The organism is Vibrio sp. TBV020, from assembly GCF_046056895.1.
Taxonomy (GTDB): domain Bacteria; phylum Pseudomonadota; class Gammaproteobacteria; order Enterobacterales; family Vibrionaceae; genus Vibrio.
The window spans coordinates 1-57,671 of sequence record NZ_JBEEAQ010000001.1 but is presented as its reverse complement, the minus strand read 5'-3'; the positions used below and the strand labels follow the sequence as shown (position 1 = coordinate 57,671).

The following is a 57,671-nucleotide window of genomic DNA, read 5'->3' as shown; positions in this document are numbered from 1 at the left end:
AGAATGTAAGTGCTTGGAGGTGTATGTTCTATGCCCATTAGCGCCCTCCGACTTGACGTTGAAATGTGGAGATATGTTGACCATCGGTTGTCAGCTCAATGAAGGGTAAGTTTTTGATTGCCATTAAACGTTTTAGTGCCTTGTGTTTTTGGTCTAACGTTTCACCGAGTACATGACTAGCGACCGCGACCTTTTTCGCACTATCGACACTGATTTGGTGTGTGCCATCACCTACGACCCAATTAGAGTTAACCACGGAGGAAGGTAGTGCTCGTTCGAATAGGTCGCTTACCATTATCGTTAATACATCGTTGTGTTGTTGAAGCTGTGTTAACTGATCTAACTGTTGTTCTTCAAAACCTTGCCAATCACTAATAAAAACCAGCGTAGACTGACGAAGCTTCATTCTTTGAAGCATTCGAATCCATTGGCTTAAACCAACATGTTGTGAATCTTTACTAAACACATTTAGCGATTGATTGATGGACGCTAAGTTTCGAAGTGTCGCTAGAAGGTTGTTTTGAGAACGTCGTGGTTTAGTGAACCTTAGGCGCTCGTTACTTGCTACAAGAAACCCGACACGGTCTCCGTCTTTTAATACACGCCATGCGCACATTGCTGCTATCTCAGCTGCTACGACAGATTTCATTGTTTCATCGGATGCGAAAAACATACTGCTTCGCTGATCAACACATATGAGCACGTTACGATCTTTTTCTTCCGTGTAGCTACGCACATGAGGCTTACCTGTGCGCATTGTTACTTTCCAATCTAAGTTTCGAATATCGTCTCCAAGCTGGTAGTGACGCAGCTCTTCAAAGTTCAGACCTCTACCACGAAATAGCGAACCATGGCGCCCAGATAATAGACTCCCAGCTCGCATATGGGGCAGGAGTGAAAACTTATCAGCATTCGTTTGTAGTCGTACGAGCCGTGCGTAATCACAGTACAGCCTCGGATCAACAACTTGGGTTCTTGGTGCATGAGTCGGCTTGGCCATAGTAAGCCCCCTAACCTATAGGTACATAATCGAGTAACTCTTCGACCACACGTTGATGATCAACACCGTCAGCCAGTGCGTCGTAAGTGAGTGAGAAACGATGACCTAATACTGCTGGTACGACGGCTCTTACATCATCAGGCATGACGTAGTCTCGACCTTGTAGCCATGCATAGGCTCTCGAACACTTATCCAGTGCGATAGATGCGCGCGGGCTTGCCCCGATTTCTATCCAGTTAGAAAGGTTAGAATCTGTATAGCGTTCTGGCTTTCTCGTCGCGATGACTAGAGCGACGATATAGTCTTCCACCAGCGGAGAAACCGAAACATTCGGAAGCTGGCGTCTTGCCTCCAATATGAGCTCAACATCTATATGTTCCGAGGTTATAGTTCGATTTGTAGCTTCACAGCCTTGTTCTTCGCTTCGTACCAATCGAATAATGTCACGTTCAGCATCATCTTCAGGGTAATCCACCGTTACCTTCATAATAAAGCGGTCCATTTGCGCCTCTGGTAACGGATACGTTCCCTCTTGCTCTACAGGGTTTTGAGTAGCGAGCACCATAAAAAGATCCGGAAGCACATGCGTTTTGTCGCCCACGGTAATCGTCCCTTCTGCCATCGCTTCTAACAATGCAGCCTGAACTTTTGCTGGTGCTCGGTTAACCTCATCGGCCAAAACGATTGAGTTAAAGATTGGCCCCGGTTGAAAATTAAGTTGATGCGTTCCTTCTACTTCTTGATAGACCTCTGTACCAGTAACGTCAGACGGCAATAGATCCGGAGTGAACTGAATACGACCAAAGGACGTATTTAACAACCCCGCCAGTGATTTGACTGAACGTGTTTTTGCTGTACCTGGCAAGCCTTCTAATAACACGTGCCCATTCGTTAATAAGCCCAATACTAACGCTCTAACAACATGACTTTGCCCAATTACACTAAGTTCAGTTTGTTCAATTAACCGGTTGATTGCTTGCTGTGCCTGATTCATTGGTAGACCTTAAATTCGATTTTTCTCCTTACATCCTACCCACTAGCCTCATAACAAACGGTTATATCCACTATAAAAAGACGCACAGACTTCATGGATTTAAAGTACTTACAACCGTGAGGCGTTAAGCCCACACGTTTTCAAACAACTATTGGAGTCATTATGGCTAACCGTATGAGTAAACTAGCGGTCGGAATTGGCATGCTAACAACATCTGGTGCCGCACTTGCTGCTGACCAACCAAACATCCTTGCGATCTTTGGTGATGACATTGGTTATTGGAACATCAGTGCTTATAACCAAGGAATGATGGGCTATGAAACACCAAATATCGACCGAATTGCAAATGAAGGTGCGCTTTTCACTGACCACTACGGACAACAGTCTTGTACCGCAGGTCGCGCTTCTTTCATTACAGGTCAAGAGCCATTTCGTACAGGTCTTCTAACCATCGGTATGCCAGGTTCAACGCATGGTATTCCTGATTGGGCACCAACTACTGCAGACCTTCTAAAAGAACAAGGTTATATGACAGCTCAGTTTGGTAAGAACCACCTAGGTGACCAAGATCAGCACTTACCAACTGCGCATGGCTTCGATGAGTTTTTTGGAAACCTTTATCACTTGAATGCAGAAGAAGAACCAGAGACTTACTACTACCCGAAAGATCCTGAGTTTCGTAAAAACTACGGCCCACGTGGTGTAATCAAGTCTTATGCTGACGGAAAAATCGAAGATACCGGTCCTATGACTCGTAAGCGTATGGAAACAGCAGACGAAGAGTTCTTAGATGCAACGCTCTCTTTCATGGAAAAAGCGGTTAAAGCGGACAAACCGTTCTTCATTTGGCACAACAGTACACGTATGCACGTTTGGACTCGACTACAAGAGAAGTATCAAGGTAAATCCGGCATCAGTATCTACGCCGATGGTATGCTAGAACACGATGATCACGTTGGCGTTCTATTGGATAAGCTTGATGATTTAGGCATCGCTGACAATACAATCGTAATCTACTCTACCGATAACGGTGCAGAAACCGTGTCTTGGCCTGACGGTGGTGCTACCCCATTCCACGGCGAGAAAGGCACGACATGGGAAGGCGGTATGCGTGTTCCTCAACTTGTTCGTTGGCCGGGCACAATTGAACCTGGCACCAAGATCAATGACATGATGGCGCACCAAGACTGGTTGCCAACACTTCTCGCAGCGGCTGGCGTTCCTGATGTAAAAGAAAAGCTCGCAAAAGGCTACAAAGCGAATGGTAAAGAGTGGAAAGTTCATATCGATGGCTACAACTTTAAGCCGTTCTTCGAAGGCAAAGAAGACAAAGGTCCGCGTGAGTCGCTACTTTACTTCAGTGCTAATGGTGAGCTAAACGCTGTGCGTTGGAATGACTGGAAACTTCATTTCGCGACGATGGAAGGTAACATCACTGATGCGGTACGATTTGAAGCAAACTGGCCGCAGATCATTCACCTACGTGCTGACCCATTTGAGAAAGCGCCACACGAATCAGGTATGTACCTACGTTGGATGGCGGACAACATGTGGCTATTCGTTCCAATCCAAGACGTAATCGGTGACTTCTTCAAGACATTGCCAGAGTATCCAATGCAACAAGGTCAATTGATGAACCCAGCATCAATCAACTACCAGTCATTAGGTCTGCAAGGAAAAATGAAGCAACTGGATGAGCTTCAAAAACAAGTAAGTACTATGAAGAACTAAGCACTGTTCTAATTAGAGTAATAACGCCTTAGCCCCCGCTAAGGCGTTATTCTTTTAACTTCGGGATGTTTTGAAGTTGCATATTCATGGTACATATCTGCCAAGAAACGTCCTACCATTGACTCATCTAGATCTGAAGGAATATAGATATCATACACACGAGCCTTAATTGAAGATTCAGATTCCCTATATAATCGCCACTCTCCTTCATATCTTTCCACGGACATTTTCATTCCGAACACATCAAACAACATCTTCATAGTTTTACTCTCTACTGATACAAAAAATCCCCTCGCTTTACGCTAAGGGGATTTAGAAGTTAAATAAAGTTATTCGTCATCGAGTGGAATCAATTTCGTATTTCCGCCATGCGCTTTTTCACGTTTACGCTGCACCATGGCATAGAAACCCGGAATTAAGAACGTACCCGCTAGAAGCACACATAACAGACCACCAATGAGTGATATACCCAACGAGTTCTGACTTACATGTCCAGCACCTGAAGCAAAAATCAGTGGGAAAATACCCAATATGAACGACCAAGAAGTCATATTCACTGCACGGAAGCGTAATTTACCACCCTCTACGGCCGCTTTATCAATTGGCACGTCTTTGTCTTCTCGTTCCACTTTAGCAAATTCTACGATAAGAATTGCATTCTTTGCGGCGAGAGCTATGAGTAACACAAGGCCAATCTGCGCATACAAGTTTAATGGTGTTCCAGTTAAATTCAGAGCTAAGAATGATCCTAATGTCGCTATTGGAACCACGAGTATAATCGCCAAAGGAATGGTCCAACTTTCGTATTGAGCCACCATGAACAGGTAGATAAAGATCAACGCTAGTGCAAAAGCAAAGATTGCTTGGTTGCCCGCAAGAACTTCTTGATACGCCATACCTGTCCATTCGTACTGATAACCTTGAGGTAAGATTTCAGCAGCGACACGCTCCATAGCAGCAATAGCATCACCACTTGAATAACCCGGCGCTGGTTGACCTTGAATGATGGCACTGCGGTACATGTTGTAACGCCATGCTACATCAGGTTCAAAGATTTGCTCATAACTTACCAACGTACTCAGTGGGATCATTTCACCACCAGAGGAACGTACATGGAAACGTTCTAGATCTTCCATACCTTTACGATGCTGACCGTCTGCTTGCATGGTTACTCGGAAGTTTTTACCAAACATAGTGAAATCATTGACGTAAAGAGAACCTAAGTTACCCTGTAGCGTTTGGAACACACTTGATAGTGGAACCCCAAGTTGCTGCGCTTTCTCTCGGTCAATATCAACGTAATAATGAGGCACATTTGCGCGAAAGGTGCTGAATGTAAAACCAATTTCTGGTTGCTTGTTCGCTTCCTCGATCATTTGCCTCATAACCATCGCTAAGTCAGTACGGCTACGACCCAATGTATCTTCTAAGACGAACTCGAAGCCCGATGCTGCGCCCATACCCGGAACTGCAGGAGGACCCATCGCGAACACAACCGCTTGAGGCAGTTCCATCGCCGCACGTCCGTTGATTCGCTGTGCGATAGCGTTAGCAGAATGGTCGCCATCTAGGCTATTACGCGTATCCCAATCATGTAGTTTGATAAATAGAGACGCGCCATTTGAAGCTGCGGCTCCAGTCATAAACGCATAACCGTTCGCTACAGTCACACCATCCACACCCGGCTCTTGTTCTACCATCTCTAGTAGTTGTTCAGAAACTTCTTCAGTGCGAGACAATGATGCTGCATCCGGAAGCTGAACGTTTACGAGCAAAATACCTTTATCTTCTTGAGGAACGAAGGCTGTCGACGTCGTTTTCGCAAAGAAGGTTACCGCACCGACAGCAACGACAAAAAACGTTACGAGTAGGATTACTTTCTTCACCAAGAAGCCGGCTATTCGACCATAACCTGCCGTTACACGCTCAAGCCCTGCATTGAAGGCAGTAAACCAACGTGCTGTATTTCCCCCACCTTGCTTTAATACAAGCGAACACAATGCTGGTGACAGCGTAAGTGCGTTAATAGATGAAATCACAACTGAGATACAAATCGTCAAGGCAAACTGGCGATACATAATGCCCGTGATACCAGGAAGCATTGCAACAGGTAAGAACACCGCCAAAAGTACTAGTGTTGAGGTAATAATCGGCCCAGTTACCTCTTTCATCGCGATCAACGTGGCCTTGCGTGGGCTTAGTGACGGATCTTTAGCCATGGTGGTATCGACGTTTTCTATTACTAGAATTGCGTCATCTACCACAATACCAATCGCTAATATCAAGCCAAACAAAGTTACGGTGTTAATCGTAAAGCCAGTCGTTTGCATAATCGCAAAGGTACCGATCAATGAAACTGGGATTGCGACAACAGGAATGAGTGTTGCGCGTGCACTGCCCAAGAACAAATAAGTAACAGCAATAACCAGCAAGATTGCTTCGACGAGTGTTTTAACTACGCCTTTAATCGATTCTGCGACGAACACTGTTGTATCGTAACTTGTTTCGTAAGCCATCCCTTCTGGGAAATTCGTACTCAAGTTTTCAAGCAGTTCCATTACTGCTTGGCCACTCTCTAAAGCGTTGGCATCTGATTGTAGCGACAGTGCTACGATTGACGCGTCTTGACCACGGAATTTACCACTACCGTCATAGAACTTTTTACCTAGCTCGACACGCGCGACGTCTTTCAGATAAACGCTCGAACCATCGCTGTTTGCACGCAATACGACATTTTCAAACTCATCAACCGTTTCTAAACGGCCTTTAGTTACAAGGTTGAACTGAACTTCTTGTGCTTCACTGTATGGCGCTGCACCAACACGACCCGCTGCTACCTGAACATTTTGCTCTGCGAGTGCTCCATATACGTCGCTAGTCGTTAGCTTTAGATTGGCCATCTTTTCAGGATCGAGCCAAACACGCATCGCGTATTCGCCGCCGCCAATTACACTAACTTCACTAATGCCTTTAACGCGCGCCAGTTGGTCTTTTACGTTAAGGTTGATGTAGTTAATCAGGAACTGGTCATCATATTTACCGTCAGGCGAATAGAAGTTCAAAACCATCAAAAGGTCTGGTGAACGCTTTTTCACGGTTACACCAACCATACGTACTTCTTGAGGTAACTTAGACTCAATTTGAGATACGCGGTTCTGAACGTTAACTTGCGCCATATCTGGGTCAGTACCGACGTCAAACGTAACATTCAAGTTGTATGAACCGTCATTAGCACTTTTCGAGGACATATAGATCATGTTCTCAACACCATTGACGGAGGTCTCTATTGGGTCGGCAATTGCCTGTTCAACAACTTCAGCACTAGCGCCTGTATAGTATGCAGTCACACTGACTGAAGGAGGACTGATTTTTGGATACTCTGCTACTGGCAATATCGCAAGCGAAATAGCACCTGCCAAGGTCAGAATTATCGAAATCACCAGCGCGAATTTAGGGCGCTGGATAAAGAAACGACTTAACATTTACACCTCTTTACTCAGCTGTTGGCTTATCTTCAAAACGAACTGGTACACCATTTCGGATTCGCTGTAGACCTTGAGTAATGACTTGGTCTTCGGAATCGATGCCTTCTCTAACTATGATGCCTTGCTCTAATTGACGACCAAGTTCTACGTTTCGACGTTCTGCCACGTTACCTTCAGCAATCACCATGACGAAGTTACCCTCTAGATCGGTTTGTACAGCACGGCGCGGAATCACAATCACGTCTACTTGCTGCTTCTCACGAAGTTCTACACGAATGTGCTGACCTGGCAGTAGACGGTAATCTGGGTTTTCTACCACTGCACGCATCGCAAGCGTACCCGTGTTCAAGTCGATACGATTACCTAAGAAATCCAATTTACCGAGATGCTCAAATGGTTGTCCGTTCTCGAGTACGACTTGCACTTCAACCGAATCTGCTGAACCATCACCTTGGACTTTATCCATTCCCAACTCTAGGCGTTCACGCTCACTGATACTAAAACTAGTGTGTACTGGGTCTAAACTGACTAATGTTGTAAGAATGCCGGATTGTGGTGACACCAAATCACCAGTACTTACTTTGCTCTGTGCGATGCGACCAGAGAAAGGCGCTTTAATCTGCGTGTAAGAAAGATTGACTTCAGCTAGGTGAGTTTGCGCTTTACCCGCTTCAACTTGAGCCTGTGCGCCAAGTAATGCAGCATTGAGGTTATCAAATTCAGATTGAGAGATGCTGCCTTTTGGCAATAGGTTCTTACCACGCTCAAAATCTAACTCAGCCTTTTTAAGATTAGCTCTTGCTTGAGCCAGTGCAGCTTTGGCACTCGCTAATTGAGCTTCAAACGATGAGGGTTCAATGGTGTATAGAAGTTGACCTTTTTCTACCATCTCACCTTCTTCAAAATGGCGTGTTTGCAGATAACCAGTAACTTGAGCAGTGATATTGGTGTCTTCAACGGCTTCAACTCGACCGATGTAAGATTTACTTTGTTGGTGAGGTATAAATTGAGCTTGCTCTGCTACAACGAGCTGAGCAGGCATTTGTTTCTGTCCTTGGGTATTTTCGCCGCATCCTACGAGAAAGAGAGCACTACTGAGTGCTGTGAAGAGTAACGTTTTTTTCATGAATAGACCGTTAGATAAATAAAAAATGGGCTTATACAAAGCTACCTAACGGTCTATAAATTGTGTCCGAGAATTATCAGAACACTGAGGATAAGTGTATCAAGCTGTTACAGATTTTGACTTTGTGTGAGTCACTACACAATCTAGCAATTGCTGGCCTGATTCCCAGGTATAAACTAGCTCTGGAACTTGGTTACCACATGGCGCATTCCAAAGCCTTTCCAGATCACACTTGCCACATAGGTGGTTATAAAAGTCGACAGCTTGTTTATTCTCTTTCATGACCTCAAGATAGACGCCATTATCAGGGAAATACTGAGCAATCCACTTCGCCATTTCAGCGATTAACTCAACACCTAAGCCGCGGCCACGATAAGCAGGGTCGATGTGTAACGCGTCAATTATCGTACCCTTCTCGAAATCGTGATTACCGAATGCGCAGATGAATCCACACAGTAATCCGCCTTCTTCGAGGATAAGAACATGTTGATTGAAAGGAGGGTTGATTAGACGAGTTTGCCAAATTGCAGAACGTTCATCCTGAACGTCATTTTCCAAAAAATCTTTACCTAAGATTCCGTCGTAAAATTGCTTCCAACTTTGTGCATGCAGTGTAGCAATGCGCTCATAGTCGCTATATTCAGCTACTTTTAATTCCATTTATAGTACCTTATTACTTCCTGTAAGGATTGTTTACCCCTTCATACTATAAAACATTTAACTAAAAGCCAAACATTCTGAAACAATCATACAGGTTCTGTTTTGTATCAATAAAGATTGCTATAATAACGAACTGCGTTCCATAACTATAATTGAGTTGAAATGTCTATTTCTGAACAGTATCTACTTAAGGCGCTTCGTGAAACGATGAAGCAGCAAGACCTCAATTTTACTCAGCTTTCTACTCGCTGTTGCGTACCAGTCAGTAGCTTAAAACGCCAGTTTCATAACCCGAGCTTGGGCATTGACAAGATCACTCTGTATGCGAGTTACTTAAACACAGATATCGTCGAGCTCGCCTTGCTTGCAAAGCGCTTTCAACATCAGGATGTTCAGAACATCTCGCCGGAAAATGAGCAAGTATTCAGTCAGCACCCTTATGTGTTTGATTTTGCGTACATGCTTATCTCATTGAAAATGTCTGTCGTAGATATACAGCAGCAGCATGACCTCAGTGATGAATCCATTACACTCTATTTACGTGCTCTGGAAATGATGGGCTATATAGAGGTTGTCGAACATCATGAGATCAAGAAGCTGCGTCATTCGCGCTTCTACATCAAAGAAGGTACCGCGCTAGATAAACTATTCGTGCAACGTTTTAAAGAACACCAAGAAGCATCTTGCCCTCGCCCAAACATGTATTTGTCACGTTACCGTTTAACAGCTCAGCAAATTGATCAAATTGAGACAAATCTCTATGATCAAATTAACACCCTACACACCCAAAACGTCCTAAGTAATTCTGCACCAGAGCGAAATATCATGATGTCTATTGCCAAAGGGAAAGTCATTAAACTGAGTGACGGGTTGCCCGAAATAGACGGCTCTTTGTTAAAAGAAATTTCTTCCCTATAAACGAAAAAAACCACCCATACAGGTGGTTTCGTTTATTTATACTCTCTTGCATACCATTGCAGTTCAACCCTCCGGTTTTGGTAATGTGTCATAGGCCTGTTTGGTATCAGATTGCTTTCTCCATACCCCTTCAATTCGACCTTAATATCACTTCCCTGCAAGGCATTCTTTAGAGCGGATTCAACCTCTAATGCCCGCTTGACTGACAAGACTTGATTGGTATCGCCTTGTCCCAGCGCATCAGCATAACCAGATATTTGGACAATACCTGTAAGCTCAAGACCTTCTATAGCATCGGCGAAACCTTCGACGACTGTTTTCTGTTGCTCGGTCAGTCGGTATTGGCCACTATCAAAGTATATGTTTGCAGTCGACACCTCGAATGGTGCACTATTCTTCTCAGTTTCTGTATAAGACTCTACAGAATTCGTACTGTACACGCTTTTCGATTCATTGCGCCACAAGTAGTTTAGCTCGATACCGATGTGCTGAGCATCCAAATCGTAGGCGGTAAAATTCAGTCGTGTGTTCACGTTTTTAGTTAGCATCCAATCAATTCCAGCGCCTACACTCAATTGCATTCCGTTAGTCTGAGTAACATATTGGTTGGTATCTGTATCGAGCCAATGAATTCCGGCCATAAGATAGGTTGATACTGCTTGGTCTATCTTTAAAAATCGATATCCAGCTTCGAGTCCATAGGTCTGATAGCCCACTTGTATTTCGCCTATTGCAGGATTAGCGTTAGCCAATTCAACACGTCCAAGTGACACATATGCCGCCTGAAGAAACCAATCTTTTCTGTCTAGACCCGCTTGTATTTTCCAAGCGAAGTCGGTTCTATTTTGCTGACTCCATGCGGTACTATTCTCATCGGGATTAAGTAGGCTAACGCCAATACCTCCGCCCAAATACGCACAATCAAGCCACACCTCACTTAGGGGCTGACACTTGGCATTCACTACAGACGACAGAAGTATTGAAGACGCTAAGGTACAGGTCACCAACAGTTTTGACCCAGTACGGAAAAACAGGGTTAGCAATACGAAGGCGATGCTGACAAATGTTAAAGAACCGCCATTTCCTTGCAATCCAGTCTCCACCTGTTGGCGTTTTTGCACGCGGTCATCTATTCCATCATGGTTGAAATCACCATCTTCATCTCGGTCTAAGATGCCATCGTTATCAGAATCAAGATCCAGATAATCTGGTGAACCATCTCCATCTGTATCAACGTTGCGTTCTTTACGATCAGGAACCGTATCGCCGTCGCTATCAGTGTCACGAAAGTCGTATATGCCATCACGATCAAAGTCTCGATGATGGTAAACATGGTCATCCACGCCATCGTTGTTGTCATCAATCCCTAAGGTAAACTCTGGGTCAAACGCATCATCAACGCCGTTCAAGTTCATGTCCAACCCCGATGCGGATACCGATAACTGCTCTTGGCTGTCACTGATTCCATCATTGTCACTATCGGTGTCTAAGTAGTCAGGAACCCCGTCTTCATCTGTATCTATTTGGCTATAAATGTCATCTATGCCGTCGTTGTCTTCGTCTGTTCCACCTAGCGCTTCAACATCCCAAACGTCATCTATCCCATCCATGTCTGTATCGACTTGCGATATTGCACGGCGGTTCATTTCAATCCGATCAGGAAGACCATCATTGTCACTATCACGGTCAAAATAATCTTGAATGCTGTCTCCATCTCGGTCTCCACCCTGTTCTTTGATGTCAGCGATACCATCGTTATCATCATCTTTATCAAGGTGGTTAGCGACGCCGTCTTGGTCATAATCTTCTCCATTCGATGATCCAAACTGATCAGGTACTAAATCATAAAGAGTAGATATGCCATCACCATCAGGATCGTCTCCTTGGCTGATATCCACGCGTCCATCATCGTTTAAATCAAGTGTACGCGTTGGTAATGCTTGAATATCCCACACACCATCATTGTTACTATCGAGGTCGATTGCATTCGGTATCGTGTCGCTATCAGTATCTAAGTTAATTGGTGCAAGGTAACCAGTGGTGTCAACAATTCCGTTTCCATCTAGATCAGGACTGTTCGTTTCGCTCACGTCTAAAATAGTATCGTTGTCACTATCAAGATCATGGAAATCAGAAACGCCATCATTGTCGTTATCAATAAGGGTTATGCCGTCATCCACATCATTGTTATCGTTATCAACACCGGAGAGTAAATCGCTATCAAACCGGTCATCAATGCCGTCTCCGTCGGTGTCTTGGCTCGTAGCCTGGAGCTCTAATCCATCACTCAAGCTGTCATTGTCACTATCTTGATCTCGAAAGTCCGGTCTGTTGTCTCCATCAGCGTCTGACGCTGGGAACAAAGCATCATTAAATCCGTTACTATCGACATCACGTCCACCAGCAATACTTACCTCATAACGGTCATCTAAGCCGTTAAGATTGAAATCTTCACCAAGTGAGTATTCCACTTCGTATAGATCATTAATTTGATTGGAGTTGATATCTTTGATTGTCAGTATTGCTTCAACAAAGTCAGGAACGTAATCACCATCACTGTCTCGATTTAGGAAGTCAGCAGGCGTGAGTGTATTGGTGTTAAGGGCATTTACGTGATCGTCAATGCCGTCGCGGTTGCTGTCTGAGCCGTGTGTAACGTCAACATCAAAGCGATCATCAATTCCATCGTTGTCGTAATCAAAACCTTCGATACCCGCTTCAAAGCCGTCAAGTAAGCCATCATTGTCACTGTCTATGTCTAAGAAATTTGCGAGTCCATCTCCATCGACATCTAAATGCCCTTCAATAATGTCTGGCACACCATCTAAATCACTATCCAGTGAAATATCTAGGTAGTCTGGAATTAAGTCGTTGTCACTGTCTCCAACCCCTTCGATTAAATCTGAAATACCATCGCCGTCTGAATCGGTATCTCGGTTGTTCGGAATATCATCACCATCACTATCAATGTTTCCTTCTACAACATCGGGAATATTGTCTCCATCATCGTCTGGATCTGTTATATCGGGGTCCAAATCTCCATCTAAATCAGCTAGAACTCCAATGTTAACCGTAGCTAGGTTAGAAACTGCTTTACCATCAAATACACTGAACTGAAATGAATCATGACCAATGAAATTGGGGTTAGGCGTATACATCATATTTGGTGCAGTTCCACTAAGAGTGCCAAATGCGGGCGACGTAGTGACAGTGTAACTCAACCTATCTCCATCACTATCCGATGCAGACAGCGTAATTGGATTAGATTGACTATCTTCTACGACTTGTTGATTACCATCATGAGCAATAGGTGCAACGTTATTGGCTATAACGTTAACAGTGATATTTTGCTGAGAGCTTTTTGGGAAAGAATCTGTAGCCGTTACGACAAGTTCGTAAGCACTATTTCCATCATGATCAGTCGGGTTAGAAAAATCAGGTGCCGATACGAAGCTTAACTGACCTGAAGCCGTCAAAGTAAACAACGCAGCATCAACGCCTGCCAAAAAATATGAATAGCCCGGAGCACCACCCGTCACATTAATTTGGCCAACCGATGTCGTACCTTCTACTAGTTCAATGGTACGTTCAAACCCTTCAACGAATTCAGGAGCGCCGGTTTCAAGAAGTTGCCCATTGATCCGTGCAGCAGCTTTATCCCCTATCGTGTAAGTATCGATATAGGCATTGTTGCCCAAACTATCGGAAGTAAAGTCACCCCAAGTATGACGATGAGGACCATTACCTTCAGACGACATCACACCATCTGGCAACGTGGAAGAACCACCTAAGAATGTCGCGTCATCCCAATAGACTCGTGTCCCTACGACTGAATGTTCATCAATTGCTTGTAAGATAGTCAGCCCGTTTTCAACGCCACCTCCACTTGTTTCGACATCAAACGCAACAAAATGGTATTCGCCAACACGAAGTTCAACTTCAATATTATATTGCCCTTGAGCAAGCTTGTTCCCTTGGTTATCTGTACCATTCCACTCAACAATCACTTCAGCGTTCGCCGTCGTTTCACCTAAGATGTACATATCACTTTCAGCGAATCGACCATCGCGATTCGTATCAATTTTAACGGCGTATGTGCCCGTGATATTAGGTGTAAATATTATTCGCCCTGTTTCGCCCAAGTTAGGGTAAAAACCAATCTTTCCATCAGTACCTACAAACTTTGGTTCTGAGCCTGTAATAAATGATGGTGCCTCTGTGGGTGGGGAGCCTATGTCTGCGGCCGCTGGGTAACTTAAAAATACCGGAAATTCAGGGATAGGAACGCCGGGCCCCGGATAACTTCGACTCAACCCGGAGTCAGGTGCAGGTAAACCCACGCTATTAGCCATGATGCTATAGGTATGTCCTGAGAACTCATTAAGATCTAACACCCACACGTAATTGGTGTTATCAAACCCACCCGGTGCAACAGCGTACAACCTCGTAGTTGTTGCCTGATCTTGCGTATCACCTTCCGTTACGAACGACCAAGTATAAGAGAATAGATTTCCAGTACTCAATGTAGCATCAACCGGGTCAAGGTTTGCGCTAGTAACGGAAACATCCCACCGCTCGAATATACGTTCATCATCTGCATCAACGAAGCGCACAACATAGACCCCGTCAGTTGATACGGTGTATTGCAATGCTGTTGGAGGGAGAACTCCTGTCATATCAGAAGTACATGATACCGTTGGTACAGGAGAGGATAATGCGCTTAGTAGATTCCATTGAGCATACATCCCACCAGTAACGTACGTATCATAAATTTCTACGTCTACTGGTGATTTTTCAGCATCACATGCGTTTATTTGAATTGTTTCTCCCGCTCGGGCATGTACATACAACACGGTATTTTCGTGGAGAGGCTGACCTACTCCACCAAGCGAAATACCAAGCTGATAACTTCCTTCAGCCTGAGCATAGTTAGGCAGAAGAAGCCCGACATATACTGCTAGAATCCATTTTATAGCACTCATAATGTTCACTCTGAGGGTATTAATAATTAACGTTATAAATACCATTAACAACATGTCGTGCTGAGAAATTCACTCCAACGAATCAATTTTTGATACTCAAAGTTTCACCATATGGCTACAGGTAAATAAATACAGAGTGCTTCAGCTTTATAAGCTTGCAACTTGTTACGAAAAACACCTCATCGCCATCATAAAAACCGTGCTTTCAGTTTGACTTACACGTGTACGCTGATATTCTAGCGCACAATTGTTAGCTGAAAGGAAATCACCATGTCTGGCTCTAGTAAACCACCCCTGATTTGGTTAAACATCTTTATCTTTTTATCATCATTCATCGTTGCTGCTGTGCTTGTCCCTTGGTACGGCATCAGTATCGGCTACGGCCTTGAGCACCTTGTCTGGTTCCTTGTGGCGTTCTCATTTTGTAACCTCTCCATCACCGCGGGTTACCATCGACTTTGGTCACACAAAACTTATGAAGCGCACTGGTCACTACGCCTAATCTTCGCTTTGGGTGGTGCATTTGCACTTCAAAACAGCGCTCTACATTGGAGCTCTGATCATCGTATTCACCACAAACATGTAGACAACAATGACAAAGACCCATATTCAGCGAAGCGCGGATTTTGGTTCTCTCATATTGGTTGGATGCTGCGCGAATACAACGCAAACACATACACGGATTATTCGAACTGCCGTGATCTTCAGAAAGATAAGATCGTAATGTGGCAACACAAGTATTATGTGCCACTAGCCATTGCGACTAACTTCGGTATTCCTATCCTTCTAGGTGCAATTTACGGTGATATGATTGGAATGCTGCTTGTAGTTGGCGTTTTACGCTTAGTACTTAGCCATCACTCCACATTCTTCATTAACTCACTTGCGCATATTTGGGGTTCTCAACCGTATACAGATAAAAACACGGCACGTGATAACGGTGTGTTAGCGGTATTCACATTCGGTGAAGGCTACCATAACTACCACCACATCTTTGAGAATGACTACCGCAATGGAATCTACTGGTGGCAATACGATCCAACCAAGTGGTTAATTAAATCTTGTTCGTGGTTAGGTCTGACTAAAAAACTTCGAGTAACGCCGCACTTAAAGATTGAGAAAGCTCGTGCAAAACAAGCTTTAGTTAACGCTTCAAAAAATGTAAGTAAGCTTCCAAATGCTCAGTTACTTAACGAAGCATTAAACAAAGAATTCGAAGCTCTCGTGGGCAAAATGTCTGATTATTACGACATCAAAAAACAGATTATTGAAGCCAAGAAAGCAAACTTGGCGGAAAAGTATGAACGCTCAATATTGAAGGTGCGGTATCAACAATTAAAGCAAGACTTAGCTGTACAGCGTAAAAGCTGGGAAACAATGGTTGCTCAATACGCCTAACCAGTATGGTTGATATATAAAGGCCCTCAATTTGAGGGCCTTTTTTATTTTGAAGATTAGTGTTCTTCAATCAACCATTCAACATGCATGTAAACTCGATACAATCAATACTAGAACCGTTCAGCTTTGCGTAATTTTCGACAATGCGAACCTTAGTAAATCCATTCGATGTCAGGACTTTTTGGGAGGCTATATTACTCACCTCTGCATAGGCGAACACTCGATGAATTCCCTTCCCTTGCAATACGCTTAATCCACAAGATAACGCGGTTTTCGCCAGCCCTTTTGATGTAAATGCTTTCCCAACTCTATACCCTACATGGGCGGTCCCTTTAGTTCGGTTAACGTTGGTAAAATTGATTCGCCCGGCAATAGACCCCGTCGCCGTCTTTATCACAAGAGGCAATAATTGCTCACATTTGTGCTCTAAGAGAAACTCTTGAATATGGGCACGAACACCCTCGATGGAGTAGAAACTGTTGTCACGTGGTGGGATAAATTGTTCAAACCAGAGTTTATTCTCTAGCTCAAATTGAAGAAGTTGCTCAGCCTCAGACAGACTGAGCAACTCGAGTTTGATATCAGCGAAATCCTTTTTACTGAACACTTCATTTCCCTATCGTTTTTTGCCACGATTAGCATGAATTTTAAGTTTGGCTTTCATCTTCCGTTTGTCTGAATTTCGACCTCTTCGCTTTGGAGAACGATCAAATTCAATCTCTTCTATCAAACTTGGCTCAAAGCCTTCTAGCCATTCTTGAGGTAACTTACTATCTAGTAGGCGCTCTATCGCTTCTAGTAAGTACTCTTCATCGCGGCTCATAAGAGAAACAGCAAACCCTTCTTTACCTGCGCGACCCGTACGGCCAATTCGGTGCACGTAATCTTCTGCTTTGTATGGCATATCAAAGTTTACAACTTGCTCTAGCTGTTGAATATCTAGGCCGCGGGCTGCTACGTCTGTCGCAATAAGTGCTCTCACTTGGCCTGATTTGAAATCATCTAATGCTTTTTGGCGCGCTCCTTGGCTTTTATCGCCATTAATAGAAGCGGCCTTAATGCCATCGAGTTTCAGCTCTTTTGCTAATGCATCACTACCTTGCTTAGTTTTAGTAAACACTAGAACCTGTTGCCAGTTTCTAGAGCCAATTAAGTAAGCAAGCAATTCAGCTTTGCGCTTTTTATCAACGGGGTACACCATCTGCTTAACAGTTTCAGCGGTACTGTTCGAGGGTGTAACTTGAACTTCGGCAGGCTCATTCAACATATTATAAGCAATTGTTTTGATGCGCTTATCAAAGGTCGCCGAGAAAAACATTGTCTGGCGCTCTTCACTACAGCGTTTCAAGATTCGCTTGATATCAGGCATAAAGCCCATATCAAGCATGCGGTCCGCTTCATCGAGTACCAAATACTGAGTTTTCTTTAGATTGATATTTTTGCAGAATAAATGATCGAGCAATCGCCCTGGAGTGGCAATCAAAATGTCACAACCCTGGTCAAGATTTCGCGTTTGCACGTTCATGCTTGTACCGCCGTATGCTGTAACGACTTTGATCTCGGTGTCTTGTGCATATAGCATCATGTTATCAAACACCTGTTGCGCCAGTTCACGAGTTGGCACAAGAACCAAAGCTAAGACATCATTGCTTTGAATATCTCGCTGCGTTTGTGATTCTAGTAAACGGTGAATGATAGGCAAACCAAAAGCCGCAGTTTTTCCTGTGCCCGTTTGTGCTCCAGCGAGTACGTCTTGTCCTTCTAACACATGCGGAATCGCGTGCTTTTGAACTTCTGTAGGCTGTTTAAAATCTAGCTTTTCAAGTGTCGCTAAAAGCGTTGAGCATAGACCAAGGGATTGAAAATCTGTCGACATGAGAATTACCTATAATTGCAAGGCCGACGATTCTATCAGAATCTTTTACTTGCGGTTAGTATCTCAGGATAGAAGCAGGTAAATACTTCATTCAAATCGCGATAGTTTTTCTCTAAGTAAGGAAAACACTCCGCTAATACACCCATTGTTGGGCGACGCTGCGACATTCGCTTAAGTGCAAATTCAATGTTCTCTAGTTGCTGATAGGACTCTAACCACCCACCATTCCACATAGCGTTAGAGGTACGTATAAAGGAATCTGGCAACGTTTGATTTGCCTGAGTTCGTATTTCGTTTTGTGCAAGATGGCAAAAATGCGATAGTTCTACCGAGTGAAACTCGCCCCAACGCTTTGCCAAGCTGTGATCCCAAAACATATCGAGAGCTATGCCAGAAAAACGTCTGACACCTTGAGGAAAAAGCGATTTTGACTCTAAAACCAACGGGTGACTATCTGTAAACGAGTCGACAAAACGATGAAGCCGAACGCCTTGAGAAATATATGCAGGATACTGACTTTCAGGGTTACCTCTTACAAAATCGCCTAGTAAATTTCCAAGCAAGCTTGACTGACAATGATCGGCAATGTGTAGATGGGCGAGATAGTTCAAAACTTAACCTAGTCGTTTCTGTTTGTCATATCCTATCTATTATAAAGCACAAAGCCAGCGCATATGCACTGGCTCATTCTGTTTACCACTAAACCGTGGTGTTTGTAGTCGAAGAATATTATTTAAAGATCTCTTCTGCGAGTTCTTCAATTGACTGCTCGTAATCTGAAAGCTCAAAGCCAATTTCCATCGCGTCGAGTAACTCGAGGCATTCTTCGTTTACTGTTTGGTCACTCATGCTGACCTCCTTACTAAACGTTAATTCAAGACCGCTTAGGTCTTAGCCTTAATATGCGGTACTTGTGCTCCTTTTTAAACCACTTATATGACAGTTTTTTGAAAGGAGAAAGTAAAAACTCATCGTGATTTGAATCACCTCTCAAGTAAACGTTTACGTAAGACAATAGCCCTCATCTGTAAACAAACAATTACACCAATGGTAAAATATGCGTACATTTAGCTTGAATTTATACACTCCATGCTAAATAATGCCTGCATACGTAGTGATTTCATCCATAAATGGCTCACAAACCAAATGAAATCACCTAATAACAACAATTATCGTAAAGAAATTTGTACAATGAATAAATCAAAGTTATTGGGTAGTACTTTGATCATTGCTGGTACCACTATTGGTGCAGGCATGCTAGCGCTACCACTCGCTTCAGCCGGTATTGGGTTCACAACATCACTGATCATTATGGTTGCACTGTGGGCTTTAATGGCTTACACCGCTTTATTGATGGTCGAAATTCACCAACATGCCGATCAAGACGCAACACTGCATACACTTGCTAGTAAGTTTTTAGGCACTAAAGGTAAGTGGGTAGCTAGCTTCGCTATGATGTTTCTGTTTTACGCCCTATGTGCAGCGTATATTGCCGGCGGTGGTTCGCAGTTTGCGGATCGAATCTCTGGTTTTACCGGTATTGAAGTGTCAAATACGACGTCTACCCTATTATTTACACTAATCGTCGCAGCTGTGGTCACTGTAGGCACATCAACTGTAGATAAAATAAACCGAGTCCTATTTTTAGTTAAAATCGTTGCGATGGCTTTGGTACTAACCTTTTTGGCGCCCAACGTGACTGAGTCTTACCTACTAAGTATGCCGGTTGAGCAAGGACTGGTTATTGCAGCAATTCCCGCCATCTTCACTTCATTCGGATTTCATGGAAGTATTCCGGCGATCGTAAATTACCTAGATGGTCACACGCCGTCGTTACGTAAAGCGATTTTAATCGGCTCTGCTATTCCTTTAGTTATTTACGTATTCTGGCAGTTAGTAACTCTAGGCGTCGTCAATCAAGCAACATTATTGGATAACCAAGGCCTTAGCGCTCTTATTTCAACGCTTGCAACCACCGTCCATAAATCGAACCTCGGCCAAACTATCGGGGTATTTGCTGACCTTGCTCTACTTACTTCTTTCTTGGGCGTGAGCTTAGGTTTGTTTGAGTTCTTGGGTGATAGCCTTAAGAAACAAGGCACAAGTCATTTACGTGTCATGGTTGGTTTGATCACGTTTGTACCACCAATGGGTTTTGCACTGTTCTACCCTCAAGGCTTTATAATGGCACTCGGTTACGCTGCTATTGCATTGGTAGTGCTGGCAATTTTCCTTCCGATTCTGATGGTAAAACAAGCTCGTATGCAGGCCCAAAGTGACCATTACCAAGTACTTGGTGGCAATTTGGGTTTAATGGCTAGTAGCCTGGTTGGTCTAGTAATTGTTGCCGCGCAATTGCTAATTACGATGGGTGTACTGCCTGCGTTAGGCTAACATGTCCCTTCAGTGAATATTTCGGCGCCTTTTGGCGCCGTTTTTGGTCCTTTCTTGGCTAACAAACATAAATTTTTTATGTGACCTGCAATTTTTCTATCGATACCGCGTTCTTATTATTTAACAAAGACAAACAATCGATGAGGTTGATATGAAAACGAAGTTTAAGTTTGCCTTCACCGCTATCGCTGCAGTAGCTGCACTTGCCTCTTTTGTTGGTAACGCAGATAGCAACATGACTAAACCTACGGCTTCAAATGGATATGAAGTTGCAACACTTGCTGGTGGTTGCTTCTGGTGTACGGAATCAGATTTAGAAAAGTTTCATGGTGTGCTTGACGTAGTATCGGGTTACTCAGGTGGTAATGTTGAAAATCCAACCTATAAGCAAGTGTCATCTGGCAAAACTGGTCATATAGAAGTGATCGAAGTGAAATACGACCCGAAGGCTGTTAGTTATGAACAGGTCCTTGATCAGTTCTTCCGCCATATCGACCCAACGGACGATCAAGGTTCTTTCGTTGACCGTGGCCGTCACTACCGCCCTGCTATTTTCTACCATACGGATGAGCAGAAGCAGATTGCTGAAAACTTTATTGCTGAGATTGATGACCTAGGCATTTACAAGAAGCCATTGAAAACGGAACTGATTAAATTCGATAAGTTCTGGGTTGCAGAAGGTTACCATCAGGATTACTACAAACGTAATAAAGTTCGCTATAACTATTACCGCTATGCCTCAGGCCGTGACCAATACTTAGATGAGATATTTGGTGATGATCGTGAAGAAAACCCTGTCACTCTTCGCCAGCTAATTGATGAGAAAAAAGCGCTTTCAAATATCAAGGCTTACGATAAACCGTCTGATAAGCAGATCAAAGCTAAATTAACCGACCTTCAATACTATGTAACTCAGGAAGAAGGTACTGAACGCGCGTTTAACAATGAATATTGGGATAATAAAGAAGAAGGTATTTACGTTGATATCGTAACTGGTGAGCCTTTGTTTTCTTCAACCGATAAGTACAAGTCTGGTACAGGTTGGCCAAGTTTCACTAAGCCAATTAATGAAGGTTACATTGTCACCAAAACTGATTACCATCTACTTTACCCACGTACCGAAGTTAGAAGCCGATTTGCCGATTCTCACCTAGGGCACGTATTTAAAGATGGCCCAGCGCCAACTGGCCTACGCTACTGTATGAACTCAGCTGCGATGCGATTTATCCCTGTTGAAGAGCTAGAAAAACAAGGCTATGGCGAGTATCTATACCTATTCGACAGTTGATCCATCCAAATGTCGATAAAAAGAAAGGGCAACCTCATAATGAGGTTGCCCTTATTCTATTATCCGAAAGCGTTAGGCTGCTTTACTAGCTAGTTACCCTATTCCCAATCAAGAATAACTTTACCAGACATACCAGAGCGCATCATATCGAAGCCCGCTTGGAAGTCGTCCACTTTGTAGTGGTGCGTGATGATTGGTGTTAGATCTAGGCCCGATTGAATCAATGAAGCCATCTTGTACCACGTTTCGAACATTTCACGGCCGTAGATGCCTTTGATAACCAAGCCTTTGAAGATTACCTGGTTCCAATCTACTGCCATGTCTGATGGTGGAATACCGAGTAGAGAGATCTTACCGCCATGGTTCATGTTGGTCAGCATGCTATTGAACGCTGATGGTACACCTGACATTTCTAGACCTACATCGAAGCCTTCAGTCATGCCTAGCTCAGACATTACGTCTTCTAGCTTCTCTTCCATAACGTTTACTGCACGTGTAACGCCCATCTTCTTAGCTAGATCTAGGCGGTATTCGTTCACGTCTGTGATCACTACGTGGCGTGCACCAACGTGTTTAGCAACAGCAGCTGCCATGATACCGATAGGACCAGCACCTGTGATAAGTACGTCTTCACCTACTAGGTCGAAAGATAGTGCTGTGTGTACAGCGTTACCGAACGGGTCAAAGATTGATGCTAGATCGTCAGAGATCTCCGCTGGAATCTTAAATGCGTTGAATGCTGGAATTACTAGGTACTCAGAGAACGCACCAGTGCGGTTTACGCCAACACCTGTTGTGTTGCGACAAAGGTGAGTACGTCCGCCACGACAGTTACGACAGTGACCACAAGTGATGTGACCTTCGCCAGATACGCGATCGCCAATCTCAAAGCCGCGAACTTCTTGGCCCATGCCAACAACTTCACCTACGTACTCGTGACCTACAACCATAGGTACTGGAATTGTCTTTTGTGACCATTCGTCCCAGTTGTAGATGTGTACGTCTGTACCACAGATAGCGGTTTTCTTGATCTTGATAAGAAGATCGTTATGGCCAACTTCAGGTTTCTCAACCTCAGTCATCCAGATGCCTTCTTCAGGCTTTAGCTTTGAAAGTGCTTTGATTTTCATAATGTTACCTAGTTCATCTCGCCCCACTTAATTAGGGCGAGAATCAAAAATACGTTTTATCTAATGTCGATGAGATCGAGAATTAGATGATGCCCATGTCTTTACCAACTGCGATGAACGCGTCGATTGCACGGTCTAGCTGCTCACGAGAGTGCGCTGCTGACATCTGAGTACGAATACGCGCTTGGCCCTTTGGTACTACTGGGAATGAGAAGCCTACAACGTAGATGCCTTTCTCAAGAGCACGCTCAGCAAATTCTGCTGCTACTTTTGCATCACCAAGCATGATTGGGATGATAGCGTGGTCAGCACCACCCATTGTGAAGCCTGCGTCTTCCATACGAGCGCGAAAGTGTGCTGCGTTTTCCCATAGACGGTCACGAAGCTCACCACTCTCTTTTAGAAGATCAAGAACACGGATAGACGCGTTAACGATCGCTGGAGCAACTGAGTTAGAGAATAGGTATGGACGAGAACGCTGACGTAGCCAATCGATCACTTCTTTCTTACCAGACGTGTAACCGCCTGAAGCGCCGCCCATTGCTTTACCTAGCGTACCAGTGATGATGTCGATACGGTCTACAACGTTGTGGAACTCGTGCGTACCCGCGCCAGTTTTACCCATAAAACCAACAGCGTGCGAGTCATCAACCATTGTCAGTGCGCCGTACTTATCTGCTAGGTCACAGATCGCTGGAAGGTTTGCAACCACACCGTCCATTGAGAACACACCGTCAGTTACGATAAGAATATGGCGAGCGCCTGCTTCTTTTGCTGCGATAAGTTGCTGCTCTAGCTCTTCCATGTTGTTATTTGCGTAACGGAAGCGCATCGCTTTACAAAGACGAACACCATCAATGATTGAAGCGTGGTTTAGCGCATCAGAGATGATCGCATCTTCTTTGCCTAGAATAGTTTCGAATAGACCTGCGTTTGCATCGAAACAAGACGTGTAAAGAATAGTGTCTTCTTTACCTAGAAATGTTGAAAGCTTGTCTTCTAGCTCTTTATGGATATCTTGAGTACCACAAATGAAGCGCACAGACGCCATACCAAAACCGTGTTGGTCCATACCTGCTTTACCCGCTTCAATAAGTTCAGGGTGATTCGCTAGACCAAGGTAATTGTTTGCACAGAAGTTTAATACTTCTTCGCCTGTAGAGATCTTAACAGCCGCTTGCTGCTGAGAAGTGATTACGCGCTCTGACTTGTAAAGACCTTCAGACTTTACTTCTTCAATTTGCTGCTGGATCTGATTGTAGAATGCAGAAGACATTTCAAATTCCTTCCTAGTTATTATTTGGCAAATACGATTACTTGCTTACTGATTTCAGACCTGTGCTTAAACACATCTCTGACATCCAAAATTTGATACCTTAAGTGTAATTCAAGCACGTCATTTCCATTATCCCACCAGCTGGAAAAACATTAATGAACCCGAGGCACAAATAAGGACATTTAATGACCTAAGTCACATCGAGTGACTAAATCCGTTAATATCATTGTGAAATATTTCTTCGCTAAACGATATGGAGGGATATTCGAGGTATCAGCACAATGCTCAACCTTTTTGAGTTTGAGTAGAAGACGTTATGTTCCTTTCCGATGAGATTATCAAGAATGCAATCGACAATGGTTGGTACACCTGCCATTACCAGCCAAAAGTTGAACCTAGCTTTGAAAAAGTAACTGGAGTCGAGGCGCTTTTTCGCTTAGATATTCCTGGTGAGGGTATTGTCGCCCCTGCTCTATTTATCGAAAGGGCTATTCAGATCGGCTATGAAGAACAGATTTTCTTCATTGTTTTGGAGCGTTCTCTACAAGAGATACAAGGATTGAGACGTCCGCTAAATCTCGCGATCAACATTACTCATAATGTCATTGTTAATGGTAGCAACCTATCGCGAATCAAGTTACTTCTAGAACAGTACTCATTCCCAGCTAAGCGTTTAATCTTGGAGTTGAGTGAGAGCGACGAGCTGTCTCTCAAACTGTCTCAGCATATAGATCAATATAAAGCTGTGGGTGTGCAAATCTCGATTGATGACTTTGGCTCAGGATACTCAAACATCAATAAGGTGATGAGCCTTCCTATCGACGAACTCAAATTCGACAAATCACTGATTGATGCTACCAACAAGCGTGCCTCATTACTTATCAAAAGTATTGTTAAGTACTGTAAAGAAATGGGTATTAAAACCGTAGCTGAAGGCGTAGAAGATGCAGAAACTCGCATTTTCGTTAGAAACCTAGGTTTTGACTCTTACCAAGGTTTTTATTATTCAAGACCGGTTAGCGTTCAAGAACTGCAAGCAGCGTCGCTATGAAGAACCAATTAAATCAATTACGCGTGCTTATCATTGATGACAGCACGCTATTTATTCAAAGCATTCGCGGTTTACTAACAAAGCTGAAGTTTGACGAGCGTAACATTCAACACGCCTACGATACCAAATTAGCCACTTGGTATTTAAAGGATCGTATCGAAAGCGCCTTAAGATTCGACATCATAATTTGTTCTTACTCGTTTAAAAACAAACCCAATGCGAAACATTTTTTCAATCATATCGAGAATGCCGGTACTAGAGGTAATCTCACAGCATTAATAGTGACTGACAATTCACTAGACAGGCAAACGATCAGAAACATTGATCAGTTCATGCCTGACGGTTTTATCGCTAAGCCATTCAATAAAAACTATTTTTTTACTCAGTTTAGTCAAATATTCAATAGAGCGATCGCACTTAAGCCTTTGCGCAGCGCGTATTATCAATGTGATTATGGATTGGTACTAAAGCTCGCTGATGATTACTCTCTGCGCTACCCGCAGTTTCATCATGCGATACAACGCATCAAATCGATGGCACTTGCCAAGCTGAAACGCTATGAAGAGGCAATTGTGATTTGTCAGGCCGAATTGAATAAGAATAGCGAATGGGCAGTCGTTAATTTGGTTGAATACTTAAGTTTGGTAGGTTCGGGCCAAAAGGTTGGTGATCTGATCTCTGAATACCCCGATGCTCTAACCCATCAAAAAGTCTCAACCATAATGACTGAGATGGATATCTCTATTGATCGCATTGATGAACTCGCAGCAAAATACAATAAAAAAGATGACGACCACGAACAGAAGATCAAAGGGTGCCTGCTACCTCTGCTTCAGTTCAACTATCATCAGACGATACAACTGCTTTCTGGTTTTGTGAGAAGTAACAAAAATAACCCTCTACTAGATTCGAGATGCGTGGTTTTGTTACAAGGGCTACTCTCTATTGACGATGCAGTAAATAAAGCAAGGTATTTCGACGAGTCTACTGAAGATATAGAGTCCACAACCCCTACTAAGCAGCAAGCGACTTATGAAAAGATTCTTTACCTTGTTAACAAGCATCATTTAAAGCAGTTATTTAAAACACAGCAGCGATTAGAAAAAATTAGAAAGGAAGTATGGGAGTCACAAGATAACTTTTTGTTGCTGTTATATGTAACCCTATGCTTTCAATTTGGGCTAGACGAAAAGGTCATTGAAACCGGTAAAGTACTCAATCGCGTTCTAAACAACGATAGCTTCGCTATTATTATTAGAAAAATCACCTTGAATTTCGTCAATAAGAGCGAAGCCAAACTCAAGCAAGATCTGCCTGGCTCACAGCTCGATTTGGCCAGTCTCGTTGTAAAAACGAAAGAAGTTCCTCTGAGTCGAGTTCATCATGAAAGCGTCATAGATAAAGCGGTTGCGGCGCTAACAGGCAAAGAGGTTGAACGTGTTAATTTAGTCTACAAGTGTGTCGCAATTAGTATCGTCTATTTGAAAGAGTTGTACACGCATTTAAAAGACTACGTTAGCCTTGAAAAATTGAAATCAAATTATCGCCAAATTCGTCTTACATTAAGGTGAAATCGACGCTCTTTTTCTTCAACTTCAAATCGTAATAGCGGATGTACTTAAAATAGATATCATGACGAGTCTGTATAGTCTGAGAGAAAGGATTCTCCACAACTTCACGTATGCTCGAACGGAAGAACATCAAACCCGCCTGGTTACAACACGGCTCAAGATACAAATCATATAAAAACTGCCCCATTGCTGGATCCATGACAGGAAACGTACATTGTATGTCACCGAGCAGATTGCTTAAGTAATCGAATATTTCTCTTCTCAGCGTAACGCTTAACGCACCAATACTAAGCAACAAGTAAGTCTCGCGTTCATATATTGTATGCCCGATCATCAAGCCTTCAGACATGAAACATAAAACTTCTACCTTACTGGTGTCGACATTTAAAAACTTGAGCGCATCTAAGAAACCTTTGCCATATAACTTGGCGTGCAGTTTATCGATAGATTTAAGCTTTTTTTCAGGTAATTCAGAAAGATCAAAACGTTTAACTTCCGTTATCTCATAATCGTAAGCTAAGTCACTATTGATCGGGTGGTCCATCAATTTGGTCGCGGCTTTTACTTGGGTCATTTCCTCGACAGAGAAGTCGTAATCGACCTTAAAGTAGTTTGCGATACCCAAACGTCTCACAAAACTTGGAACCGTTTTTCCCCGTTCCCACTGGCTAAGCATCACTTGATTCGTTCCTTTAAACGCTCTGTGTGAACATGAAAGGATATCCGCTAGCTCCTCCTGTGACATCTCACTTTGCTCTCTTAATCGTTTCAGTTCTTGAGCAAATTTTTCTTTATTCATCGGCGACTTACCTGGATTTTTTTATAATTGTAGAACATAACTCATATGCAATGAGGGCGATAAGTCTAGTCATGTGAAGTTTTGGCTCAACTACATATATCGTTTTCAAATTTAAACTTTTAAGTGATATAAATGACCATATGAGCACGCAGCTCTTTTCGCTTTAAACTAAGGGTTTCTGTCTAAAGCTAGAGTAAGTAACGAGAAAAGAAACACACCCAAGGCTGCAAACATGATATTTTCAAGCATTGACCACAGATCAAGTAGAACGTTGGCTTGTTGCATAGTTTATCTCCGTTCTTGATTCGACTCATTCAAGATACAGTACACCACAACCATAAAATGAGATCTTTATCCCAACATAACATTATTAACAAATATTTCACATAATATCAGACCATGAAAAACACTAAGCTCATTGCTCTACTACCCGACCTCGCTAGCTTCATTCTTATTGTCGATGAAGGTAGCTTCACTGCAGCAGCCAAGCAATTGCATGTAACACCTTCCGCATTGAGTAAGCTGGTAACTCGGCTTGAATCCTCTCTGTCAGTAAAGCTATTCGAAAGAACTACGCGTAAATTGATCATTACTCGCGCCGGGCAACAGGTATACGATCAAGCTATGGTGATGCTAAACGCCGCCAAACAAGCCGTTGAACTCTCTACCTCGGCACACGAAGAGATGTCTGGCGCACTGACAGTTGCTGCCCCTGAAGCATTCTTGAACTCTGTACTACAGCCTCATGTCGTCCCCTTTTTGCAAAAGTACCCTGACATTCAACTCAAGTTGCGTGTCGCCGACGGAGAGATCGACCTGATCCGTGATGGCATCGACGTCGCATTTAAATTAACCGACAAACCAGACGAGAACCTTGTATTAAAAGAAGTGAGTAAGACTAATCTCGTTCTGTGCGCCAGCCCTGATTATATTGCTCAGAGAGGAATGCCATCGCACCCGAATGAACTCGAGCAACACGATTGTTTGTACTTGGCTGAAAATGATAAAGACCACATTTGGGATTTCTTTAAAGACGATGAGTATCATACTGTACCCGTGTCCGGTCGTTATGCAGTCAACCATTCCCAAATGCGTTTGACTGGTGTAAAAAATGCACTGGGCATCGGAATATTCCACGACTTTGTTATCGCAGATGCAATCACTCAAAAACAAGTTGTTGCGGTATTACCAGATTGGACAATCAAGAGTAATTACCACGGTGCAATTGCTATGCAGTACCCGCAAACAAAGTACATGCCAGCAAGACTGCGTGGCTTCATTGACTACATTTCCGAACAGCTTCGTAGCCAATAACATTCAAAAGCAAAAAAGCCCAGAGCATTCACTCTGGGCTTTATATTTTGACGTTAGGTTGTCGATTAAAGCAGGATAAAGATACCCGCTAGACACGCACTCATTAGGTTAGCTAACGTACCTGCTAAGACAGCTTTGATACCTAGATTTGCCACTTCAGAGCGACGTTCCGGAGCAATCACACCGATAGAGCCAAGTTGAATAGCAATCGAGCCAATGTTTGCGAAACCACACAATGCGAAAGTAATGATTACTTGAGAGTGTTCCGATAGCATCGCCTTATGTTCAACAAAGTCAATAAATGCCACAAATTCGTTCATTACAACCTTTTGACCAATGTACGAACCAGCCATTAATACTTCATTAGAAGGAACGCCTATTACCCAAGCCAAAGGTGAGAAAAGGTAGCCAAACAACGCTTGCAGTGTAATACCGCTAAAGCCCGCTACTTCACCTAAGCTCTCAAGGCCCGTGTTTACCATTGCGATAACACTCACAAACGCAATTAACATAGTACCAACTGCAACTGCGACCTTCATACCGTTCATCGCACCACTTGCAAGGGCATCAATAACGTTACTCTCTTGAGCTTGATCCATTTCAATGTCTGATTGATCGACGGGTGTGCCACGCTCAGGAACGATGATTTTAGCCATCATCAAACTACCCGGCGCTGCCATGAAACTTGCAGCGATAAGATACTTCAGTTCAACACCAAGTCCTGCGTAACCACCAAGCACACTACCCGCTACTGAGGCCATACCACCAGCCATTACAGCGAACAGTTCAGAGCGAGTCATTCGAGAAAGGAAGGGACGAACAAGAAGTGGAGACTCACCTTGAGAAAGGAAAATATTGCCGGTAGCAACAAGTGACTCTGCTTTACTGGTACCAAGGAATTTCTGAATTCCGCCACCGATGAATTCGATGACTTTCTGCATAATGCCTAGATAGTAAAGCGCTGAGATAAGAGCACTAAAGAAAATGATGATAGGAAGAACGCGAACCGCAAAAATGAAACCAGTACTAGCTAAGTCACCAAATAGGAACTTGATGCCTTCGTCGGCAAAACCCAACAGGCTAGAAACACCACCGCTTAATGATGTCAACGCCGCTTGTCCCAAAGGAAAATAAAGCACTAACGCTGCAAAACCTACTTGAAGCATCAGCGCACGTGAGACCGTTTTCCAGTTAATTGATTTGCGACTTTCTGACAGTAGTACTGCGCATAAAAGCAACGTAGCTACACCGATTAAGCCAAATAACACATTCATTTTGAATTACCTCTACAAGCATTGAATAAATAGCTGGTCCTGTCCCTGGGGTCATTCACCATTCCGTGTGACGGCTTGTATTGGTAGAGCGATTACTCTCAACCGGGCGGAAAGTATAGCGCCACAAATGAGAGATTCATCACATATTTTCACGCAAACGTTCAAGCGTTCACGTTTCAAACGATATGCCTAAATCTACAACGCTTAATTAACGGTTCAACGTGTACTTAAGCCAGTAAAAACTCTGAATCGACATCACATTTTTCATTTCTTGCGTGAATAAATTGACTAATTTATTAGCAAACCCGTCAATAGGCTCTAGTTTTATAGAATAAGATTTTTGGCAAAATTTAGTTCACTAGCAACGTCAAGGCTAACCTAGCAAGCACAACAATAAACTTTCCCCGTCCTTGTACGGGGACTTTTTTATCTCGATGTAAAACTTATCAACTAGTAATCTGCTGTCGAGTCGTTAGAATACCTGCCCTACTTACCATTTCAGAGAAAGCCAATGCAACGCGATTACACCTATCAATCTCTTTCAATTATGTCTCGAGATGAGTTAGAAGAGCTAAGTCTTCGTATGGTTCATCGACTTGTCCCTGAAGACTCTATGACTGAACTGTTCACGTTCGAACAAAGCGAAACTGAAAACGAAGAAAAGCTACAAGAAGCTCAATTTGATGCGATGCTACGAATGAATGCGATTGCTCTAAGCGAACTACCTGCGTTATTTAGTGAGTCAGAAAATAAAGAACAAAACATAGTTCGCATGCAACGTTTGCTACTTTGGCACTTCTACACAGTTTCTTTCCACCTGGAACGCGCAATTCCGTTAGAAACTCATTGTAATCATGTAGAGGTAATTCTAAAGCAAAGCCCACAGAATGCGCTTGAATGGGTAACAACTTTAACCGACCTACTGCGTCAATATGCGCAAATCGCTCAGTCTTAAAGATTCTCAAGGCCAATCATATTGCGATTGGCCTTTTGACTTTCATCGTCTAGTTAAATAAAACCATTGACCAGAGTAATCTCTCTTCCTCATACTTATAATTTAAGTCATCTTTAGTTGTATTTACGTTGCGTTTATTAACTATCCCTTTTGTTATGCTGAGCAGTACTGCATTGGCAGAAGAAGATATAGACTATTCATCTTGTCATAGTCAGCCTGATAGTGCTCAAATCCTCGACTCAGCGTTTAGCTATGTGAATAGCCGTTTCTGTCAGCCTGCAATATGGTTCGATAATTTTTTCGTCGATGAACGAATTGACGAAGATGCAAATGCAGGCAGTATTGTTCGATGGCGTAACGACTTTTCCTATGTCGAAGGCGAAGGTTATCAATACCGAACGCGTCTGAAAGCTCGCTTTTATTTACCCAAAGTGACGAAACGTTTCCAATTGGTTATCGAATCAGAAGACGAAGACGATTTATTGAATCTATTTCCCCACAACGGAGAAGACGCAGAGAATATCTTCGCGCTTAAGTATGATTGGTTAAACAATGAAAGGACGAGCTTTAACTTTAAACTGACCGCTCACCCTGGCGCTGAAGCACGATTTCGTTATACCTACCCTGTTTCCGAAGATGTTGTGGTTCGTGCAACTCAGAAGGTTTATCAAAAAAAGCGGCTAACTGGTGAATCGACTGAGCTGGATCTAGACTACTCGTTTAACCCTGAATTCTTGTTGCGTTGGACTAGCTTTGCGGTCTATGAAGATGATGTCAAAGGTTGGGACCTCGGTACGGGATTCACCCTTTACCAGCATGTTTCGGATAAGCAAGCTCTTAACTACCGCCTAAGCACTACAGGAACGAATCGGCCATTTCACTATATTACCAATACCCACACCTCGATAACTCATAGGCAGAACATCTTTAGACCTTGGTTTTTCTACGAGATTACACCTGAATACAATTGGTCTCGAGAAGCTGACACTGCCCGTGAGGGAGAGTTTAAGACAACGTTAAGGTTAGAAATCCTTTTTCACAATATTTAGTCTTGGCGTAAGAACAATAGTGCTTATACTAGTAACCACTTAAAGAAAACAATCGACCACACGTCAATATGGCTAAAGCGACCGCTCAAGAAGCAGCTCTAACTCGTCAGAAAATCATCGATACCGCGTTGTCAATTACACTGGAACAAGGCTTCGATAAAGTCACATTGGGTAACATCGCTAAAGCTATACCCATGTCTCGCTCAGGTATTAATACCCACTTTGCCAAAAAAGACGATATCGCACGTGAACTCGAGCCTATTTTGACAAAGATCCTTTATCAAACACTCGACTTTAGTTCTTGCGATGCGTTTTATCACTCCTGGGTAAAAGCCTTACATAGCTCAACTGAATTCCGCTCTTCTATTAGCGTTCTAGGACCGATCATTCCACCAGACAAGGGATTTACTGGATTAATGGCGCTCATACAAGGAGAAGATAAACAAATGATAGAAACAACTATCTATCGCGCCATTGGATATGCAGTGGTAAATCTACCTCAATACATGGCTCAGGATTAATGGGTTAAGTACAAGGCTCAAACTCAAGTACGAATTCTTCGTTGATTGTTGGCGGTGTATATTCGATATAACAATTGTCGCGAGTGATAAAATTCGCTTCATCTACGTAGTCTGAGAATGTGAAAAATAAGTGATGAGCAACACCATTTCGGTTGCCCGCTATCACGAAGTCATCTCCGATCCCCACACCGTCCATCAAATATCTAAACGTTGTTGGCATATTGGCAGGATAGCCATAGCTAAACAAACATAGGTCGCACCACTGCTGAATTTCAGGGTGAGAAAAAGACCACACTGTCGGTTCAGACTCTAGGTTTTCAATAGCCAATTTAGTGTGGCTAATGTCTAGTGCAGATACAACTGATGCTTCTAACCCACGTAAAGCGGCATTCCTAGCATCGCTAGATAAGTCCAAAAAACGCGGCGCTACTGTAACCGCAAGGATCGCCAATACAACCACAACAAGCGTTAGCTCGATAAGAGTAAACCCTTTTTGATTCACAGTAACTCCTCAATGTTTGCTCCATTTTGCTCAAAGCCATCCATGAGATTAATTAATTTATAAAGTACTTGGTATTTTCAAGGCTGATAGATTACACTCTCAGCCATTTAAAGTGCAATGCCCTTTAAGTAGCTTTATGAAATTCATCCATCAGAGTAAGAAATCCATGACCAATTATGACCAGCAAGATATCAGTGCTGATGCCATATCTGATCAAATTAAAGTCGAGTTATTAATGCATGGATTCGCGTGGGCTTTGGGTGCCGCGGCACTTTTTTACGTAACCATCTCTTATTATTTGTTAGAAGGCTCAACCGAAACCAACAACGTGCAACATTGGGCGATAGGCCTCTCACTTATCACTACATCGGTATATGCTTTTGGTTACAGTTACACATCACCATCGAACAAAAGCTATTGGTTGTTGCCTGCAGTTCTTATTACGTTGAGCTTTAACCACACCGCATTTGTCATCTATGACGCCTATCAGGCTCCTGACCACGCACAGAAGTTACTGTTAATCGCGTTTCTAGTTCTATTAATGAGTTGGCATGCTAGTCGCGCGGTGCTTTTTATTGGCATCTTACCAACGGTTTGTTTTTATGTGGTTTTGACGAGTTTAGAGCCGAACATTCGTAACATAGATATTGTCGTAAGTTTTGCGAAATTCCCTTTACTATTAATCGTATTTCAAGCAACAGTCAGACGTTACTTTCGCACCTCTGAACTAATATTCATCGAAAAACTTAAAACAATCCACCGCTTAAAAATCGACTCAAGCCACGACGCTCTTACCAAAACGAAGAACAGAAGAGGCTTCAATCATGATCTAGTACGCGCGATCGAAATCGCTAACCGCACATCGACAGAACTATCTATCGCAATTATTGATATCGATTTCTTCAAACAGTACAACGATGCGTTAGGACACCCTAAAGGCGACATATGTTTAGAAAAGGTATCACAGATTCTAAAACAGCATTGTCAGCGTGCATCAGACACCGTAGCTCGTATCGGCGGCGAAGAATTCGCTCTTATCATGCCTGCAACATCTAGCGCCAACGGGATGACAATTGCCAATCGCATTCTTTACGCGCTAGAAGTTGAAGCGATTCCACACCCCGACTCTCAAATCACCCATTTTGTCACTGTAAGTATTGGTGTCGCTAACTTAGAAGAAAATGATGACTTTCATTCTTTATATGAGCGTGCGGACAAAGCCATGTACCGAGCGAAAGCAACGGGCAGGAATCGCGCAATAGCATGCCAAAAAGATTGCCAAATTTGTTTTAAGACACCTTTTACGTTCTATGAATAAGATACTAACTTACCTATTTATTTCAGTAGCGGCCTATACTTTTCCCCTTAACGCACAAACGTTAGAAGTCGGGTTAATCGACCACGACCGCTACCCTTATTTCTATGCTGACGCTACCAACGGTAATCTCACAGGCTTATACATAGATATTCTCAATTTTGTCAGTGTGGAAAGTGGCATTGAGTTTCATTACCAGCGCCTACCTCAAAAACGACTGAGGGAATACATGAAAGGCGGTTTAATCGATGTCGAACCGGGCATTGATATGGATTGGCGCCAACACCCAAAAGAAATTAATAACAGTGTCTATACAGATGTGCTGTTTAAATCAGAAGAAGTCATCGTATATAACCGCGATGTTTTCTCAAAAGACGCTACTGTCGAAGAAATTATGGCAACTGACTCTTGCAGTGTGATTGGATTCAACCCTCCAGCAGATCCTCAGAAACACCCCACAATAGAGTTATATAGTGAGCCACAAATTCTAGAACTATTAAAACGTAAGCGCTGTTCTTGGGCTCAAATCCCCTTGTACGTGTTAAAAAGTGATTACCGAGGGCGAGTCCTAGTACATACAAAACCCATTATTCATTATCTTCTAAGAATTCGCCTTGTGAAGAGCCAACAACACACCTTGCCTTCTCTCAATCGAGCCATCGAAAAGCTCCATGCATCGGGCCGACTCGAAGATCTCATTTACTTTTATACTGGGGGCGAATAATGCCATTCAAGCTTCGCGTGTTTACTTGGTTAGTATTATCAGCCCTCTTTAGTGGTTCGCTCTATGCAGAGGAAAACGCTAACCATACCAATGAACTCACCAAAGAGATTGCTATGTTGGTGAGTACCTCTGTTTATAACCTAGACACTAAGCAAATCCGTCAGATTCTCACGGCGAAAATGAAGGTCCACCCAGAGATACTATTCATCAAAGTCGAAGACTCCGCACTAAAACGACCATTGGCCTTGCTTGGGCGGAACAAACAGAACCACGTCGTGAACGTAGATCGAATAGACGCACCTCAAGCAGCTCGTTTCTCTTCAGCCGTTAACTACGACGATAAACCTATAGGGACTCTCACTGTTTATACCTCGCAAAACGTTATTACAAATGCTCCCCGAGATTCACTTAATTACTGGGTTATTAGCGTTTTGTTTATCATCTTCGTAGTTTTATTGGTTGGCATTTATCGCATAGTGACAACGTCACAAGGCCACCTTGGCCATTTAGCTTTTGGTACCAAACGCTTTGCCCAGTTCGTCATCTGTGGGCTCGTTATCTTCGTAACGTTGACCTTCAGCGCGACGTATATGTTACTTGCATACAATAAACAATCCATCTTAGATTCCGGTCGTGACACCCTACTACAGTACGTCACATCATATAGTTCGACTTTGAGAAATGTCAGTGAGATTCGTAGTGCTACGTTTGCACACATCTTTGCAAAGAACGAGTTCCAACGTTGCCTTTTTAAATTACTCTCAGCAATAGAAGACGCTAATGATGATCAAATACAAAGCTATAGCGACAAAATGACCAACCTTTGGTTTCGCTACCGTGAACTCGGTTACAGTCCATCAAAAACAATCATTTCACCGAAAGGCCAATTCCTTTATCAACATGGTCAGCCAATCGATATTGAAGAGTTGTTTAAAGTCTATCCAGAGCTCTTAAATAGAGCGTTAAATGGTCAATCACAACTCATTCCGGTAGTATCGAAACAAGCTACCAAATTGATTTTTGCGACACCCATTCATGACAACGCTTTAGATCAAATTGTTGCAATCGCGTTGATAGAGATGGAGCTCGATAAATCTGAGTTAGATGACCTATCACGTTTTCATTTCGGTTTAACGGGTGAAATCAGCGTCTTTACAAGTGAAGGTATTCGAATAAGTCAGAAACAACATTTACCCAAGCATCCAAAGTTGGATGCCCGAGACCTAGATACCTTATCAACCCATATTCGTAAATCTAGTTCCCCCACTTCGTCCGAGCTACTAGAGTTATATGACGATCGAGGTGACAAGATTTATGCCGTGTTGTTTGTTGAGCCATCGGTCGATGCAGTGTTGGTGGCTAAAGTGAGTAAAACTGAGTTACTCGAAGACTACTATCGTTTTAGAACTGGCTTACTCAGCATTGTAATTGCGATGCTTATATTTACTGTACCTTCGCTGCTGTTTACGCTTTACGCCGGTAATCTATCTAATGCTTCATTAAAAACTTCAAGGAAGGAGATCATATCTAAACTTGGTCATGCAGCGGAGTTCAAAGACAATGAAACTGCCCTTCACATCGTCAGAATGAGTCGTTATACCGAAATATTAGCGCGCAACTCTGGGCAGCCAGATAGCTGGGTTGAGTTGATTGGAACCGCTGCACCTATGCATGATATTGGCAAAATAGGCGTCCCAGATGCGATCCTCAAAAAGCCAGGCAAGCTTGATGCAGATGAATGGAAAGTGATGCAACAACACCCTTGTTTCGGCGCAGAGATTCTTGGTAATACTGAAGGTTCAGAACTGCTTAGCGTTGCAAAAGAAATTGCCCTCTTTCACCATGAAAAATGGGATGGTTCAGGCTATCCTTTCGGCTTAAAGAGTACCGATATTCCTTTTTCGGCTAGAATTGTTGCTATCGCTGATGTTTTTGATGCTTTGACCAGCGAACGCCCTTACAAAAAAGCTTGGCCATTTGATCAAGCTGTATCTCACATAGTCGGCCAGTCCGAAATACATTTTGACCCCGATCTGATCCGAACTTTTGTCGATTCTCTTACTGAGTTTAAGCTAGTTATGGTTAAGTTCTCAGACGAGCCGACCGATGGCAGCTAATGATTAAAAATAAACCCCAGTAGATTTCTCTGCTGGGGTTTGTCGTTCTTATAAAAAGGTTACTTCATCACTCGCGCTTTGAAGTTGCGCCCTTTCATTTTGCCCGTTTGTAACTGTTTTAGTGCTGGCTTAACAATGTCATGTTCAACCGCTACGTACGAAACCATGGCTAGAATATTGATCTTACCGATTTTCTTACCGTCTAATCCTGCTTGTTTGGTTAATGCACCTAAGATATCGCCAGCGCGAACCTTTTGCTTCTTACCGCCAAGAATTTGAATCGTCTGCATTTTTGGATAGAAAGCGCGTTCAACAGGCTTTTCTGGTAGCTCTGATGCATTGATTGCGATATCCATGTATTCGTCAATACGCGCAACACGGTACTCTTCTTTCTCGCTGTAGAAACTAAATGCGACACCTTTCGAACCTGCACGACCAGTACGACCAATACGGTGAACATGTACTTCTGGGTCACGCGATAACTCAAAGTTGAATACTGCATCTAGGTTATCAACATCTAGACCACGCGCGGCAACGTCAGTCGCCACAAGAATAGAGATACTCTTGTTAGCAAACATTGTTAGCGCTTGTTCGCGTTCACGCTGCTCCATGTCGCCGTGTAGTTCAACGACACTAAAACCACGGTGGCTTAGCTCATCTGTTACGTTTTGTACTTCTTTCTTGGTGTTACAGAAAACCACTGAAGACTCTGGTTTGTGCGTAAGTAACAACGCTTCTAGAGCATCATCACGTTCTTCAGTTGTATTAAGCTTGAAGAAACGCTGCTCGATAGTGCTCTTTTGGTGTGTTGACTCAACCTTCACCATCTCTGGATTGATCATTACCTTAGCCGCCAGAGAATCGATATTGTCTGGGAAGGTTGCACTAAATAGTAACGTTTGACGCTTGCTTGGAGCCGCTTCGATAATCGTATCAATTGCGTCTTCAAAGCCCATATCTAACATTCGGTCAGCTTCATCAAGCACTAGCGTGTTTAGTTCATCGAGGTTGATTCGGCCTTTTGACATATGGTCAAGAATACGGCCTGGTGTACCAACCAAAATATGAGCACCATGTTCAAGAGAACCAATCTGAGGACCCATTGGCATACCGCCACATAGCGTTAGCACTTTAATGTTGTGAATACCACGTGCAAGCGTGCGGATCTCTTTCGCTACTTGATCTGCTAGCTCACGTGTTGGACAAAGAACTAAGGTCTGTACTCGAAAACGCTTCACGTTAAGGTTGCTCAATAAACCTAATGAGAACGTTGCCGTTTTACCTGAACCTGTTTTACCTTGGCCAATCACATCTTTGCCTGCCAATACCATTGGTAATGCTTGCTGCTGAATAGGCGTCATTTCTGTGTAGCCAAGGCTATCCAGTGTTTCTGTCAGTTCTGGTCTTAGATTCAGTGTTTTAAATGAAGTAGTCACAATTTTATCCTTTAAGGATCAGTAAGCCGAAAATTCGACTCGCTAAAAACAAAAACCGCTTCATTAGGGAAGCGGTTTAAAAATCGGTAGAATCGCTAGCAAATCCTATCGAATACCATGTAGGAATTCGTGGCGTGTTGCTGGATTCGATTTAAAGATACCACCAAGCGCTGTCGTTGTTGTCTCACTGGTTGCATCCATAACACCACGTGATTTCACGCAGTAGTGTGTTGCGTCAATCGTTACGGCGACATCGTCTGACTCAAGCAGTGTTTGCAGAGCAACTAGGATTTGCTGCGTCATGCGCTCTTGTACTTGCGGTCGCTGAGCAAAGAATCGAACAATGCGATTAATCTTAGAAAGTCCGATGATTTTACCACGTGGAATATAAGCCACTGCTGCGCGACCGTCGATCGTCACCAAATGGTGCTCACATGTGCTGGTCACTGTAATATCCTTAACTCGGACCATCTCGCTCACGTTCATCTTATTTTCGATAACCGTGATTTTCGGGAAGTTAGAGTAATCTAAGCCTGAGAATATTTCATCAACGTACATCTTAGCGATACGATGAGGTGTTTCTTCAAGGCTATCATCAGTAAGATCAAGTTCTAGTAGAGAAAGGATCTCACGCATATGGTGTTGAATCTTTTCTTTTTTCTCTTCTCGACTGAACTGATTAGGCACCATTGGCGTCTCTAATCCTCGACGTTCTAGCGCATCTTTTACTAACTTGGCTGATTCGCTAAGACCTGACATACCACTTCCTCTTACTTTACCCCTTTCGGATGGCAGACAAGGATACTCGGATTTTTGAATAATTACACCCATATTTTATCGAAGGTCATTATTGCACAAGGCTTTCTGTGGTAAAGTGATCGGATTATCTGACAATAATAAAAGACTAGGATTTTGATATGGGCTGCTGTGACGCTCCTGGCTTGATGCCAATCGAAGATGCGATGGAAAAAATGCTGTCGCCAATTAAACCTATCCAAGCGACCTTACAACTCCCCCTTGCTGATGCTATCGGCTTTGTATTAGCTGAAGACATACTTTCCCCTATTTTCGTTCCTCCTTTTGATAACTCAGCAATGGATGGATACGCACTGCGCTTAGCCGATTTAGAAAATAACAACGTCATGCCACTAGCGGGTAAGTCTTTTGCTGGGCAGCCTTTTATTGGAGAATGGCCGCAAGGTACTTGTATCCGAATTATGACGGGTGCAAAAATCCCTGAAGGCTGTGATGCGGTTATCATGCAAGAGAACACCGAAGTGACGGATTCAGGCATCCAGTTCAACCAAACTGACGTTAAACCTCAAAATAATATCCGCCCTATGGGGGACGACATTACTCAAGGTGCAACAGTTTTAGCTAAAGGTGCTCGCCTTACATCACGCGACATTCCAATGATCGCCACTCTTGGCATTAGTCATGTCACTGTAGTTCGTAAGCCACGTGTTGCTTTCTTCTCTACCGGCGATGAGCTTAAACCATTAGGTGAGACGCTAGCTGAAGGTCAAATCTACGACAGCAACCGTTACGGCATTAAGCCACTTATCGAAAACTTTGGCTGTGAAGCGATCGACCTAGGCATTATTCCTGATTGTCCAGCTACACTTAAAGCCACTTTTGAAAAAGCTCAAACACTCGCAGATGTCGTCGTAACTTCTGGCGGAGTAAGCGTTGGTGAGGCTGACTATACTAAAGACATTCTAGAAGAGCTCGGTCAAATTGGTTTTTGGAAACTAGCAATAAAACCAGGCAAACCATTTGCTTTTGGTAAGCTATCCACTGCATGGTTCTGTGGCCTTCCGGGTAATCCTGTTTCTGCTGTATTAACTATGTATGTGCTTGTGCAGCCACTATTGGCAAAGCTTGCTGGGCACAGTGAATGGAAAGCACCTGAATCTATTCCAGCGACAACAAAGAGTGCATTTAAAAAAGCGCCTGGTCGTACTGATTACCAACGTGGCATTTACTCTATCGAAGATGGCAAGTTCGTCGTTGAAACCACAGGCAATCAAAGCTCCGGTGCATTCCGTTCTATGAGCCTTGCTAACTGTTTCGTAGTACTCGAGCGCGAACGTGGTCGTGTTGAAGCTGGCGAAACCGTCAACATACAGCTGTTTAACTCAACGTTATACTAGGAGCAAGCATTGGAGATCTTATCTGATCAAGAGATGCTGCGTTACAACCGCCAGATCATCCTTAAACAATTTGACTTTGATGGCCAAGAGGCACTTAAGCAAAGCTCGATTTTGATACTAGGTGCTGGTGGTTTAGGTTGTGCGTCCAGCCAGTATTTGGCAACCGCGGGTGTGGGTAAGTTGACTCTGATTGATGATGACGTCGTTGAGCTTTCTAACTTGCAGCGTCAAGTGCTCCATCATGATTCAGACGTTGGCATCAAGAAAGTTGAGTCAGCGGCCAATTCGCTAAAACAGCTAAACCCTCACTTAGCAATTGAAACCATAGATAAGCGCCTTAAAGACAATGAGCTTAAGTCATTAATAGAGCAACATACCTTGGTATTAGATGCTTCTGATAACGTCGAAACGCGGAATCAACTGAATAAGCTTTGCTTTGAACTAAAAACACCATTGGTTTCTGGTGCTGCTATTCGTATGGAAGGTCAAGTCAGCGTATTTACTTACCAAGACGAAAGTGAACCATGCTATCAATGCTTGAGTGCACTATTCGGTACTGCTGCTTTAAGCTGCGTTGAAGCTGGTGTCATGGCTCCAGTCGTGGGTATTATCGGCGCGGTACAGGCAATGGAAGCAATCAAAGTCATAGCTAATTACGGCACACCAAAGCAAGGCAAGATATTGATGTTAGACGCAATGACGATGTCTTGGCGTGAAATGAACTTAATGAAAATGCCTAGTTGCCCAGTATGTGGCTAAACTAAAAGTAAACTAAGGCGGTGATAAACAATGTCGATGAACAGCCCAAAAGTATTTATCGCCGCTTTTTGTTTTACTGCCTTAATCTTACTTACCCTTTTAAAACTCTTCCCTGCTACTCAGTCGACAAAAATCGAAGGCACTGTCGTCAATCAAACGCTTACCCAATCTCTTGATGGACACCGTCGATTTCTCAACATTACGACTTCAAACAATCAAGGAATCTTAATTCAAACAGATCCTAAAGTAGATTGTCCCAAAGGCTCTAAAGTCACAATTAAACAAGAATCAGGTTTAATCTCTAGTGTTAGCTCGTACCAATTAGTAAAGTGCCTACCTACAGAATAAAAAGAAAGGACTTCTCATGAACCCACTCGTCAGCCCTCAATGGCTCAACCAGCAACAAACGACCAACCCAAACCTTGTTATCCTCGACGCCAGTATAGACTTTCAAATCCCCGGGGAAGTTGAGAAAGACAAAACGAATCTAATCCCAAACTCACTCAGATTCGACTACGACCAAGACTTTTGTGACCCAAACGCTTCGCTGCCTCACATGATGCCATCGGAAGAACGATTTAATTCTCTCGCGCAAAAGCTTGGTATAAATAACAACACTACTATCGTTGTTTACGATAATAGCGGCACCTTTGCATCACCGAGAGCTTGGTGGATGTTCAAAGCGATGGGCCACAAGGAAGTCTATATTCTTGATGGAGGCCTCACGGAGTGGAACCTAGAGGGCTTAGAACTATCTCAAGAATACGCACAAACAAATTCACAAGGCGACTTTCAAGGTAATTTGGATAGCCGATTCTTTGTGTCCGCAGATTATGTACTGCAACAAATAGACAATGCCAAGAGCTTGATTGTCGACGCTCGTTCACGGGCTAGGTTTAACTCTGAAGTCGCTGAACCAAGAGCGGGGATTCGTAGTGGTCATATACCAAATTCTGTTTGCCAGCCATTCGCTGAGTTAATTAATCATCACAAACTTAAACCAAGCGATGAGCTAAAACTTATTCTTTCAGATGTGCTATCTGAAAGTACCACACAAACTATTTTCAGCTGCGGTTCTGGTGTAACTGCATGCATTGTATTACTTGCAGCAGAGATAGTCGGCTATAGTAACTTGGCTGTATATGACGGTTCTTGGACTGAGTGGGGTTCAGACGAGCGTTTCCCTATCCAACAAACGGTACGATAACTTGTAACTTTACAGTTCTGTACTTATACTGCTCATTGTGTAGCCGATAATTCCTCACTCGGTGGCAAAGGAGCAGTATGATTAAAAAACCAAAAACTATTTGGACTCTGTATAGAGTAGTCGTCACGATTAGTGTCTGCCTTCTGGTGTTTATCACATATAACCTTTGGACATCCACCGTTGAAAGTACTGTTCGTACTCAAACTACTCAGGTCGAGGTATTTTCAAATTCTTTGTCATCACTGATCGATAATGAAGACCGAATCCTTGAAGTGGCTGGCGAACAAGCATTGCACTACATAACCCATGATAAATCTATCAAGAAAGCAGTTGCTGTATTTGACGGACTGGTTAGCGATTCCGGAGACATAACAGCGATAAGACTGATGGACCTAGAAGGCAATTCCATCGTCGCAAGTAGCAATCTTCCAAATATTAATAGTGATCGGCTTAAACAATTCAAAGCTTCTGATTTGTGGGATAATTTCGTAGAAACCATTAACTCAAATAGCCTTGTAGTGGGCCGTACCTACTTCAGCCAAAACCTTCAGTCCTATTTTATCCCTTTTAGAAAAGCTATCCGCAATATTGAAGGTGAGCCAGTTGCGGTCATAACAGGTGCTGTTTCTTTAGATAATACTGGGTTAATCAATGACTCGCTTCTACTTGGCCGGCACAACATTTTTAAAGTAGTTCGTGAGGATGGCTACGCTCAAATGGAACTGCCTAGCCCTGATAATGGTTACAAAGACAAGATTGCCTTTTCTAAATCTACTGACCTCTTGACCAAGCTAGCAAATCTAATATCAGGGCGGTATGACAGCGTAATTCAGTCGTTTTACATCGAGTATCAAGGCTCTCTTTACATCGGCGTGACTAAATACCTACCTAAACAAAAATTATGGGTCGTTTCTAAAGTAGACCACAATTATATTCTCGCTGATTTCCTTCCGTCTTTTGCCACCGTTTTCATGGTGTTTTGTGCTCTTCAATGGTTCGTTTTCGTACTAATCAAGCGGATTAACCAAGCAGAGCGAAACCGTCGACAAGAATTACACTATCAAGCAAACCATGATTTTTTGACCGGGCTACCAAATCGTTATTATTCAGTTAAGCAGCAGAAACCATGGCGCAATAAAAAGTTCGCACTGTTGTACATCGACTTAGATAAATTCAAAGTGATCAATGATACTTATGGTCACGCAAGTGGAGATAAGTTACTGGTAGAGCTAGCAAAACGTATCAACCGTAGTAAACCTATCGGCAGCCTATTTACTCGAGAAGCCGGTGATGAATTCCTTTTGGTTTTTGAACAAAACAAAGTTGCAGACATTGAGCAATATTGTCATGAACTGCTCGATGCTATATCCCTGCCATACCAACTCGAAAGTTCGAACTACGTCATCACTGCGAGTATTGGTGTAGCACTCTACCCTCAGCACACTGATAGAGTCGATAATATTAAGCGTCTAGCTGACATTGCCGTGCTTAAAGCGAAAACACAACGTAATACCTACTGCATGTTCACTTCTGATATGGAGAAGGAGCACCAACAAGAGGCACTAATCGAACAACGACTGCGTATTGCACTTGCCGAAGATAACTTCCATATACAGTTCCAGCCTCAATATCGTAATGGTGAAATTTGGGGAGTTGAAGCACTCGCTCGCTGGGTCGATGAAGAACTTGGCTTTGTTCCACCGGACAAATTCATTGCGGTTGCAGAAAGTACTGGCATTATGCCTAAACTAGGAAAGCTTCTGCTTACAAAGGCGTTAAAAGAGTCTTTACGCCTCCAGCAAGCATCAAATAGGAAGCTACAGACTGCGATTAATATTTCAATTATTCAATTTATGGATAATGACTTTATTAATCACTTGGTCGAGTCAATATTGGTCCACAAAGTTGAACCTAGCATGATTACGTTAGAGCTCACTGAAAGTGTATTAATCGAAGACTTGCCTGCTGTCCTTTCAAAGTGTAAAGCAATAAAACAACTTGGTTTCGAACTTTCACTCGATGATTTTGGTACTGGTTATTCATCTCTCAATGTACTTCACCAGTTGCCTGTTGACGAACTTAAGATCGACCGCTCATTTATCGGCAATCTATTTAATGATGATAAATGCCACTCTTTAGTCAAGAGTATTATGAGTATAGGTAAAAGCTTGGATGTGAGAATCGTTGCTGAAGGTGTCGAAGAAGCCGAACATATCAATACCATGACCCACTTCGGTGCGCACATTATGCAAGGCTACTATTATTCTAAGCCTCAAACTGTCGAAGCGCTGATTGCTCAATTAAAGACTAGGGCAGCGTAACGCTGCCCATTATGATTATTTCATTTGCTCGTCTAGGTTTAAAACGGTCAATGCATTACTTACGCTTGTCGCTATAACATCAATCACACCAGTTCTCAAAGCACCTAGCAAGGCTAATGGCTTACTATTTTCTGCCGCTATAGCTATTACTTCAGCTATCGGTCGGAACTCTTCAATTCCAAGCCCTATCACCCGGTCACTCATGACTGTTTTTGCGGTACCACCGTGAATATCGAAAAAGTCGTAACCAGCAAAATCTCCAACTACGCCTTGTAACATACGAGATTGAACCACTTCTCCTGCCGTAAACCAACCTAGGTCGACCATATAGCTATTTTCACTCATATCGCCGATGCCAACCAAAGCGACATCCGCTTTGCGTGCTAAATCGAGGGTTTGTTTTACAGTAGCGTTCTGCATGAACGCGAGCTTTTGCTCTCGGTTCTCGGCATAAGCTGGGGCATAAAGTGTTTCGGAAGTACCACCGTATGTTTTCGCAAATTGGCGACATATATGGTCAGCATTAAACATCCCCCCACGAGGGTGAATACCACCAATTCCACATACAAACTTAACGTCACGTTGAGGAATAACCCCCATGTGATGAGCAACTGCTGAGACATTTCGCCCTTGTCCTACCGTCACAACCGTACCGTTTTGTAAGCTACTAGCCATATATTTGGACACTAGGCCAGCAACTTGCAACCGCTGTTCTTCTTCACTAGGTTGGTCAAGCGCAACCAACGCACGTTTAATACCAAAGCGTTCTATTAGTCTTTGCTCAATCTTGGCACTAAACACCGGATGGTATTTTACCGTTATCTCGACAATACCTTCATCATGTGCCTGTTTTAGCATTCGCCCTACTTTTGCCCGCGACACAGAAAACTTTTTAGATATCTCTTCTTGAGTCGCGCCATCTTGATAGTACGCCACGGAAATTTCAGTCAATAGATCGGCGTTATCATCAGAAATGTCACTTTGATTCTTACTCATAACCACTGCATTCCTATCTTAAACAACATATAACAAATGTTCAGGTGCGTAGCATATGTCATGGCTCTAAATCTTTCCAGCATTTGCTCAGTAGTATTACAATTTCTCAGAACAAATTTTACTCTAGTTTGTTCGGCTGAATACCCTTTCCTACTGGGGCAAACGTTTGATTTTATCCATAGTGAAATCGAACGGACAATTTTGTTGATGAATGTCACTTTAACCTTATCTAAGCAATTGACATTCTATCTAGATAAGATAATTATGAACCCATCATTTACTCAGCATGAGAGCAAATGTTCACTGCATTTGTTCTGGTGATGAAAATTTTTGGTAAGCTTACTTCTCAAACGTCAAAGGCGTTTGTAGAAGTTGGCCGCCACGCTTGCAATTGCACAAGTCATATCACCGCAATTGATATGATGGCTTATTAAATAGGATGATCGGAATGAGCAACAAATTAGAGCAACTTCGTAAACTAACGACAGTAGTAGCAGACACTGGTGAAATTGATGCAATCAAAAAGTACCAGCCAGAAGATGCAACAACTAACCCTTCTCTGATTCTAAAAGCGGCTCAAATCGAAGAGTATGCACCGCTTATCGATGCTTCAATTGAATACGCTAAAGCACAAAGCTCTGATAAAGCACAACAAGTTCAAGACACTTGTGACATGCTTGCAGTAAACATCGGTAAAGAAATCCTTAAAACAATCCCAGGTCGTATTTCAACTGAAGTTGATGCTCGTCTTTCTTACGACACTGAGGGCAGCGTTGCTAAAGCGCGTCAGCTTGTAAAAATGTACAACGACGCTGGTATCACTAACGATCGTATCCTAATCAAACTAGCTTCTACTTGGGAAGGCATCCGCGCTGCTGAAATCCTAGAAAAAGAAGGCATCAACTGTAACCTTACTCTTCTATTCTCATTCGCTCAGGCTCGTGCTTGTGCTGAAGCTGGTGTATTCCTAATCTCTCCATTCGTTGGTCGTATCATGGACTGGTACAAAGCGAAAGAAGGTCGTGACTTTGAAGCTTCAGAAGATCCAGGTGTAATCTCAGTAACTGACATCTACAACTACTACAAAGACTACGGCTACAACACTGTTGTTATGGGCGCAAGCTTCCGTAACATCGGCGAGATCCTAGAACTTGCTGGTTGTGACCGTCTAACTATCGCTCCTGCTCTTCTAGCTGAACTAGAAGCTGCTGAAGGTGAAGTTGTAGAGAAGCTAGTTGACTCTAAAGGTTCTAAAGAGCGCCCTGCTCCAATGACTCACGCTGAGTTCCTATGGGAGCACAATCTAGACGCTATGGCAGTTGAGAAAGTTGCAGAAGGTATCCGTAACTTCGCCGTTGACCAAGGCAAACTAGAAGACATGATCGCAGCTAAGCTGTAATCACACAGAATTAAAAAAGGGGAACGTTTGCGTTCCCCTTTCAATTTCCAATCCAATATTTAAATTTGAAATCGGTATTCATTATGGATCGTTCCTCTTTATCTAAAAAACAGCTAGCTAATGCTATTCGTGCTCTAAGCATGGACGGCGTACAACAAGCAAACTCCGGTCACCCAGGCGCACCTATGGGCATGGCTGACATCGCTGAAGTTCTTTGGCGTGATCACCTAAACCACAACCCATCAAACCCAGAGTGGGCAGACCGCGACCGTTTCGTACTGTCAAACGGCCACGGCTCAATGCTGATTTACTCTCTGCTTCACCTAGCAGGCTACGAGCTTTCTATTGATGATCTTAAGAACTTCCGTCAACTACACTCTAAGACTCCAGGTCACCCAGAGTACGGTTACGCACCAGGTATCGAAACAACAACTGGCCCACTAGGTCAAGGTATCACTAACGCTGTGGGCATGGCACTTGCTGAGAAAACTCTAGCAGCACAATTCAACAAAGAAGGCCACGACATCGTTGACCACTTCACTTATGCATTCATGGGTGATGGCTGTCTGATGGAAGGTATCTCTCACGAAGCATGTTCTCTAGCAGGTACGCTTGGTCTTGGTAAGCTGATCGCTTTCTGGGATGACAACGGCATCTCTATCGACGGTCACGTTGAAGGCTGGTTCTCTGACGACACACCTAAGCGTTTTGAAGCTTACGGCTGGCACGTAATCCCAGCAGTAGATGGCCACGATGCTGAAGCAATCAACGCAGCAATCATTGCAGCGAAAGCAGATCCACGCCCTACTCTAATCTGTACCAAGACTATCATCGGTTTTGGTTCACCAAACAAATCTGGTTCACACGACTGTCACGGTGCACCACTAGGCGCTGAAGAAATTGCAGCTACACGTAAAGAACTTGGTTGGGAGCACGGTCCTTTTGAAATTCCGTCGGAAGTCTACGCAGAGTGGGATGCGAAAGAAGCAGGCGCAGCTAAGGAAGCAGCGTGGAACGAGAAACTTGCAGCTTATGAAGCAGCACACCCTGAGCTGGCAGCTGAATTCAAACGCCGCGTAAACGGTGAACTTCCAGCACAGTGGGAAGAGAAAGCAAACCAAATCATTGCTGATCTTCAAGCAAATCCTGCAAACATAGCATCACGTAAAGCGTCTCAAAACGCGCTAGAAGCGTTCGGTGCTATGCTACCAGAATTCCTAGGCGGTTCTGCTGACCTTGCGCCTTCAAACCTAACTATGTGGTCTGGTTCGAAGTCTGTTTCTGCTGAAGATCCAGCAGGTAACTACATCCACTACGGTGTACGTGAATTCGGTATGACAGCGATCATGAACGGTATTGCTCTGCACGGTGGTTTCGTACCATACGGCGCAACCTTCCTAATGTTCATGGAATACGCTCGTAACGCAATGCGTATGGCTGCTCTGATGAAAGTTCAGAACATCCAAGTGTACACGCACGACTCTATCGGTCTTGGCGAAGACGGTCCAACTCACCAACCAGTTGAGCAAATGGCTTCTCTACGTCTAACTCCAAATATGAGCACATGGCGTCCATGTGACCAAGTTGAGTCTGCAGTAGCTTGGAAACTAGCGATCGAACGTAAAGACGGTCCAACGTCTCTAATCTTCTCTCGTCAAAACCTTGCACAACAAGAGCGTAGCGAAGAGCAAGTAGCTAACATCGCGAAGGGTGGCTACATCCTGAAAGACTGTGAAGGCAAGCCAGAGCTAATCCTTATCGCTACAGGTTCTGAAGTTGAGCTAGCGGTTAACGCTGCTGCTGAACTAACAGCTGAAGGTAAGAAGGTACGCGTAGTATCTATGCCTGCAACTGACGCATTCGACAAGCAAGACGCTGAATACCGTGAGTCTGTACTTCCATCTGACGTAACAGCTCGTATCGCAGTAGAAGCTGGTATTGCTGACTTCTGGTACAAGTACGTTGGTTTCGACGGTCGTATCATTGGTATGACGACATTTGGTGAGTCTGCTCCTGCAGGCGAACTATTCAAGATGTTCGGTTTCACTACAGAAAACGTAGTAAACACAGCGAAAGAGCTTCTAGCTTAATTTATTAAGCACTTTCAATTGAAAAGCCCTGCTACCACAGCAGGGCTTTTTGTTTTTCTACATATTTGTAGATTGCATTCAGAATATCGACTATTCCAAATTTACTCGCGTTAACTCTTATTATTCGACTTAACAATAATAAAGGTTAAGCTTATGTCATCCAATACGACTCTATCAAACGTATCTCCAAGGGCGGAGTCAAAGCTAAAACGGATTTCAATCACCCTACTTTCATACCTATTAAAATGTGTATTCGCATTGATTGTTCTAATTACAACATCTGTGCTTCTATCCAAGCTCGGCACTATCCACGGAAAAGAGTTGCCTGAGTCTTACTTTTCAAATGGTTACCCAACAATATTGACGTTGCTCGATTCAGAAGTGTTTATGGGATTCATCTTCTTTGTCACTGTCGCTATCATGGTTTACGTTGTTTATCTAATGTGGCAATTACATGAAGTCGCGGTTCATCGAGCTGCAAAAATGTCGAGTGCCCATACGCAAATCGTATTTGCCCTCTCCCTCTGTGGTCTATTTATCGATAAAACTTGGTGGGTCTTAGCCATTATCATCGCTTTCGCACGCTGGGATGTATTGGCACAAGAAGTATCCAATATCATTCGTAACGGTCGCCAACCTAGCAAAACGTCAGAGGAGTAAGTCATGAAAGAGATCATGTTACCTTATGTATTCATCTGCTGGCTGCTAGTGAAGACCGGGGTCGTACGCTGGACACTAAAAAATGCCGTAGTCATTGTTGGTATCGGAGGGCTTTTAGCATTTTCACTCTTTACTGCTCACCGTTTTTGGTCGCCTGCCGATTTGACTGACAGTACAACCGTCAAGGCTCCTCATGCGGTACTTAGCCCGTTGATTGGACAAGAGGTTGACCAAGTATTTGTGCAACACAATCAAGAAGTCAAAAAAGGCGATTTGATATACACACTCAGAACCGAGGACACAGCCTCTCAAGTTACAGGCTTGCTAGCACAAAAAGACGCAGCAAAAGCTGAAATTTTAGCGCTCACACACCAAGTGAATAATGATAAAAAACAGTTAGACAGGCTAACAGCACTTAATGATTTCGCCCAAGAGTCTCAGCGTGATGATCTTCGAACTAGCATAGAATCGACGGAAGCAAAAATTGCGTCTGTTAACGCTCAAATCCTAAGTGTCGAAGCTCAAATTGCTACTGCAACGTGGCAAAACGAAAGACGTGATGTTCGAGCTCCATTCGATGGCCAGTTGTCGATTACGAATATTGTTGAAGGTACACGCTTAGGCAATATGCACCTTTACGATACGAGCAAGAAATTCGTTGAGATGCGCATCGCCGACCAAACGTACCGAAATATAGAAGTTGGCCAGTTTGCTGAATTTTATGTCGATGCTTATCCGGGTGAGATATTTCGCGGACGGGTTCATAGCTTAACGGCGGGAACCGGTGAAGCTAGAGTCTCAGTAATGAATGGCTCGCAGCATGTCCGTCAGCATGTCGGTAATAATACCGGTTCTCATGGCCGCACAATAGTTATCGAGTTTGAAGAGCCAGAGGGCTATAACGTGCCAATTGGCGCTACAGGCTCAGGATGGGTTTCTGCGAAAAAGCCCCATCAAGCCCTTGGGTTTATGGACATTATCGGTGCTGCAACAGTAAGACTCAAAGCCTATAAATCTTACCTTTCAGCGCTATAATTAACGACGGAAATAAGCACCTTAAATAGGTGCTTATTTTTTATCAGTGTTTTTTATTTTGGCAACGTGTCCATCAACAATTGGCTCGATTACTCCCATCAACCACTGCTGCTTAGCCGCAGATCGTAAGGAAGCTTTACAAATTAATGCCATATCCAAGTTAAGGGGCGAAAGCCTATCTTGGTCATAGTAAGGCTCATACCTTAGTGTAAAAAACTCGTCCATCATTTGGTTAATAAGATGAACGCTATCAACAATAACACCAGCTTCCAAATCAGGGTCTAGAGTCTTAAAGTGATCCTGATCTTCATTGATGCCCGAGATGATGAACTTTACATACTCTCCGTTCTGGTTCCCTTCAAAACAACCTCCCCCAGAATGAATTTTCTTCTGATAGAAACTCTGAGGCTTATCGGTCAACACATGCAACCCAAGGTCAACCTGATCGTTAAGGATCAGTGACTCGCTATGCTCACTCCACCGACGAATTTCGATGAGAGCATCAGTCTCACAACGAATTGCTTTAATGAGATCCTTACCAATTTCGACTAGATAGGGCTCAACAATATGTAACGTTACCTTTTCTAGATTCTTAGGTGAAAACTCTTCAGGAATTAGCGCCATATCTAACTGCTCGAGAGCAAGTTTCACCTTGGGCTCAATCGCCAATGCGTAGTCAGTAGGTACAAGCCCTCCCGCCTCTCGGATAAATAAAGGGTCACTTAAATCCTCTCTTAGCTGCGCTAAAACCTTCGAGACATATGATTGCGAACGACCAATTTTCTGCGCAGCACGTTGAGTTGTGCGAGCTTGCATTAGGGCAAGAAAGACATGTAAAGCGTTTAAGTCGTGCATTCGTCGTAGGCCTTTGTGTGTAGATACCTGATAACTTATCGAATAATTGAAAGTAAACCAACAAGTTGGATGCTAAAAGCTTAGCCCAAAACAAAAAAAGAGCCGCTAAATGCGGCTCTTACTGTTTCGATGTTTAAAAAGTTTTAGATTACTTCTCTTTACCGAAGATGATGTTTTCTTGCTCTTGTACGCGGATGAAAGTCGTACGCTTAGTTAGCTCCTTAAGCTTTGCTGCGCCTACACTGGTTTTAAATGCCCTACTCCACCTTCTCTTCACAGTATCGATGAGTGATCGATTTGTACCTGTAGCCAAACGCAACGACATACTCACTAAATATTTGAAGCCAAAACTTAAAGAGAAAGCCTTTTCGTGCCTCAAGAAAGGCATCCGTTTGATGCTCAATATTGCCAAGTCGAAGCAAGGTAATTTGGAAAAACGGTTGTATGAACTCCATTCTCTGGCTGATGAATCCAAACCAACGGATCTAAGCAAGCTCATGGAGTTACTTGTTTACTTAAATGACGAAGCGAGCATCGACTCTAAGGTTTACGAAGAAGGCCAAGAAACATTACCTAATGTTCTCTACATGCTGGAATCACACATTGAGCATTGCTTTGATGACAATGAAACGCAGGTTGCTCCCGTGTCAATGTTCATTCAAAACCCAGCCCCTAACGAATTGATTCAAACAATTAATGGGGTCAACAAACTAACGTGCGAACTGAAAGAGTGGGATAAAAAAACCAACCACGTTCATTTACTTCTTCATCCTCTTGGGGTGAAGACAAACTTAGCCTGAACATTAGTTCAGGCATTTAAACGGCCGAAGCCGTTTAAATGCATCCTCGTTCTTTCAACGAGTACGATGAGGCTATGATATGAGCCTGGCCTAAATGCGGCTGCTTTCTTGAGTGGCCTGTTTCTTTAGTTCTCTGATACAAACATTCTGCTCGCTCTCAGCAGCGAATTGTTGATTGTTATCACCAAACTACTTAATCCAGTATGTAGATGTTGTTGGTAGATACACCAAGGCGTTCAACCAAACTAGCTACAGAGTATCCTTCTACCGTGACTTGTTTGACGGCTTGGATCTTAAATTCATCAGCAAGACGTTTCTTCATAGCTCCTCCTTGGAACACGTAATTGTAAAGCAATTACGTGTTTAGGAAAGCTTGGGCGATTCAGACGTTCAGTTGACAGAAAAAGAATAAATAAATACGATGACATGCCTCGTACTAAAAAAATTAAGGAAAAAAAGACTGGGCCCCTTAGCTATAGAACAAGAGCTTGAATATGTCGATTGGTTTGAGCTTTGCCTTAAAGCAAAAAGTTTAGCAATAGTTTCCTCAAGCTCAGAGTGAGAAAACAAAGATGATCCGTAACTTTAATGTCAAAGTCACTCGTTATCAATGATATTATATTGTACAAGTAGGTAAGAAAAATTTAATTTTGATATTAATCAAATGGTTACCTTTGTTTTAGTCCAGAGTCAGCGATTGGCGGAGAGTTCCAGCTTGAACACACTAAAATGTCAAGATTAACAGATCTATTAATAAAACACGATCCAATGTTTAATTACAAGTTAAGTAATTGTTGGATGAGACACCACCTTATCGCACCTGAAGTCGTGGGCATAGGTATGTGCTTAAAAAAACTAGATAATGCCCTGCTTGAGAGAAACTTAATCCATATATTACCTCCTTATTTTCGTAATCTTACACATAAAAGAAAGCTTACCCTTCTGGGAGGAAGGCTATGTGCTGAAAGTTTACTATTAGACTCTGAATGTTCGAGTAAGGTTATCAGTTATCTTGAAGGAAAACCACCAATATGGCCTAGGGGAATAAAAGGCTCAATAACACACACAGATGATATTGCTTATTGTATTGTAACTGAATCATATTCGATTAAGTCGCTTGGAGTAGATATTGAATATGCAACCCCTGTAAACACTCAAAACATAATTTCGTATTGTTTAACACAAGCTGAAAGAGGTAAGTGGCTGAATGATCAACCTTGGTCAATTGATGTTATTACTACATTAATTTTTTCTGCTAAGGAATCTGGCTTTAAAGCTTTATATCCTTCTATTTTACGTTTTATCGATTTTAAAGAATTTGAAACATCAATGATATGTTTTGAAACTAATAGCTTGATCCTAAGCCCTGTTCATCGTAATCAAGATTTTAGCCAGTCGATAAAAATAAAGTTTTCTATAACACACGAATCTTCCCCAACATTTGAAACTTTGATTACGACTCTAGCTTTATTAAAGTAAGCGTAATATTGTTGTAACAAATTTCAATACCCTCCAATGAACAGACCTTATTGCAAAAATAGCCGAGACAATGAAAGCTAGTCCGCTTCAGCCATATCACAAAGCCAAAAAACGAAGTTGTTAGGCGGGATGATATGCCATTAACCATCGCTCAAAAAACACCCGATCTTAAACGATGAGTTAGTATCGGCAACAGATACATAAAGAAAATGCCACACTGTCGCCGATAACTTCTGAAGTAGGTTTAAATCAGGGATCTAATATCAAGTTATAATAGATCCATATTATCGCAATACAAATTGATATCCTTAGCTAACTGCGATTTTACGACGTCATTGGTTAAAACTTTATCGTGCGAGCAATTTAACTCGCTTACTGTATAGTCACTTAACACTTGTGAAAATCCTAGTCCTTTCGATTTTGAGGCTAAATCAGTTACAGAAAACACTAACTCTCCTTTATCGACAATAGGAACTGAGCATTGATACATTACTGTTTTAATATCGCTAAATGGTAGAACTAAATTAGGATACCAAGGTTCGTTAATTTCATACTTTAATTCAGGGTTAATATAATGCCTTACCAATGGATCTATCAAAAGAGCGCAGTTAACATTTATTCCATGAAGCTTAAGTTTCGTAGCAACAAAATGAGCTAAAACCCCCCCAAAACTCCACCCTAATACTGTACAACCTTGTTTCGAAATGAGATCGTTATCAATAAGTAAAGTTACAATATGATCAGCATAGCTTTCAAAATCGTTAAATCTACCCAAAGTATCCCTATCAATTAAAACCTGATGTATACCTTTAGAGACTAATGGTACTAAAGATCCTAAAAATGCTTCGTAGCCCATATCTCCTAGAGGACAATAAATGAGTGTTTGAGAACAAGTATCTATAGAGCCGTATTGAATATATTGGTTACGATTCTTAATCCTTTCATCACTAGCTGTTTTTATTCCTCCCAACTTCGCCTGTAATACTGACTGTTCAATTACCTCGTATAAGCTTTCTTCAAAGGCCTTTATAAAAGCTTGCGTCTCCTCCTCTTGTAGTGAAGATAAAACGGTAAAACCTAACTGACCATCAACAACTGCGCCATTCAACGTTAGCAAAGTATCATCATGATTTTCAGAAGATACCGACATGCCAGTTTGCTCTGCCCGTAAAGACCATAGTTCCTCTGAAGCATCAACCCCATTTAATTGACCCAGATAATTGAAACATACCGTTGGTAGCTTAGACTCGGTTGGCATTAAAGCCCCAAAACCAATCCCTTTATCCGGTATTGCTCGTAATTGCTCTTTTACTTGTATGATCGTATCACTTACGCTTGCTCCTAGAGGCAAAATTACAGGGTAAATTGTAGTAAACCACCCGACAGTTCTTGCACTATCTATAGTCTCATCTATCCCTTCACGACCGTGCCCTTCCAAAGTTACTCCTGGATTGTCACAACCAAAAACCTGTTTCAATGCCAGCCCTAGTCCGCTAAGCAACAAGTCATTTACTTCAGTGTGATAACCTTGGGGCGAGACTGTTAACAACTGCTCAGTTCTCTCTTTATTGAACGTAAGCTGATGCATAGTTGGTGATGCATTAGTCGCTACTTGAGGGTATGTCCCGAGCTCCATTTGAGCAACAACAGACTCCCAATATGCACGCTGAGAGTCGTGTTTTGAAGCGTATTGATCCAATGTTTCTACCCATTGGCGATAGCTACTCGACTTATTCTCTAAAGGCTGTCCTTCAAAAAGTAACTTCATATCGTCTGAAATTACCCGCCATGATACCGCATCAATCAATAAATGATGGAAGATAAAACAAAGCTCCCCAATCTCTTTGTTTGGCCTTTGAAAATAAACCACTCGCCAAAGTTGATTGGACTCAACATCTAAACTCTCATGCAAGCCTGTTAGATATGCACCTCTTTCTTCATCCCCCCACCCCTCATCGTTGACAACGCTCAGTTCTATCAGTGTTGACTCTGATGTATAGGTTTGTTCATATTCTCCTAAGTCATTCACCTTGAAGTGCGTTCGTAACATATCATGTTGATCTGATAACGATTTAAGGCTAGTTACAATTGCTTCTGGCTCCCAATCGTTAGGCACTGTCAATGTAAATGCTTGGTTAAAATGGTTTGGGTTAGGCAGTTGCTTATCAAAAAATAAACGCTGAATAGGCAACAGCCCAAAAGTTCCCTTTAACTCTCCTTGTTCAGCACTTATTTCTTTACTCGACGTCTCTTGTAATCTTTGAGATAACTGTTTCACCGTTGGGCATTCAAATATGTCTTTAACTTGAAGGTACTCTCCTTCTTTGCGTAATGCATTCACCAATTGGATACTGAGTATTGAATCTCCCCCGATACGGAAAAAGTGATCGTATACACCCACCTTCGGAAGGTTAAGTACTTGTTGCCAAACGGTGCACAAACGAGTCTCTAACTCTGTTGCCGGTGCTACGTAAGCTGATAAGTCAATCAAATCAGGCTCAGGTAATGCTCTTCGGTCTAACTTTCCATTAGTCGTTAGAGGGAGTGACTCAAGGAACGTGAATGTAGACGGCATCATGAACTCTGGTACTTTAGAGGCTAATTGCATTCGTAAGTCTTCCTCATCCATATTGTCTGAAGCACAAACACAGTAGGCTGCTAGGTACTTACGACCAGTGTCGTCCTTTCTATCAATCACAACGGCTTGCTCTACCCCTTCAATAATTGATAAGGCATTGTCAATTTCTCCTAGTTCAATACGGTGACCACGTATTTTTACTTGGAAGTCATTACGTCCTAAATATTCAATATTGCCATCGGGTAACCAACGCGCTAAATCACCGGTTTTATATAGCCTTGTATACCCACGTTCTTTATCAGAATCAGTCGCAAAAGGATTATCTATAAACCGCTCTTTTGTTAACTCTGGTTTATTCAAATACCCTTTAGCAACACCAGCACCGCCAATATAAAGCTCACCAACAGCACCAATAGGCAATAAGTTACGCTCTGAGTCTAAGATATAAAGTTT

46 protein-coding genes and 2 pseudogenes (1 of these 48 running past the window's edge) are annotated in these 57,671 nt (G+C 42.9%); 25 read left to right on the top strand and 23 right to left on the bottom strand.

Going from position 1 to position 57,671, the window contains the following annotated elements; all coding sequences use genetic code 11:
• The 3 genes in view from AAFX28_RS00240 to AAFX28_RS00230 are tightly spaced (at most 10 nt apart) and all read right to left on the bottom strand, a layout consistent with a single transcriptional unit that may run on beyond the window.
• A protein-coding gene (locus tag AAFX28_RS00240; protein WP_408684572.1) for a DUF4381 domain-containing protein crosses the window boundary here: on the bottom strand, positions 1-38 show its 5' end (the start). 469 nt of this gene lie to the left of the window's left edge; the window shows 38 of its 507 coding nt (coding positions 1-38); the start codon lies at positions 36-38; its stop codon lies beyond the left edge, outside the window.
• Positions 38-1,000 carry a DUF58 domain-containing protein gene (locus AAFX28_RS00235; RefSeq protein ID WP_408684570.1) on the bottom strand — a complete coding sequence of 321 codons (963 nt, stop codon included), beginning with the start codon at positions 998-1,000 and terminating at the stop codon, positions 38-40. The genes AAFX28_RS00240 and AAFX28_RS00235 overlap by 1 nt, the downstream gene beginning before the upstream one ends.
• Before the next feature lie 10 nt (positions 1,001-1,010).
• Positions 1,011-1,994, bottom strand: a complete 984-nt coding sequence (locus AAFX28_RS00230; RefSeq protein ID WP_408684568.1) for an AAA family ATPase — start codon at positions 1,992-1,994, stop codon at positions 1,011-1,013.
• 162 nt (positions 1,995-2,156) lie between these two features.
• Here AAFX28_RS00230 and AAFX28_RS00225 point away from each other — a divergent pair, with 162 nt between their 5' ends.
• On the top strand, positions 2,157-3,725 hold the full coding sequence (locus AAFX28_RS00225) for an arylsulfatase (RefSeq protein ID WP_408684566.1): 1,569 nt from the start codon (positions 2,157-2,159) through the stop codon (positions 3,723-3,725).
• A 38-nt stretch (positions 3,726-3,763) separates the two neighbouring features.
• Here the strand turns inward: AAFX28_RS00225 and AAFX28_RS00220 are convergent, their stop codons facing one another.
• The 4 genes from AAFX28_RS00220 to AAFX28_RS00205 form a co-directional block, all read right to left on the bottom strand.
• Complete coding sequence (locus AAFX28_RS00220; RefSeq protein ID WP_408684564.1) at positions 3,764-3,985, bottom strand: hypothetical protein; 222 nt, start codon at positions 3,983-3,985, stop codon at positions 3,764-3,766.
• 69 nt (positions 3,986-4,054) lie between these two features.
• Positions 4,055-7,207 (bottom strand): efflux RND transporter permease subunit, encoded by a 3,153-nt coding sequence (locus AAFX28_RS00215; protein WP_408684562.1) that lies wholly within the window; start codon positions 7,205-7,207, stop codon positions 4,055-4,057.
• A 10-nt stretch (positions 7,208-7,217) separates the two neighbouring features.
• Positions 7,218-8,336 (bottom strand): efflux RND transporter periplasmic adaptor subunit, encoded by a 1,119-nt coding sequence (locus AAFX28_RS00210; protein ID WP_408684560.1) that lies wholly within the window; start codon positions 8,334-8,336, stop codon positions 7,218-7,220.
• Between the two features lie 99 nt (positions 8,337-8,435).
• On the bottom strand, positions 8,436-8,996 hold the full coding sequence (locus AAFX28_RS00205) for a GNAT family N-acetyltransferase (RefSeq protein ID WP_408684558.1): 561 nt from the start codon (positions 8,994-8,996) through the stop codon (positions 8,436-8,438).
• A 162-nt stretch (positions 8,997-9,158) separates the two neighbouring features.
• Here AAFX28_RS00205 and AAFX28_RS00200 point away from each other — a divergent pair, with 162 nt between their 5' ends.
• A complete protein-coding gene (locus AAFX28_RS00200) occupies positions 9,159-9,914 on the top strand; it encodes a transcriptional regulator (RefSeq protein WP_408684556.1) in 756 nt (251 codons plus the stop codon).
• Positions 9,915-9,946: 32 nt separating this feature from the next.
• Here the strand turns inward: AAFX28_RS00200 and AAFX28_RS00195 are convergent, their stop codons facing one another.
• A complete protein-coding gene (locus AAFX28_RS00195) occupies positions 9,947-14,896 on the bottom strand; it encodes an Ig-like domain-containing protein (protein ID WP_408684554.1) in 4,950 nt (1,649 codons plus the stop codon).
• Positions 14,897-15,166: 270 nt separating this feature from the next.
• Between AAFX28_RS00195 and AAFX28_RS00190 the strand changes: the two genes are divergently transcribed.
• On the top strand, positions 15,167-16,294 hold the full coding sequence (locus AAFX28_RS00190; protein WP_408684553.1) for an acyl-CoA desaturase: 1,128 nt from the start codon (positions 15,167-15,169) through the stop codon (positions 16,292-16,294).
• 70 nt (positions 16,295-16,364) lie between these two features.
• Here AAFX28_RS00190 and AAFX28_RS00185 read toward each other — a convergent pair whose 3' ends face one another.
• Genes AAFX28_RS00185 through AAFX28_RS00175 form a run of 3 tightly spaced genes read right to left on the bottom strand, consistent with a single transcriptional unit; the run spans position 16,365 to position 18,781 of the window.
• Positions 16,365-16,901 carry a GNAT family N-acetyltransferase gene (locus tag AAFX28_RS00185; protein WP_408684552.1) on the bottom strand — a complete coding sequence of 179 codons (537 nt, stop codon included), beginning with the start codon at positions 16,899-16,901 and terminating at the stop codon, positions 16,365-16,367.
• A gap of 9 nt (positions 16,902-16,910) precedes the next feature.
• Positions 16,911-18,170, bottom strand: coding sequence for a DEAD/DEAH box helicase (locus AAFX28_RS00180; RefSeq protein WP_408684550.1), 1,260 nt, complete (start codon positions 18,168-18,170; stop codon positions 16,911-16,913).
• 35 nt (positions 18,171-18,205) lie between these two features.
• Positions 18,206-18,781: an ACP phosphodiesterase gene (locus AAFX28_RS00175; protein ID WP_408684548.1), complete on the bottom strand. Its 576-nt coding sequence runs from the start codon at positions 18,779-18,781 to the stop codon at positions 18,206-18,208.
• 580 nt (positions 18,782-19,361) lie between these two features.
• Between AAFX28_RS00175 and AAFX28_RS00170 the strand changes: the two genes are divergently transcribed.
• Both AAFX28_RS00170 and msrB read left to right on the top strand, forming a co-directional pair.
• Positions 19,362-20,564 (top strand): aromatic amino acid transport family protein, encoded by a 1,203-nt coding sequence (locus AAFX28_RS00170; protein ID WP_408684546.1) that lies wholly within the window; start codon positions 19,362-19,364, stop codon positions 20,562-20,564.
• Between the two features lie 151 nt (positions 20,565-20,715).
• Positions 20,716-21,852 carry a peptide-methionine (R)-S-oxide reductase MsrB gene (gene msrB, locus AAFX28_RS00165; RefSeq protein WP_408684544.1) on the top strand — a complete coding sequence of 379 codons (1,137 nt, stop codon included), beginning with the start codon at positions 20,716-20,718 and terminating at the stop codon, positions 21,850-21,852.
• Positions 21,853-21,950: 98 nt separating this feature from the next.
• Here the strand turns inward: msrB and tdh are convergent, their stop codons facing one another.
• A complete protein-coding gene (gene tdh, locus AAFX28_RS00160; RefSeq protein ID WP_004411885.1) occupies positions 21,951-22,982 on the bottom strand; it encodes an L-threonine 3-dehydrogenase in 1,032 nt (343 codons plus the stop codon).
• A gap of 82 nt (positions 22,983-23,064) precedes the next feature.
• Positions 23,065-24,258, bottom strand: a complete 1,194-nt coding sequence (locus tag AAFX28_RS00155) for a glycine C-acetyltransferase (protein ID WP_408684542.1) — start codon at positions 24,256-24,258, stop codon at positions 23,065-23,067.
• A gap of 316 nt (positions 24,259-24,574) precedes the next feature.
• Between AAFX28_RS00155 and AAFX28_RS00150 the strand changes: the two genes are divergently transcribed.
• Both AAFX28_RS00150 and AAFX28_RS00145 read left to right on the top strand, forming a co-directional pair.
• Complete coding sequence (locus AAFX28_RS00150) at positions 24,575-25,309, top strand: EAL domain-containing protein (RefSeq protein ID WP_408684540.1); 735 nt, start codon at positions 24,575-24,577, stop codon at positions 25,307-25,309.
• A complete protein-coding gene (locus AAFX28_RS00145) occupies positions 25,306-26,880 on the top strand; it encodes a hypothetical protein (RefSeq protein ID WP_408684538.1) in 1,575 nt (524 codons plus the stop codon). Before AAFX28_RS00150 ends, AAFX28_RS00145 begins: the two co-directional genes overlap by 4 nt.
• Here the strand turns inward: AAFX28_RS00145 and AAFX28_RS00140 are convergent.
• Entirely contained in the window at positions 26,867-27,679 is an 813-nt protein-coding gene (locus AAFX28_RS00140) for a helix-turn-helix domain-containing protein (protein ID WP_408684537.1), read from the bottom strand. The genes AAFX28_RS00145 and AAFX28_RS00140 overlap by 14 nt on opposite strands.
• 399 nt (positions 27,680-28,078) lie before the next feature.
• Here AAFX28_RS00140 and AAFX28_RS00135 point away from each other — a divergent pair, with 399 nt between their 5' ends.
• A complete protein-coding gene (locus AAFX28_RS00135) occupies positions 28,079-28,993 on the top strand; it encodes a LysR family transcriptional regulator (protein ID WP_408684535.1) in 915 nt (304 codons plus the stop codon).
• A 65-nt stretch (positions 28,994-29,058) separates the two neighbouring features.
• Here the strand turns inward: AAFX28_RS00135 and AAFX28_RS00130 are convergent, their stop codons facing one another.
• Complete coding sequence (locus AAFX28_RS00130; RefSeq protein WP_408684534.1) at positions 29,059-30,267, bottom strand: NupC/NupG family nucleoside CNT transporter; 1,209 nt, start codon at positions 30,265-30,267, stop codon at positions 29,059-29,061.
• Between the two features lie 511 nt (positions 30,268-30,778).
• On the opposite strand from AAFX28_RS00130, the gene AAFX28_RS00125 reads away from it, so the two are divergent.
• The 3 genes from AAFX28_RS00125 to AAFX28_RS00115 all read left to right on the top strand — a co-directional run bounded on the left by AAFX28_RS00125 (position 30,779) and on the right by AAFX28_RS00115 (position 32,792).
• Positions 30,779-31,222, top strand: a complete 444-nt coding sequence (locus AAFX28_RS00125; protein WP_408684533.1) for an exoribonuclease R — start codon at positions 30,779-30,781, stop codon at positions 31,220-31,222.
• Between the two features lie 155 nt (positions 31,223-31,377).
• Positions 31,378-32,271 carry a hypothetical protein gene (locus tag AAFX28_RS00120; RefSeq protein WP_408686781.1) on the top strand — a complete coding sequence of 298 codons (894 nt, stop codon included), beginning with the start codon at positions 31,378-31,380 and terminating at the stop codon, positions 32,269-32,271.
• 68 nt (positions 32,272-32,339) lie between these two features.
• Positions 32,340-32,792 carry a TetR/AcrR family transcriptional regulator gene (locus AAFX28_RS00115; protein WP_408684531.1) on the top strand — a complete coding sequence of 151 codons (453 nt, stop codon included), beginning with the start codon at positions 32,340-32,342 and terminating at the stop codon, positions 32,790-32,792.
• A gap of 4 nt (positions 32,793-32,796) precedes the next feature.
• Here the strand turns inward: AAFX28_RS00115 and AAFX28_RS00110 are convergent, their stop codons facing one another.
• Positions 32,797-33,294 (bottom strand): prepilin-type N-terminal cleavage/methylation domain-containing protein, encoded by a 498-nt coding sequence (locus AAFX28_RS00110; RefSeq protein ID WP_408684530.1) that lies wholly within the window; start codon positions 33,292-33,294, stop codon positions 32,797-32,799.
• Between the two features lie 136 nt (positions 33,295-33,430).
• On the opposite strand from AAFX28_RS00110, the gene AAFX28_RS00105 reads away from it, so the two are divergent.
• Genes AAFX28_RS00105 through AAFX28_RS00095 form a run of 3 tightly spaced genes read left to right on the top strand, consistent with a single transcriptional unit; the run spans position 33,431 to position 37,450 of the window.
• Positions 33,431-34,612 carry a GGDEF domain-containing protein gene (locus tag AAFX28_RS00105; protein WP_408684529.1) on the top strand — a complete coding sequence of 394 codons (1,182 nt, stop codon included), beginning with the start codon at positions 33,431-33,433 and terminating at the stop codon, positions 34,610-34,612.
• On the top strand, positions 34,605-35,333 hold the full coding sequence (locus AAFX28_RS00100) for a substrate-binding periplasmic protein (RefSeq protein ID WP_408684528.1): 729 nt from the start codon (positions 34,605-34,607) through the stop codon (positions 35,331-35,333). Before AAFX28_RS00105 ends, AAFX28_RS00100 begins: the two co-directional genes overlap by 8 nt.
• On the top strand, positions 35,333-37,450 hold the full coding sequence (locus AAFX28_RS00095; protein ID WP_408684527.1) for an HD-GYP domain-containing protein: 2,118 nt from the start codon (positions 35,333-35,335) through the stop codon (positions 37,448-37,450). The genes AAFX28_RS00100 and AAFX28_RS00095 overlap by 1 nt, the downstream gene beginning before the upstream one ends.
• A gap of 59 nt (positions 37,451-37,509) precedes the next feature.
• Here the strand turns inward: AAFX28_RS00095 and dbpA are convergent, their stop codons facing one another.
• Together dbpA and folE are read right to left on the bottom strand one after the other, a co-directional pair.
• Entirely contained in the window at positions 37,510-38,886 is a 1,377-nt protein-coding gene (dbpA, locus tag AAFX28_RS00090) for an ATP-dependent RNA helicase DbpA (RefSeq protein WP_408684526.1), read from the bottom strand.
• A 105-nt stretch (positions 38,887-38,991) separates the two neighbouring features.
• Complete coding sequence (gene folE / locus AAFX28_RS00085) at positions 38,992-39,645, bottom strand: GTP cyclohydrolase I FolE (protein WP_408684524.1); 654 nt, start codon at positions 39,643-39,645, stop codon at positions 38,992-38,994.
• A gap of 158 nt (positions 39,646-39,803) precedes the next feature.
• Here folE and moeA point away from each other — a divergent pair, with 158 nt between their 5' ends.
• The 5 genes from moeA (at position 39,804) to AAFX28_RS00060 (ending at position 45,326) form a co-directional block, all read left to right on the top strand.
• On the top strand, positions 39,804-41,039 hold the full coding sequence (gene moeA, locus AAFX28_RS00080) for a molybdopterin molybdotransferase MoeA (protein ID WP_408684523.1): 1,236 nt from the start codon (positions 39,804-39,806) through the stop codon (positions 41,037-41,039).
• A 9-nt stretch (positions 41,040-41,048) separates the two neighbouring features.
• On the top strand, positions 41,049-41,798 hold the full coding sequence (gene moeB / locus AAFX28_RS00075; protein WP_408684522.1) for a molybdopterin-synthase adenylyltransferase MoeB: 750 nt from the start codon (positions 41,049-41,051) through the stop codon (positions 41,796-41,798).
• 30 nt (positions 41,799-41,828) lie between these two features.
• On the top strand, positions 41,829-42,146 hold the full coding sequence (locus AAFX28_RS00070; protein ID WP_408684521.1) for a hypothetical protein: 318 nt from the start codon (positions 41,829-41,831) through the stop codon (positions 42,144-42,146).
• 16 nt (positions 42,147-42,162) lie between these two features.
• Positions 42,163-43,005 (top strand): sulfurtransferase, encoded by an 843-nt coding sequence (locus AAFX28_RS00065; protein ID WP_408684519.1) that lies wholly within the window; start codon positions 42,163-42,165, stop codon positions 43,003-43,005.
• 77 nt (positions 43,006-43,082) lie between these two features.
• Positions 43,083-45,326 carry an EAL domain-containing protein gene (locus AAFX28_RS00060; RefSeq protein ID WP_408684518.1) on the top strand — a complete coding sequence of 748 codons (2,244 nt, stop codon included), beginning with the start codon at positions 43,083-43,085 and terminating at the stop codon, positions 45,324-45,326.
• Positions 45,327-45,341: 15 nt separating this feature from the next.
• Here the strand turns inward: AAFX28_RS00060 and AAFX28_RS00055 are convergent, their stop codons facing one another.
• Positions 45,342-46,322, bottom strand: coding sequence for a sugar-binding transcriptional regulator (locus AAFX28_RS00055; protein WP_408684517.1), 981 nt, complete (start codon positions 46,320-46,322; stop codon positions 45,342-45,344).
• Positions 46,323-46,770: 448 nt separating this feature from the next.
• Here AAFX28_RS00055 and tal point away from each other — a divergent pair, with 448 nt between their 5' ends.
• From tal to AAFX28_RS00035, 4 genes are all read left to right on the top strand, one after another.
• Positions 46,771-47,721 carry a transaldolase gene (gene tal / locus AAFX28_RS00050; RefSeq protein WP_408684516.1) on the top strand — a complete coding sequence of 317 codons (951 nt, stop codon included), beginning with the start codon at positions 46,771-46,773 and terminating at the stop codon, positions 47,719-47,721.
• An 83-nt stretch (positions 47,722-47,804) separates the two neighbouring features.
• Positions 47,805-49,811, top strand: coding sequence for a transketolase (gene tkt / locus AAFX28_RS00045; protein WP_408684515.1), 2,007 nt, complete (start codon positions 47,805-47,807; stop codon positions 49,809-49,811).
• Positions 49,812-49,964: 153 nt separating this feature from the next.
• Positions 49,965-50,471, top strand: coding sequence for a magnesium transporter (locus AAFX28_RS00040; protein ID WP_408684513.1), 507 nt, complete (start codon positions 49,965-49,967; stop codon positions 50,469-50,471).
• Positions 50,472-50,474: 3 nt separating this feature from the next.
• On the top strand, positions 50,475-51,506 hold the full coding sequence (locus AAFX28_RS00035; protein ID WP_408684512.1) for an HlyD family secretion protein: 1,032 nt from the start codon (positions 50,475-50,477) through the stop codon (positions 51,504-51,506).
• A 33-nt stretch (positions 51,507-51,539) separates the two neighbouring features.
• Here the strand turns inward: AAFX28_RS00035 and AAFX28_RS00030 are convergent, their stop codons facing one another.
• Together AAFX28_RS00030 and AAFX28_RS00025 are read right to left on the bottom strand one after the other, a co-directional pair.
• Complete coding sequence (locus tag AAFX28_RS00030) at positions 51,540-52,361, bottom strand: LysR family transcriptional regulator (RefSeq protein WP_408684510.1); 822 nt, start codon at positions 52,359-52,361, stop codon at positions 51,540-51,542.
• A 148-nt stretch (positions 52,362-52,509) separates the two neighbouring features.
• Positions 52,510-52,620 (bottom strand): annotated as a pseudogene (locus AAFX28_RS00025) (GMP reductase); the annotation flags it as partial.
• 25 nt (positions 52,621-52,645) lie between these two features.
• On the opposite strand from AAFX28_RS00025, the gene AAFX28_RS00020 reads away from it, so the two are divergent.
• Positions 52,646-53,161 carry a DUF2913 family protein gene (locus AAFX28_RS00020; RefSeq protein WP_408684509.1) on the top strand — a complete coding sequence of 172 codons (516 nt, stop codon included), beginning with the start codon at positions 52,646-52,648 and terminating at the stop codon, positions 53,159-53,161.
• 205 nt (positions 53,162-53,366) lie between these two features.
• On the opposite strand, the pseudogene AAFX28_RS00015 reads toward AAFX28_RS00020, so the two are convergent.
• Positions 53,367-53,483: pseudogene (locus tag AAFX28_RS00015) on the bottom strand (transposase); the annotation flags it as partial.
• Between the two features lie 476 nt (positions 53,484-53,959).
• Between AAFX28_RS00015 and AAFX28_RS00010 the strand changes: the two are divergent.
• Positions 53,960-54,640: a 4'-phosphopantetheinyl transferase gene (locus tag AAFX28_RS00010; protein WP_408684507.1), complete on the top strand. Its 681-nt coding sequence runs from the start codon at positions 53,960-53,962 to the stop codon at positions 54,638-54,640.
• 268 nt (positions 54,641-54,908) lie between these two features.
• On the opposite strand, the gene AAFX28_RS00005 is transcribed toward AAFX28_RS00010, so the two are convergent.
• A partial coding sequence (locus AAFX28_RS00005) for a condensation domain-containing protein (RefSeq protein ID WP_408684506.1) occupies positions 54,909-57,671 on the bottom strand: 2,763 nt, incomplete at its 5' end.

What these genes read in the sequence shown, in the direction of transcription:
- AAFX28_RS00200 (WP_408684556.1), top strand. Translation starts at nt 9,159, where the DNA reads ATGTCTATTTCTGAACAGTATCTACTTAAGGCGCTTCGTGAAACGATG.
- AAFX28_RS00190 (WP_408684553.1), top strand. Translation starts at nt 15,167, where the DNA reads ATGTCTGGCTCTAGTAAACCACCCCTGATTTGGTTAAACATCTTTATC.
- AAFX28_RS00095 (WP_408684527.1), top strand. Translation starts at nt 35,333, where the DNA reads ATGCCATTCAAGCTTCGCGTGTTTACTTGGTTAGTATTATCAGCCCTC.
- AAFX28_RS00135 (WP_408684535.1), top strand. Translation starts at nt 28,079, where the DNA reads ATGAAAAACACTAAGCTCATTGCTCTACTACCCGACCTCGCTAGCTTC.
- AAFX28_RS00060 (WP_408684518.1), top strand. Translation starts at nt 43,083, where the DNA reads ATGATTAAAAAACCAAAAACTATTTGGACTCTGTATAGAGTAGTCGTC.
- AAFX28_RS00145 (WP_408684538.1), top strand. Translation starts at nt 25,306, where the DNA reads ATGAAGAACCAATTAAATCAATTACGCGTGCTTATCATTGATGACAGC.
- AAFX28_RS00130 (WP_408684534.1), bottom strand. Translation starts at nt 30,267, where the DNA reads ATGAATGTGTTATTTGGCTTAATCGGTGTAGCTACGTTGCTTTTATGC.
- AAFX28_RS00105 (WP_408684529.1), top strand. Translation starts at nt 33,431, where the DNA reads ATGAAATTCATCCATCAGAGTAAGAAATCCATGACCAATTATGACCAG.
- tkt (WP_408684515.1), top strand. Translation starts at nt 47,805, where the DNA reads ATGGATCGTTCCTCTTTATCTAAAAAACAGCTAGCTAATGCTATTCGT.
- tdh (WP_004411885.1), bottom strand. Translation starts at nt 22,982, where the DNA reads ATGAAAATCAAAGCACTTTCAAAGCTAAAGCCTGAAGAAGGCATCTGG.
- AAFX28_RS00120 (WP_408686781.1), top strand. Translation starts at nt 31,378, where the DNA reads ATGCTGAGCAGTACTGCATTGGCAGAAGAAGATATAGACTATTCATCT.
- AAFX28_RS00220 (WP_408684564.1), bottom strand. Translation starts at nt 3,985, where the DNA reads ATGAAGATGTTGTTTGATGTGTTCGGAATGAAAATGTCCGTGGAAAGA.
- AAFX28_RS00155 (WP_408684542.1), bottom strand. Translation starts at nt 24,258, where the DNA reads ATGTCTTCTGCATTCTACAATCAGATCCAGCAGCAAATTGAAGAAGTA.
- folE (WP_408684524.1), bottom strand. Translation starts at nt 39,645, where the DNA reads ATGTCAGGTCTTAGCGAATCAGCCAAGTTAGTAAAAGATGCGCTAGAA.
- AAFX28_RS00115 (WP_408684531.1), top strand. Translation starts at nt 32,340, where the DNA reads ATGGCTAAAGCGACCGCTCAAGAAGCAGCTCTAACTCGTCAGAAAATC.
- AAFX28_RS00125 (WP_408684533.1), top strand. Translation starts at nt 30,779, where the DNA reads ATGCAACGCGATTACACCTATCAATCTCTTTCAATTATGTCTCGAGAT.
- AAFX28_RS00010 (WP_408684507.1), top strand. Translation starts at nt 53,960, where the DNA reads ATGAGACACCACCTTATCGCACCTGAAGTCGTGGGCATAGGTATGTGC.
- AAFX28_RS00030 (WP_408684510.1), bottom strand. Translation starts at nt 52,361, where the DNA reads ATGCACGACTTAAACGCTTTACATGTCTTTCTTGCCCTAATGCAAGCT.
- AAFX28_RS00140 (WP_408684537.1), bottom strand. Translation starts at nt 27,679, where the DNA reads ATGAATAAAGAAAAATTTGCTCAAGAACTGAAACGATTAAGAGAGCAA.
- AAFX28_RS00020 (WP_408684509.1), top strand. Translation starts at nt 52,646, where the DNA reads ATGAGTGATCGATTTGTACCTGTAGCCAAACGCAACGACATACTCACT.
- AAFX28_RS00235 (WP_408684570.1), bottom strand. Translation starts at nt 1,000, where the DNA reads ATGGCCAAGCCGACTCATGCACCAAGAACCCAAGTTGTTGATCCGAGG.
- moeA (WP_408684523.1), top strand. Translation starts at nt 39,804, where the DNA reads ATGGGCTGCTGTGACGCTCCTGGCTTGATGCCAATCGAAGATGCGATG.
- AAFX28_RS00065 (WP_408684519.1), top strand. Translation starts at nt 42,163, where the DNA reads ATGAACCCACTCGTCAGCCCTCAATGGCTCAACCAGCAACAAACGACC.
- AAFX28_RS00100 (WP_408684528.1), top strand. Translation starts at nt 34,605, where the DNA reads ATGAATAAGATACTAACTTACCTATTTATTTCAGTAGCGGCCTATACT.
- AAFX28_RS00215 (WP_408684562.1), bottom strand. Translation starts at nt 7,207, where the DNA reads ATGTTAAGTCGTTTCTTTATCCAGCGCCCTAAATTCGCGCTGGTGATT.
- AAFX28_RS00230 (WP_408684568.1), bottom strand. Translation starts at nt 1,994, where the DNA reads ATGAATCAGGCACAGCAAGCAATCAACCGGTTAATTGAACAAACTGAA.
- AAFX28_RS00150 (WP_408684540.1), top strand. Translation starts at nt 24,575, where the DNA reads ATGTTCCTTTCCGATGAGATTATCAAGAATGCAATCGACAATGGTTGG.
- AAFX28_RS00205 (WP_408684558.1), bottom strand. Translation starts at nt 8,996, where the DNA reads ATGGAATTAAAAGTAGCTGAATATAGCGACTATGAGCGCATTGCTACA.
- AAFX28_RS00225 (WP_408684566.1), top strand. Translation starts at nt 2,157, where the DNA reads ATGGCTAACCGTATGAGTAAACTAGCGGTCGGAATTGGCATGCTAACA.
- AAFX28_RS00180 (WP_408684550.1), bottom strand. Translation starts at nt 18,170, where the DNA reads ATGTCGACAGATTTTCAATCCCTTGGTCTATGCTCAACGCTTTTAGCG.
- AAFX28_RS00035 (WP_408684512.1), top strand. Translation starts at nt 50,475, where the DNA reads ATGAAAGAGATCATGTTACCTTATGTATTCATCTGCTGGCTGCTAGTG.
- msrB (WP_408684544.1), top strand. Translation starts at nt 20,716, where the DNA reads ATGAAAACGAAGTTTAAGTTTGCCTTCACCGCTATCGCTGCAGTAGCT.
- tal (WP_408684516.1), top strand. Translation starts at nt 46,771, where the DNA reads ATGAGCAACAAATTAGAGCAACTTCGTAAACTAACGACAGTAGTAGCA.
- AAFX28_RS00195 (WP_408684554.1), bottom strand. Translation starts at nt 14,896, where the DNA reads ATGAGTGCTATAAAATGGATTCTAGCAGTATATGTCGGGCTTCTTCTG.
- AAFX28_RS00055 (WP_408684517.1), bottom strand. Translation starts at nt 46,322, where the DNA reads ATGAGTAAGAATCAAAGTGACATTTCTGATGATAACGCCGATCTATTG.
- AAFX28_RS00170 (WP_408684546.1), top strand. Translation starts at nt 19,362, where the DNA reads ATGAATAAATCAAAGTTATTGGGTAGTACTTTGATCATTGCTGGTACC.
- AAFX28_RS00070 (WP_408684521.1), top strand. Translation starts at nt 41,829, where the DNA reads ATGTCGATGAACAGCCCAAAAGTATTTATCGCCGCTTTTTGTTTTACT.
- AAFX28_RS00210 (WP_408684560.1), bottom strand. Translation starts at nt 8,336, where the DNA reads ATGAAAAAAACGTTACTCTTCACAGCACTCAGTAGTGCTCTCTTTCTC.
- AAFX28_RS00040 (WP_408684513.1), top strand. Translation starts at nt 49,965, where the DNA reads ATGTCATCCAATACGACTCTATCAAACGTATCTCCAAGGGCGGAGTCA.